We start from the raw sequence: 56,532 nt of genomic DNA, 5'->3' as shown, positions 1-56,532 counted from the left end.
GGACGACTTCTTCGGCCGTGCCTGGGTGAACACGTTCTGCGGAGAGGATCGTGCGGCAGAACTGGTCCGGCGGATCACTCCCGAGCAAGCGCGTGCCGCCCGCCTTGCCCTCGGCGGCCTCTACCGAGCCGCGTTCCGGGCACAGGGTGCCGCATCAACCGTCACCGGTACGCACGCGCAAGGCCTGCCCTATCTCGTTCTCGACACGCAACCGGTCACCGAGGACCCCACCAAGCGCGCCAGCACACAGGAGCCGCAGCCGGAGCAGACTGCACCGCCAGTGTCGATCCAGCCGATGGATGAGTACGCAGGCACACCACGGATGCTGCGTCGCCGCACCCGCAGGCCGCAACGGCGGAATCTGATTAGGTTGCCCGAGGACGGTAGGCCTCGTACTCCTGTTGATGAGTGGACCGATTCCGCCCGTCTACGGCTGCTTGTCGGCGCGCCCGGGTCGGGCAAGTCCAGCTTTCTGATGTTTGCCGCGGCGGACATCCTGGCTCTGCAACCACAGTCTGCAGCGCTGCAGCGTGCGCACGCCGGCGACCTACCTTTATGGCTCCCGTTCGGGTTCCTGTGCCGTCACCTCAAGGAATCCACCACCAACTCGGTGGTCTCGGCTATTCAGGCATGGGTCACCCAGCAAGGCGGCCCCTCCACCTGGGACCTCACTCAGCCAGCCCTCGACGACGAACGAGCGGTTCTGCTGGTCGATGGGGTCGACGAATGGAGCGATACGGCATCCGCCGAGTACGCGCTCGGGCTCATCGAGTCCTTCGTGGCACAACGCAACATCAGCGCGATCCTCACCGCCCGCCCCTACGCGGTAGACCGGTTGAACTGGGTGGAACCTTGGGCGAAAGCGGTACTCGCCCCGCTCACCCACCCCCAGCAGGTGGAACTGGTAACCCGGGCTCTTTCTGAGTCCGACACCATCGGCACGAACGGACCGTCGAGCCCTCACGCAGAGTCTTTCCTGGCCGAGCTCACTCACATCCCGGCGCTAAGCCCCCTGCTCGGCACACCTCTCTTCCTCAGCCTGCTAGCGAAGTCTTGGCGCGGAGAATCGCTGCCCCCACAACGGTTTCAACTCTTTTCTGCGCTCGTTCAACTGCTGGTGGATAAGCACCCGCAGATGCGTCGTCGCGCCTCCTCAGCCGCCGGGTCGGAATTCTCCACCGCGGACATGCTCACAGTGCTGCGCGGCGTCGCCTACCAGGCCCGAGTTGAAGCAGGCTCGGCAAACCGTCCTCGACACGAGATGGAACGGCGGTTCCGGGAGGAACTTCGCCGTGATGATGGGCTCGCGTATCCGCCCGGTGATGCGGCGCGAGTCTCGGCCGCGGTGTTGTCGCAGGCGGAGGACGAGTACGGTCTGCTCGTCCCGCAAGGGACCGGGATGGTCGGGTTCCTGCACCGGGTTCTTCTCGATCAGCTCGCCGGCGAACACCTGGCGACGCTCGCGCCAGACGAGCAGGAGACGACCCTGTGCGCCCGGGCAGGCGATCCGACTTGGCGAGATGTGCTGATCGCGGGGCTCGCCGCACAGGTGAATGCGCACGTCAACGCGTCCCTGCTCACCCGGCTCAGCGAACACCCTGACGTTGACCCGGTGAGCAGGTACGAACTGATCGCGGAGGCAATCGCTGCCGACGTGCCGGTCACGCCTAAGAAGCAATCACAATGGGTAGCGGAGATCATCGACCGTGTCAGTGAGCATCCGAGCATGACCCACCGGGCGACACTAATCGTCTCCCTCGTTGCGATGACCAAACATGCGTCGCTGCGTCCGCGGCTGCTCGCGACGTTCAAGCGATGGTTGAGCGCCTCACACCCGGAGCCGACGTCTCCGCTATGGATGCTGCGGGATGCGGCTGTCGCGGAGGCCGAGGTTCTTCCCGCGCTGCTTTGGGGGCTGCGGCATGAGGATGAAGCGGTCCAGTTGAACGCCGCGCATGCCATTGCCGTCCGATATGGCGGCGATAGGCGGATCGGCGCTCGTATCGAGGCGAGGGTACGCGACGGTGCGGACGCCATCGAGCAAGCATTCTCCCTGTTGTGCTTGGGGACGGGGTGGCCGGAGTGGCCGCAGTTGCCGGCCCTCCTCGAGTGGGCGCGGTCTCAGATCACCCCGGAATTGCGCGTGTGCGCCCTGCATCTGCTGGGGGAGGCAGCGACCGGGCGATTCGATCACCTGACCCCGGCAGAAGTGCACTGGTTAGGGAGTTTACTGCGGCACGAAGGGTTGCGGCCTCGGGAGCATTGGCAGGATCTAGCCATCCCATTTGTGCAGCATGCCCTCTCCGGGCAGCCGGCGGCGGCACGGTTCGTGCTGGAGACACTGTCGGGCAACGGCAACACCGGTGGCGACCGGTCAATCGCCTGGCTGTTGGCATGCACCACGTTCAACGGTGATGATGACATCAAGAACTGGGTGGCCGGCGAGCTGGAGAACCCCGACCGCAACGGGCTGGTGCTGCACAACCTCGCTCTCATTCCAGACTCGTGGCGCGCCGAACCAGCGTTCGCACGGAGCGCCGCGGTGACCATCCGGGAGAAGGTCACCAAGCCGTCCTTCAGCGACGGCGTCATCGCCCTTTCCGCATCGCTGCCAGACGATGAAGCGCTTGACGCTCTCCTGCCCGCTCTCGATTCGTGGCGTCCCGTCCGAGCCGGGGCCGCACTGCTGGAACGCTTCGGAGAACACCCCCAAGTGCAGGCAGCGTTCCAGGAACGCCTGCGCGGCCCCCTCGAGTCGGCCGCGCCGCTTGCCCCTCTCGCAGTCGACGCGCTCGGCGACGCCGAAGGCTTCGCGGTTCTCGTCTCGTTGCTGCGGTCAGCAGGCAGCCGGCCTCACACCGAAGCACGCGTCGTGGTAGCCATGGCCATCGCCGATGCCTGGATCCGGCTCGCCAGCACCCCAGAGGACCCCGCGAGGGCCGCCATCGTGAGCGACTACGACCCTGACGAGCTCGCCAAGCTGTGCACCGCGGTCGGGACGGAGCATCTCACCTGGCACGTTGATTCGATCATCGCCGCGTGGCCCGAGCATCCCGCGGTCATCATGTTCGCGCTGCACGCCCTGCAGCACCCGCGGCACCTTTCAGGCGGCATCCAGGACCCGGCACCACCAGCGATCGTCCGTGCCTATGGTGCCCGTTCTACTCCCACCGCGAACACCATGATGGACGCAGTTCTCGACCAGCTGGCGTACCTGCCCCCGCAAGCGCGGGAGGTGCTCGTGGATGCTCTCACCCGCTCCGATCTGACCCCTGCCGTGCTGCTTGAACTTCTCCAAGACTGGAGCGAGGATCCAGACGTGTGGGTTCAGCGCACCGCGCTGACCGGGCTGATTCGGCGTGTCGACCGATACCGGATCTCACCGAACGCCGAGCAAGCGCAGACCGAGGTTGCGACCGCTTGGTTGAGAGCTCAGGTAAGAACCGCGCTCTGCGGATATGGACCCGACATGGAGGATCGCCGGCAAACGGGGTGGGTGGGGATGCTCCTGCTCGGCGATCTGGCGTTGCACGACGGGCTCCTCGAGACGATCGGGGAACCGAACCGCCCAGGCGTGCAGCTTCACCATCTGTTCGGAGGGGTCGACCGGGAACTGGTCGATCTCCTGAACGCCCACTGGGACGACGTCTACGCGCACTTCGGGATTGATGTGTACGCGCTCCTCTCCGCCTCTCGAGCAAAAGGCAGCTCAGTCGGCGATGCTCGTTCAAGCGTGCTCCGCCGCCTCAGCACCAGCCCATCGCCGCACCCTGCGATCAGCGAGCTCATCCGTGCCGAGGCGGACGCGAACCCAGACTTCCGTAGCAGTGCGGAGTATCTGCTGTGGTCGCATCGAGGTGGACGACGCGACCTCGAGCTGTTCCTGGCCTGCCTGGAGCGCATGGGCTCCTCCTCACCACGGCTAGGAGAGCCCGACGTGGTCTACGAGCTGCTCGTCGAGCCTGACTCGTGGCAGATCCCTGCCGATAGCTTGCGCGACGCGGTGACACAGCGACCGGGGTTCGAAGCCACTCCGGAACTCCGTGCCTTGTTCTGCGAGCTGTTTCCTACTGATGCACGCAGTCGGACTATGTTCGCCGAGTTGGAGGCTTGGTTCCGTGCCAACGATCCCCGCGATCGTCGCGAGTGGATCGATTCGCTCACCATCGCCGTACGATCCTCACCGGCGAGCGTGCTGCCGGTGATCGTCGAACGAGCACATCATCAGATCCTGCTGCGGGACTCCGCCGACCTGTTCCCGTTACTGACAGGCCCGTTGCTGCGTCGGCTCCGCCACGACCCGGATGCCGTCAGCGCGATGCGGTCCGTGACGCTGGACCCCGCATCCGCAGATACCTGCACCCCCATCTGGAACCAGCTACCCAACGATGAGGACATTCGGGGCCCGGAAAACGACGCGCAACGCTCGTACTTGTTGGCAGCCGCACTCCACCACGCCGGCCTGCTCGACGACAAGACGGCGACGATCGTGCGAGACACGATCACCACCACCGCCCCAGATGTGGTGATCCTAGATCCGTTCACCGGTGCCGAGCGCCCTGCGCGCGTGCTATCGAGCGCCCTGACGAGCTCCGACAGCTCCAAACGCGACTGACCCTGATCCGGAAGGACATGCCCGCCTGCCAGAATGGAGGGGCCAGACACAGGAGGAGCAGCGTTGCAGATCAAGACGCGCCAGCGGGTGCGTGACCTGGCAGAGGTCTACACCCACAGCCGTGAGGTGACTGCCATGCTCGACCTGATCCCGGACATGTTCCCGTCCGCCGCGGCCCCCAGCAACACCGACCACAAGTTCTTCGAACCGGCGGCCGGGTCAGGCAACTTCCTCGAAGAGATACTGCGCCGCAAGATTGCGCACACCAGCTCGCTACGCTACCGGTCGGTCCAGCTCTACGAGCACCGACTGCTGCGCGCGCTCGCTTCGATCTACGCAATCGACATCGATCCCGAGAACGTGGAGGAGTCAAGAGAACGGCTCAAGCACGTCTTCCAGTCCCATCTCGACAACGACCTCAATACCAAGGTCCCGACAGCCGGCTTCGCCGCGGCTGCCGACGCCATCCTCGGCACCAACATCGTCCTGGCGAACACATTGACCGGCCTGCACTCGATCGAGTGGGTCGACTACCGCGCCGGCCGCAACGGCACCTTCCAGCGTGAATGGTCCACTGCCGGGGAGGTCGACCAGATGGATCTGTTCTCGGTTCCGAAGGCCGACGCGGTTCCGATCCACTACTCAGTCCTGGCCGACAACCCGGGGCCTGTGGCAGCTTCGCGGAAGGTTCGAGCATGACGACTACTCAATTTGGACAGCACGTCCCCGACATCCTCGACTGCCTCGCGCAGCTCTCCAACGACGAGGTCCCAACCCCGCCGACGCTGGCACGGGCGATGCTAGACCTGCTACCCGAGGAGGTCTGGAGCCGACCCGACTACGTGTGGCTCGACCCGGTCAGCAAGTCGGGAGTCTTCCTTCGCGAGGTGGCCAAGCGCCTGTTCGACGGTCTGGCCGACTGGGAGCCGGAATTCGTGACTCGCCGCGAGCACATCTTCCGCAACATGCTGTTCGGCGCCTCCATCACCGAGATGACCGGCATTATCTCCCGCCGCAGCGTCTACTGCGCCGCTGACGCCTCCGGCACCCACAGCGTGGTGCGGTTCGACGACCCCCTAGGCAACCTGCCGTTTATCTCGGCCGCTCACGGCTTCGACACTGGCGGGAAGTGCAAGGTGTGCCGGGCGTCCGAAGACCTTGAACGCGGCGAGGACCGCGAGAACTACGCCTACTCGTTCATCCACGGCGCCTACCCCACCAAGGAGATGGCAAACATGAAGTTCGACGTCATCGTCGGTAATCCTCCGTACCAGATCGGCACAGAAGGGTTCGGGGCCACCGCATCGACGATCTATCATCACTTCGTTGAGAAGGCGATCGAACTCGACCCCCGCTACATCGTGATGATCACGCCATCTCGTTGGTTCGCCGGCGGCAAGGGGTTGGACGGGTTCCGGAGCAGGATGATCGCTGATCGCCGGATCCGTGAGATCGTAGACAACCCAAAGATCTATGACTGCTTCCCCGGAGTGAAGATTCGTGGCGGAGTTTCCTACTTCTTGTGGGACCGCTCCTACGACGGCGACTGCAAGTTCTCTACTCGCATCGATGGATGCATCCGCTCGACCATGGTCAGGGACCTTCGTGCGGGTGACGGTGTTGTGATCCGCAATAACCGCGCCGCCTCGATCGTCGACAAGGCGGTGGGTCACGCGGGGCAGTTCGTTGAGTCTGTGTGCAGTGTGACCAAACCCTTCGGCCTGACGATGCGCTCCAACTACCCGGGGAGCGTGGCCGAGCCCTTCGATGGATCGATTCCCCTCATCTACAACACGAAGGTTGGCTACAGCCGCCCCGATCAGATCCAACGCAACCACGGATGGGTCCATCGTTGGAAGGTCCTGTTGCCGATGGTCTCCAGCGGCGACACTCCCGTTGATGATGAGGGGAACATCGTAGATGTCGTCCTCGGTGAACCGATCGCACTCGCGCCTGGCTCAGCATGTACGCAGACCTACTTCATCGCAGGCATGTTCGAGTCACGAGAAGAGACGGTGAACTATGCCAACTTCTTGGCAACGAAGTTCGTCAGATTCTTGGTCCTGCAGCGGAAACTCACCCAACACGTGACCCCGGATCGCTTCAGGTTCGTGCCGATGATGGATATGACTCGCGCCTGGACCGACGCAGACCTCTACGACCATTTCGGCCTCTCGGAAGAGGAACGGGCACACATTGAAGCGACCATCAAGCCACGCTCGGTGAATCTCTCACTAGACTCGCCCATCCCTGTCAGTCACCTGCCGGGGGGGGCGAAGTATCGCCCCGGGGCTGTCCCCGATGACCCGGAGGACGAGGAGTGACGAACCGGATCTACGTCTACACCGTCGTCGGGAAGGATACCGAGCTCTGGGAGCGCACCGAGGGCTCCCAACTCGTGACGGGCGCTGGCCTGCTCAAGGTCGGCCAGACCACGAAGGGCACCGCACGTGCCCGGATCCGACAGCAGCTGAACACCGCGTACCCAGGTCTGAAGGGCGTGACGATCCTCCTCGACGAGCCGGCCACCCGTGCCAATGGCCCCGAGTTCTCGGACCACGACGTGCACTCCGCCCTTGTCGCGGCTGGCATCAATCGCACCGGCGGGGAGTGGTTCGAGGCAACCCTCGACGAGGTCAAGGCCGCGGTCCAAGTTGTGCGCTCCGGCATCGCCTACCAGCCCAAGCGGACCCAGTCCTTCACCATGCGCCCAGAGCAGCAGGCCGCTGTGGATCTGACCGCGGCCTACTTCCGGAACCAAGCCGGTAGCAAGGCACCGAAGTTCCTGTGGAACGCCAAGATGCGCTTCGGCAAGACCTTCACCACCTACCAGCTCGCCAAAGAGATGGGCTGGCAGCGCGTCTTGGTGCTGACCTTCAAGCCCGCCGTAGCTACCGCTTGGCATGACGATCTGGTCTCGCACGTCGACTTTGACGGCTGGCGCTACATCGACAAGGAATCCAGCGAGGCAGAGCGCGACGACGCCGCAGACTACAACGGTCCCGTGGTCTGGTTCGCGTCGCTCCAGGACCTGGGCGGCCGTGACTCTGAGGGCAACATCAAGGTCAAGAACGAGGTCATCCACCTCATCGACTGGGACGCGATCGTCCTGGACGAATACCACTTCGGCGCCTGGCGCGACTCCGCCCGCGCGCTATACGACCCCGCCGACAAGGATGAGGCCGAGGCCGACGAGCCCGACGAGCAGGTGACCGCCGACGACCTGACCGAGGAACTGGAGGTCAAGGCCAAGCACTACCTCTACCTGTCGGGCACACCGTTTCGGGCAATCACCGACGGCGAGTTCACCGAGGACGCGATCTTCAACTGGACATATGTCGATGAGCAGCGCGAGAAGACGCTGTGGCCCGACCCACCCTCCAACCCGTACATCACGCTGCCGCAGATGCAGATGTACTCCTACGACATGGGCAAGGAGGCCGCTGACTACGCCGAGGACGGCGAGTTCAGCGGCTTCAGCCTCAACGAGTTCTTCAAGGCCCAGCGGCTGCCAAACGGCACGCACGAGTTCGAGCGCCCCGATGAGGTCGGCGAGTTCCTGGAAATGCTGCGCGGCAAGCTGTCGGACCAGATGAAGCTGCAGGTGCTCACCCAGGACAAGCCGCCCTTCCCATTCGAGGCTGTGCGGTTCAAGTCCGCTGTGAAACACTCGGTCTGGTACATGAACAACGTCGCGGCCTGCTTCGCGATGGCCGAGCAACTGGAAAGGCATCCATACTTCTCCCAGTTCGAGATCGTGATCGCCGCCGGCAACAAGGCCGGCCAGGGCGTAGCAGCACTGCCGCCAGTCGAACGTGCCATTGAGGACGTGAAGAAGGGCGACCGGAACGGTTCAATCACCCTGTCGTGCGGGAAGCTGATGACCGGCATCACCGTGCGCGAGTGGGGCGCAATCCTCATGCTGCGGTCGCTCAAAAGCCCCGAGTCCTACTTCCAGGCCGCCTTCCGCGTCCAGTCGCCCTGGTCCTATCGCGACGCCGAGGGCAATCTAGACCTGCGCAAGACAACCTGCTACGTCTTCGAGTTCGACCCCAACCGCGCCCTGTCGCTCGTGGCCGAATACGGTTCCAAGCTCGCCACCACCGGCGACACCACGCCTTCCCAGGCCATCGGCGAGCTGATCAACTACCTGCCGATCTTCGGCTTCACCGGCGGAGCCATGACCCCGCTCGATGCCACCGCCGTCCTGGACTGGGCCAGCGCCGGCGTAGGCGCTGCAGCGCTCGCCCGCCGATGGAACTCGCCTCTGCTGGTCGACGTCAACGAGCACACCCTGGCCAGCGTGCTAGCCCAGCCGGCCCTACTGGAGGCTCTGGAGAACGTAGAGGACTTCCGAGCACTCGTAGACAACGCCCAGCAGGTCATCACCAACACCAAGGACCTGAAGAAGGCCAAGCGTGAGCAAGGCGGGAAACTCACCCCCGATCAGAAGAAGACCCAGTCGGAGACCGCGAAGCGCCGCGCCGAGATCCGCGAGAAGCTGCAGAAGTTCCTCGCAAAGATCCCTGTGTTCATGTACACCACCGACTACCGCGAAGAAGCCCTCAAGCATGTCATCGAGTCCCTCGACTCAGTCCTCTTCGAGCGTGTCACAGGGCTGTCCGTCGACGATTTCAAGTCCCTCAGCGACCTCGGCCTGTTCAACGCCCAACATCTTAACCACGCCATCTACCAGTTCAAGCGCTTTGAATCAGCAAGCCTCGACTACGCCCTGACCGAGAACGAGCGCGAACGGCGCCATCAGCACGAGCAGATTGGGTTGTGGGACACCGTGACGACCGGGTAGGAGCCTGCCGCTGGACGAGCAGGGTGTCTCACCCTGAGACACCCTGCTGGTGTGAAGAGCAGCGCGGCTCTCACGCGGACTGGCGCATCAGGTGCACCACACCAGCCTCAACCCGATCCACGACTAGCCCCGGGATCTCTGCCCGGTACTGATCTGCCAGCATCGGCACCCTGGTAGCCATGCGAACAGCAGCGTCGAGTCGATCCGCCTCACCCATGAGGTGGGGCCACAGCAGGGCCCGTAGCTGCGCACCGTGACCGCGGCCGCGACGCCGGGCATGGTGTTCACTCAGCACCCACACTCCGTCCTCGGGGTGCACCAATTGGGAGGCGTCGGCGGTGAAGTACCCAACCAGCCAGCCGTGACGCGCCCAGTGGCGCAGCGTGATCAGATGCGCTGCGACGGTAGTGGCTGCGACTGCGCCGTAGAACGTCGCCAGTCCTAGGAGGATGAGGCTGGCCGTGGACAAAGCTCCCAGCGGCCAGGCGATCGCTGCCGTGGCCAAGGCGACGGTGCCGGCCAGGATGGTGATGATGGGTTTCTGGAGTTGGTGGCGGGTCGCCCACCAGGCCAGTTTCGCCCCTGTTCCCGATCCGTAGGGGTGTGTGCCTGGGCAGGGTGTGGGGGGCGGAGGATGTGTCACCAGACGTCCAGGTCGAATGCGACGACGGTGAATCCGCCTTCGAATTCGGGGTAGCGGCCTTGGATCTGTCCGTCGACCCATTCGAATGCAGCGTCGGGGTTGTGCTGGATTGAGTCGTGGATTGATTGGGCGCTGTAGCCGCCGTGCCCACCGATCTGGACTGGGATGCGGTCTCTGGTGCCGTCCTTGCGTTGTACCTCTGCCCACACTGTGCCTGAGATCCGGCGGCCTGCGGCGGCGGCGCGGGCGACGACGTCGGCGATGACTTTCGAGCCGGCGGAGCGGTTGCGGGCGCGGTCTGTCTTGGGAACGGTGACGCGATGCAGCTCGCGCCCGTTGGGGAGCCGGTTCGCCTGGTGTGACAGCAGGTTGCGTTGGCCTGTGGGGCGTCTCTTGGGCAGCGTCTTGGGTTGCGCTGTCGACTTCGTGACGGTTCGGATCCGCTGGCCGCGTGGTGCTGGCGGCACCACTGATTCGTGGCCTTTGGTGGCGCGGACTTTCGCCAGGGTCCCGTCGGAGGATGTGCGGCGGAACGGTGGGGTCTTCACCTCGCCGCCGGACACGAGCTCGGTGAGGGCCTGCTGCAGGTTCGCGCCGGGTTTGGCGCCCTTGGCGATCTGGCCGATCAGCGAGCTGTCACGGCCGAGTCTGCGGCCGATCTCGGCGTTGGAGAAGCCTTGGGCGCGGAGCTCGAGGATGAGCTCTTGGGAGGTGGCCACTGGTTAGCCTTCCCAGCCGGCTTGTTCGGCGCTGTTGGAGAGCTGCTGGCGCACGTCGATGGTCTGTGGGGGCTTGATCGGTCCGGGGAGGTAGCCCTTGAGTCGGATGCGGCCATTGGCTCCGTCGTCGGCTCCGCCGCGGGCTTCGGGGAGGGTCCAGGGCTGGATGTGGGTGGTGTAGATGGCGTCGCCTTGGATGCCGATCAGCTGTGAGGGTTCGATCTGCAGAGCGCCGTAGAGTGCTGAGGATTTCCTGGGGCGTGGGTCGCGGAGCACGCGGGTGCGGGCAGCTCCCCACACCAGTGCGGCGATCTCGGGGTGCCAGGTTTCGGCGTCGTCGGGTCGGCCCTTGGACGGGACCTGGTAGACGAAGCCGCCGTTGGGGGCGGGCTGGACGCGGCCGACGGCGTTGGTGGCGACCTGCTCGAAGGTGGGCGCGAAGCGGGTGGTGGTGCGGGATCGGCGGGAGAAGGAGCCGATGGTGACGCGGAACATGTGTTTGATGGCGGAGGAGGCGGCGGCGTGGGAGCCGGGGCCGATGGCGCCGCGTGCCAGTCCGGTGTCGAGGCCGTTGAGCATGGAGGCGATGGCGTTGGCGAATGGTTCGATGACGTTGGATTTCTTGGTGAAGGCGATGCCTTCGAGGATCTCGATGTTCCAGTCGCTGTCGAGACGGGCTGTGCGGAGTTCCATGGAGTTGATCCAGGTTTCGCCGGTGAATCCTGGGCGGTTGGGCCAGTGCCAGCCGCGGCCGGCGCCTTCGAGTTTGATGGGGAACAGGCCGATGTGGTCCCACCAGTCGCTGATGGTGTAGCGGATCTTGTAGCGGGCGGGGTGGTATTGGTCGCGGTCGAAGAGTTCTTGGGCTTGGGTGGCGGTGAGCATGGTGGCGGGTGCGGATCCGGTGAGGCCGCGGGTGACGCCGTGGTACATGAAGCGGCCGTCGGCGTAGGCGAAGCCGGGCATGTCTTCGTCGGTGTTGGTGATGAGGGCGACGCAGTCGCCGCAGCTGCATAGGCCGGGGCCAGCGACGTAGTGCTCGAAGCGGTGCTGGGGTTCGGTGGATTGGATGAGGTGGCCGATGTCGGGGTCGATGGGTTCCATGAGGAAGTCGCGGACTCCGTCGAAGCGTTGCTTCCAGATGTTGAGTCCGGTGGCGGAGGGGCTGCGCATGAGGCCCCAGTCGGGGCGGTCGATGGCGTGGGCGATGACTCGGGTGAGGGTCTTGTAGGCGAACTCGGCTTCGATGGGTGTGAGCGCTGTGTCGCCGAACCATTCGGCGGTGGTGGTGACGGTGATGCGGTGTTGGGTTTCGGTGTGGCGGAAGCGGCCGCGTGGTGGGGTGTCGAGGTAGTGGCCGATGTCGGTCCAGCCGGGGGTGGGGTCGGTGCCTTTGGCGATCTGGGCTTGGGTGGGCAGCAGCCACGCGGAGCCGGTGGGCAGGTTTCCGCAGAGCATGATGCGGGTGGCGCGGGCGTAGCGGGCTGTTTCGAGGAGGTCGAACAGGGTGGGGGTTTTGCGGCGGCCGGCGATGATCGGTGAGATGGCTTGGCCTGCGGGGTCAAGGCCTTGGCCGGTGGTGTAGTCGAGCCAGATGATCGCTTCATCTGGTGGTCTGACCGGTGCGGGGCGCTGGGGGGTCACGCGTGGTCCTTGACGGTGCGGATCTCGGTGAGCAGCGCGGTGTCGTCGGCGCCGAGGTCGTCGGTGCGCATCCGGTAGATGGCGTGGCGGCCGCGGCCGGAGATCTCGGCGAGCTCGTGGATGCGCATACCGCCGGTGGTGCCGGCGGCGTTGATGGTGAGGCGCCAGGCCCGGTCGATCTGCGCGGCGTGGGCGAGGGCTTCTTCCCGGAGTCGGGTGGCGTCTCGCAGTATGCGTTCCCAGTCGTACGGGAACAGGTCTTCCAGGATGAGGGTGCCGTCTTTGCGGGTGCGGGGCCAGCGTTCCGCAGGGGTGATCCATCCGTGGGCGCGGGCTGACTCGGTGATGGCCTGCTTGCGGTGCCGCGGCTCTGGGGCGGGTTCATGCCAGCGTTGGGTGGGGAGCCAGTCGTGGTCGAGCTGCTGCTCGATGGTCAGCGTCAGGTGGTCTCGGCCTTCGGCGATGACCATCCGCCAGCCCACGCCGTCGTGTTCGACTGTCTCTGTCATGGCTTCACTCTAGGCCCGGTGTTGCGCGCTAGCGACACAATGTAGCGCGGTTTCAGCGGCCGGTTGCAGGGGCGATGTCGGTGACTATCCACCCGTGCAGGCTGCCGGGTTCGGCGGTCAGGAGTAGGTCCACGGATCGGCCGTCGGTGAGGGGTTGCCGGAGCAGCGCGTTGGTGGATGCCAGCTCCACGATCTGCGGGCCGCCTGTGGCGGTCGTGGTCCAGATCCGGAGGTCGTCACCGGCCAGGTCGGCGATGAGGGCTTCTGCGGCGACGGGTCGGAGCATCTGGGTTCGGAGGGTTGGGTCTGGTTGGAGCCACCCGTCGATGAACTGGCCGGCAGCGCTGACGGCGCGCAGCTGGTCTTCTGCAGGCAGTGTCCAGGTGGGGTCTTCTCCCCCGTCGTAGCTGGGGGTCTCCACCGGGGGCTGGTCGGGTGCGTGGAATCCATCGCCTTCGACGGCGGCGTCGTGCTGGCGCGGGGTGGCCGGCTGGGGGCGGCTGGTGTGGGGTGGTGGGGCCGCGGATGTCGTCGGGGTGGTGGGTCTGTCGCCGAGGAGGATGCCGGCGATGATCAGGGCGGTCACGATGGCGAGCGCGGGTTTGATGTTCATGGGGTTGCTCCTCGCGTGGAGAGCCAGGTTTCGGGGTCCAGGGTGCGGCCGCCGATGCGGACCTCGAGGTGGAGGTGTGCACCGTAGGAGTTGCCGGTGTTGCCGACGGCACCGATGGGTTGGCCGGCGGTGACTCGTTGGCCTTGGCTGACTGTTCGGCGCAGTTGGTGGGCGTAGTAGAAGACGGTGCCGTCGTCGGCGGTGATCTGGGTGAGGTTCCCGTAGGCCGAGTGCCATGAGGTGGTGGTGACGGTGCCGGCGGTGATGGAGCGCAGGAGGGTGCCTTCGGGGGCGGCGAAGTCGAGGCCGGTGTGGAAGCCGGAGGCCCATGCTTTCCCGGCCTGGTTGTAGCGGGCGGTGAGGCGGTAGCTGCCGCGGTCGATGGGCAGAGAGATGCCGCCGACGGCTGCGCCGATGCTGGCTGGGTTGCCGGTGCCCATGTCGCCGTGGAAGCTGATGTGGACGTGGTCCAGGTGGGCGGCGGAGGGGTCGGTGCCGGAGTAGCAGGATGCGGTGACCCCGCAGGTTCGCCACCCTTCGTCGGCTCGCCCGGTTGACCACAGTTTCTTGCGCCAGATGATGTAGGTCACGCCGAGGCCTTCGGCGTTGGTGCGGGCCCATTCGGCGATGTCGGTGCCGAGCGCGATCCCTGCGGGGCTGAGGTAGTCGGGGATCATCGGGTCGATGGCGTTGCCGACGTGATGGTCGGAGTCGGGGTCGTGTCGGGTGCCACCGATGACCGTGATCTGGGGCCAGTTCTGCTTGATGCAGCGCAGGCCGCGCAGGGCATCGGGTTGGAGTCCTGCTTCTGTCCTCATCCCGGTGGCCGGGCAGTCCAAGGTGCCTCCGATGCTGCCGGCGCACAGGATCTGGCCGGCTGCCCCGCCGGCGAGCCGCTGGGCCAGGGCGCGGGCGAGGGCTTCGTGTTGGGCGTAGGCGTCAGGGAACGCGGAGCGCTGCACAGCTTGGGCGGCCTGGGTGACCGGCATGTCCTGCCAGCCGTCGATGTCGGCCAGGCCGGGGATGTGATAGCCGGTGGTGGTGGTATTGCCGAGGAAGAAGGTGCGGGCCGCGTAGGCGTGGTCGTTGAGGGTGGCGATGTTGTCTGCCTGGGTGGCTCCGTTGGCGTACCAGCCGACGAGGCTGCGCTGTTGGAACAGGCCGACGTCGCCGTCACCGTTGGGGGTGAGGGTGCGCGGATCGGCGCCGAGGTTGGATTCCTGTGCCGCGGTGGCGATCCCCACGATCGCCGCGGCCGCGCCGAGACCGCTGTCGAGGGCGGCCGCGTAGATGGTGGCTGCGGCGTCGAGCTGCTGCGAGGTCAGGTCAGCTTCGGTGATGCCGTCGCCCTGCCAGCTGGCCGAACACAGCGATGCGTTGGCGGCGCTGACCTGCTGCTGGGCGCCGCCGATCATCGTGGCCATGACCATGACCATCATCACCGGGATCCCCACACCGGCCAGGAGCAGCACCCCCACGGTGAGGGCGATCCACTTCGTCATCGCGGCCGCCGCTGCCCGCTGCGTCGCAGCGCCCGCGTCTGCCTACTACTCGGCGCCGAGGACGCGGGGGTGGTGCGTGGCGGCGGCTCGTGCTGTGGCCGTCGTGTGGTGTGCAGCGGTGCGGCCGGCTTCCGGGGCGGGGTCGGGCGCGACGGCGGGGACGGCGGCTGGGGGGCGTCGCCCCCGGCGGTGGGGGGCGGTGGCAGTTCGGGGCGGGGCGGTGTCGGGCGCAGGCTGGCGGGTCGGGTGTGTGGTGGGGGGAGGACGGGGACGCGTCGCATGGGCAGTCGTGGCTGCTGGGGTGATTCAGCGTGAATTAACCGGTTAACTCCGGATGAGGGGTCGACGATCACCCCGTCGAGGACGGTGTCGTCCCCGGCCGTCTGAGCACTGCTGCTTGCTGCGGTTGGGGTTGTGGTTGTTCGGGGGCGGGGGGCGGCTCTGCCGGAGAAGGCCAGATATCCGTCGGGCTCCCCGGCGCGTGGTGGCGGGGGCGTGGCGGCGTTGCCGAGGACCGTCTTGGCCTTCTTGGTTGCTGCGTGGTTGAGCAAGACCCGGCTGGCCAGGGCGGGGTTGCCGGTCAGTGCGGCTGCCCCGACGGCGGCGGTGTTCTTCAAGGCGGTGCGGCCTTGGGGTGAGGCCAAGGCTTTGCCGGCGCCGTAGAGTCCTGCAGCTTTCATCCAGTGGGCGCCCTGTCCGGCCGGGGCGAGGGGTCGCGGGGAGCCGGCGCCGGGACGTTGGGTCATCCAGTCGGTGAGTCGGTTGGTGGCGGCTTTGAGGGCTTTGCGGTAGCGCAGGAAGGCGATCAGGCCGAGGATCATGACGATGAGGGTGATGAGGAACGCTTTGGAGGGTTGGCCTTCGTGGGCGCGGAACACGGCCTGGATCACCATCAGGTAGGTGCCGAGGAAGAACATGGCGAAGACGAAGGTGGCGATGCCGATGAACATCTCGGCGAACGCGTGACCGAGGGGTCGTCTGGCTCCGCCGGGGAGGACGGCCAGCACCAGGTTGATGATGGCTTTCAGTGAGGCCAGGATCGTCGAGACGAGGGAGAGCATCACGGTGCCGCCGATGAGGATGGCGATCAGCAGCACCACGAGGCCGGCCGGTGATTGGAGGAACACGGAGGTCACCATGCCGCCGCTGGGGTTCTCGGCGTAGGTGCCGGCGTCTTCGTTGCAGGCGGCGACGGCCTCTCGCACATTGTTGTCGTAGCCGTAGGGCCCGCCTAGGACGGCGTCGTCGTAGACGGTTTCGCAGGCGGTGCCGTCCAGGATCTGCCCGAACGAGACCAGTTGGACGGGCTGGCGGATGAAGGTGGTGATCAGTTCGGAGGTGATGGCGTTGGGGTCGGTTTCTGCTTGGTCTCCCATGGCGGCGACCAGTTCGAGGGTGTGGTCTCTGGCCTGGTAGATCCAGCCGTCAGGGCCGGCGACCAGTGCGATCGGGTTGCTGAGCACTGTTGCTGACAGGGCCACCACCAGGGCGCCGATGGCCATCTCGTAGATGCCGCGGGCGATCTTGCCGCGCATGACGAAGATGGCGCCGGCCAGGGCGGCGACGGTGAGGAACGCCGGCGCCAGCCCGAGGCGGCTGATCACGTCGAGGAGCGCGTCACCGATGGCCATCAGGGGGGTGGTGATGATGTCCAGCCACTCGAACGACACCACCCAGTCGATGAACCAGATCGCGACGGCGGCGCAGCCGAGGTAGCCGCGCCACAGGATCTCGGTGAACAGGGCGGAGATCATCGCGCCGGCGTTGAAGATGTCGCTGTGGTAGTTGATCGTCAGCTCGTAGTTCCACAGGCTGATGCCTTTGTGGTCGGCCAGCTGGATCCAGGACAGCGCCGGGATGGTTTGGCCCAGGGGGTTGCCGTCGCTGTCGGCGGCCACGAACGCGACGTTGCCGATGAGCGTCAACACCGTGGCGGCGATGAGGGTGCGGATCAAAACCTGCACCCATCGTCGCCGTCGTCGGGGCTGAGTTGGGGTCATGCGGCGAGGTCTCGGCGGCCGCCGGTGCGGGCGGCCTGGTCGCGGCTGGTCAAGGCGGGTGGGAGGATCCGGGCGCGGCCGACGGCGCCGGAGGCGTCCCGGATCAGGCATTCGCCGCGGCGATGGACGGGCACTTCGTCACCGAGCTGCGGTGAGGTGTCTTTGGTGATCAGCTCGATCAGGGCCGGGTCGTTGGGGTCCAGGTCGAGCCATCGCAGCCCGTTCTGCGCCAAGGTCTTGTCCTTGTGTCGCATCAGCACCCGGAAGGGGATCAGGCCTCGCATCGTCTCGGAGGGGAAGTCCTCATCCGGGTCGTGGGAGCCGAGGTAGACCACGGCGCGGTGCTTGCGGCCGTCGCGGATGAAGTCGACCAGTTCGTTGGTGCCTTCGGTGGAGCTGGTCACGGCGTGGGCTTCGTCGACGACGAACGCGGCGAGCTGGTCGCGGTCACGGAAACACTCGTGTTTCGCGATCGCAGTGATCAGGGCGAACACGGCACGTCCGAACAGTTTCTCCAGCCCCATCTGTCGGAACAGGTGTTCGTGGTCGAGTTCGGAGCGTTTAGGCAACGTCAGTTGGTGGGTGCGCACCACGATGGCCGGATGGTCCAGGTTGAGGGCCGGCAGCGTGTCGTCAAAGACCACACGGCCGAGATCCTTGCGGCTGAACACGCGGATCAGCCGGGCCAGATCCTTGGCGCCGGTGATGGTGCACCGGTCGGCGAGATGGTCGACGAGCGACCCGAACCCGACGATGTTGTGGCGGGTGAGGTAGTCGACTTCGAGGACTTCGGAGAGCAACACGCCCTGCTCGGAGGTGGGGGCAATGTCGAGCAGGGGGGTGAGGAACGATTGGGCGACGCGCGAGCCGGTGGCGGGGTCGAAGATCCGCAACGGGTCCAGCGACCAGGCCGGCTGCGACACGTCGACGATGCGGGGGTCCGTCAACGCTTCAGCCCACACTGCCCACTCCCCCATGTTGGTGCGGTCGGTCACGATGACGCGGCCGCCGCGATCGAGGATGGCGCCGGCCTCCTTCTTCAACGCGAACGACTTCCCGGAGCCGAGATCTCCGATGTAGGCGGTGGAACCCGACACGTTGCGGTCGGTGGCGCCATCGGGGTTGTGGAAGATCAGCGGTGCCGAGCCACACGGGGTGTCCTCGTCGAGCATGGGACCGTTGTTGATGTTGATCGCCAGCAGCGTGCCGGCACTGTCACCGACATGCGCGGTCGACAACGGCACCATGGCCGACAACGCCTCCGAGGTCGTCAACTGCGCGTACTCACGGGTCAACGCTGAGGTGGGCACCCCAGGATGGGTCTGCCACCACATCTCCTGCTGATACCCGACCGGCTGCGCCAATTTGTAGCCGGCCTCGCTGAACCAGCTGGCCAGAGCCTTGGCCTGGGCGCGCACGTCGTCGGGGTCGGCTGCGGCCACGGAGAGGATGAACGTGGCCTGGCATTCGACTTCGAGCTTGTTGCTTTCCATCAGCGCGGCGTACTCGCTGAGATCGCCAGCGTGCCGGTCGAGCGCCGAGACGCCGTGGGACAGTTCCCCTTCGCGCTGGTTGAACTGCTCATTCAAGGTTTCGAGGGCCCGCTGGTTGGAGCGCAGCACCTCGCTCGAGGACCGCACGGTGAGTCGCATGGCCCAGTCGACCGCCAGACCGCACTCGTCGAGGCGGCCCAGCATCTCCCCGCCGGGGAACGGCAGCTCACCGTCGGGGACGTCGGCCACCATCAGCATCGCCTGGTAGGAGGCGGCGTCCTCATCGCCCGGGGCCGGGGACTGGACCTTCAGGTAGCGGCGCCTCAACGGGTTCACGCCCGTCCTCTTCTTCTCGTCGTCGGTGCGGCCCCCCTCATCCAACAGCGGAGCCGGTAACGCGGAGCGGCGTTTCGCCACCGTGCTCGGGCCGGGGGTGGGGAGGAGTCCGTCGAGGTAGAGGCCGCGGTCGATCATGTGTTGGTGCAGCCACACCATCTGCGCCGGTGTGGCGGGGATCGGGTGGAAGGGTGCCGGGATCGACTCGGCCACCTGCCTGGCTTTCATCCCGGCGGCCTTCAGTTGCTCAGGTGAGGGCTTCCCCACTGGAAGACCGAGGGTGGCCTCGATGTTGCTGCGGGCTGCCTTCCAGGCTGAGGAGAGGGTGGTGCCGTCGTTGGCGAGCGGGACCGACAGCCAGAAGATCCGGTAGCCGGGGCGCAGCTGCTCGATCGTGTCGAGCGTGGCTTCGCATTCGGCGACCCACTCGGGGCACTGAGCGGGGTCTAGTCCGTTGAGCATCCGGTCGACGACCTGGTGGGGATCCAGCGTCGAGCACAGCCCCAGCATCAGCGACTCCCCCGGCAACGAGCGCAGCAACGCCTGGTGCAGGAGCCGCACCCGTTCCTTCTCGTCGGGGGCCCGCAGACCGTAGTTCACCCCGGTCAGCAGGAAATCTGCCCACACCTGGCCCGTGGTGGTGAACCGCAGGTTGTCGTAGAGGGCAACGGTGGGGATCTTCATGATGCTTCTCCTAGGAGCAGCCTCTGCACGGAGCTCAGCGCCGGACCCGGCACCGGTCGAGGCTCAGTGGCAGGTAGGACGGGGATCGGTGCGGGCACGGCGACCGGTTCGGTGAGGGGTGCAGTGGTGGGTTTCGCGAGTTGTGGGGCGGGGATGAAGACGGTCACGGGTCCTGCTGTTGTGGCGGTGTTGGGCTTCGGGTCTTTGATTGCTGTTCCGTTGAGGCGGTAGCCGCTGCTCATGAGGTTGAGGGCGCCGGATGCCAGGACGATCGGGTTCCGTATCCCGGGTGTCAGCTTTCCGGCGGCGAACACTGCGCCGATGGTGGCGCTGATGAAGATGGTGGCGTTGAGGATCAGGCCGCCGTGGGCCCAGAGCCAGGTGGTCTGCGCCAGAACGACGGCGGTCACCACCCCGGCGGCCACCTGCGTGTAGGTGTAGGGGCCGCCGGGGATGCGTGTGCCATCCGGTGTTCTACCGATCAGCTGAGGGAACTTGCGTGCCCTCGTGTACCACTTCAACGCCATCACGAGCCTCTAGGTGAGTTCGGTGGTGAACATGCTCGCGATGCCCTCGATGCCCAGCACGCCGGCGATGAGGATGCCGGCGGTGACCAGCGCACCGACGATCTTGGCCACCGACAGCTTGGAGGCGATCGCGTTGACCACGATGAACGTGATCGCCAACGCCACCACAGCGACGGTGACAGTGGACTTGAGTTCGGCCGCGAGACCGTTGACGAAATCGAAGACGCCAGCTGAAGGAAACATGGTTGGTCCTTTCTAGAAACGGACAATGTGTTCGGGGTTACTGGTTGGTGGACGAGACGCTGGGGGCAGAGTCAGCGGCTGACACCTCCTCCTCTGGTTGCGGTGCGCCTTTGATCTGGGTGATCTCCCACCGCGATGAGCGCACCGCCATCGACAGCACGTAGTCGAAGCGGGTCACGGCGCCGGTGGCGTCTTGGGCTCGTGCCCGCACCAGCAACACCACGGTCGCCCCCTCGACTGGATCCTCCGACGGCGCATCGGCGGCCGCCACGGATTCGACGATCACCTCGATGTACGGCGCGGGGGTCACCGCCCGGATCTCAGCTCCCGGCGCGGTGTAGCGGGTGATGTCCCCGGCGCCGGCCAGCAGAGCGGCAAGGAAGTCCCCCGCCGCCACGGACGCTGGGTGGGCCGGCGGCACCGTGGAGCGGTAGCCGCTACTGGGGGCCGGGGTCAGCGTCGGACCTGCCACCTCCGCGGGCAGCGTCAACACGCTCACCTGACCGGCTGCATCGACGGCGACCGGGACCTGGAAGTACCGGCGCCGCGCAACGGTCACCGGCTCACTGATCTGATCGGTGGCAGGAGTCGTGCTGGTCACCGTCACCCCGACTGTCACGACCCAGGCGCCGTCCTCCCACCGTGATTCGACCGCACCCGGGTCAGACACCTCCAGCGCCTTGGTGGGCAGGTCCGCCGCCGGCGCCAACCCGTCGTGCTGCGGGTTGCCTGAGCGGGTCGCCTCCAGCCAGGTGGTCACTGCGTGTTCCGCGACTCCGGTGGCCTCGCTCCGGCCGTCGGGTTCGGGCGTTGCAGCGGCCGCAGACTCAGCGGCCGGACGGGTCGCGGCTGTCAGCGCGACCGCTCCGACGGCAACCCCGAGAGGTGCGCAGGCGACAAGCCCCCACAACACCACGCGGGCGGCGCTGGTTGCCAGCTGCTGGCCCCGGGTCCAGTTCGATGCTGCGATCTTGACCGGGGCCTGGTCCTCGACGGGGGCTTGACCTACGGCCTTGCGGGTGTTGAGGAGCTTCATGCCGTGGTGTCCTTTCGTGCAGTCCGGCGGGACCGGGATCGGGGGGTCCCGCCGGACTTGGGTGAGGTTCTATGCAGGGCTGTGGCGATGACGGCACGGATCTCTGCAGCGGCCGCGACGTCGAGCGGGCTCGATGCCAACTCCCCCACTCGACAGCGGGTCCTGCGGTCGATGCCGTCCATCTCCACTCCCTTCTCCTTCACCTCACCTTGAGAGGGCCAACCAGCAGGCGCACCTGTGACAGGACCATGAGAGAACGCTGGTCAGGCCAGCGCAGCAGCAGACTTCGCCAACCGGGTGCGGGTCCGCTCGCACCGCTTCCGGATCACCGCCGCACTCACATCGCGGCGTTCAGCCGCCTCGCCGGCACTCCAACCCTGGATGTAGACCTCCAACAGCAGATCAACGTCATCAGCGGACACAGCGCCATCACTGAGGCCGGCCTCCAAGATCAGGCTCAGCTCCAGCCCGGCGTCATCTGCGGCGGGCATTGGATCGACCAGGTCGTAGACCTCTGCCACCGGGATGCAGCGGTCATCGGTCTCCTTGACGAAACCGCGGCGGCGGGTGAGGTTGAGAGCGACGTACCTCGTGCAATGCTCCGGATAGATGGCGATCGCCTCCCACACATCACTGATCAGGGACTGGATGTGATCGTCGAGGGTGCCCGAGTAGACGACACGGCCGCAGGCGATGTTGAGCACACGAGGCAGCAGCGCCTGCAACACCATCCTCGAAGACAGGTAGCTGTCGTGAACGACCAGGTTGTACAGCAGCTCGTTGGCGACCTCGCTAGTGGACCGATCAATCAGATCAAGGACATCACCAGGCCTTCTACACCCCGAGATCCCCATCTGCGCGACCTGACGGTGGTACTCAGCGGTGGCGTTGACCGCCACCCACTCCTGCGCCAGACCACGCAAGGTCGGCGACGTGACGGCATCGGGAACAGAGTCATGCGAACGGAAAACCAGCACGGGTAGGCCCTTTCGGTTGAGTTGGCATCACCAACTCAACTCAGACCCCCTTGCCCAGAACCTTGCCCAACCCGCGACAGGATCGAGGACGGGAACGTCCCAGTAGTCGCGGCCGTTCCAGGCACAGAATTCGACTCATGCAGTAGCCCACCAGCAGCTTTCGGGAGCTCCGTGGCACGATGCGAGGGTGGCAGACCCCTCCATCAGCACCTCGGACCTGGAATCACTCCCTGAGTTATGGGCCGCACTGCGCCGACGTTACGACGAGTTAGCGATCGCTGAAGAGCGTTATCGGACTGATTCCACTCTCTTTTCCTCACGCCGACTCGACGAGTCCCAAGTTGCGGGCCTTCGGACATACATGACAGTTTCGGGGCTACTCGCTGCCGCTCAGGACAACCAGTTGATGTTCGAGGAGGTGGTCAAGAAGATCGGCATCACCTCGCACGCACCATGGAACCTCATCCGACCAGCCTTCGAGACGGCCTTCCATGCGCTGTGGGTTCTCGATCCCATCGAAGGCTACGGCCGGCGACGGCGCGGCTTACAGATCGAGCTCGCTGACCATCGCGAGCGAAAGAACTGGGTCGAGGCGATGCAGGCCACGGGCTTCACCACTCCAGAGATCGACTTGCGGTTGGCCGAGCGCAACTCAGAAGTTCTTGCCACCTACAGTCAAGAGGCCAGCTACTTCCGAGCTAAGGTCGGTGACCTTAATCGCCTTCCAAATCTTGTGGAGGAGATCCCAAGACTTCGCTCATTGGCCAAGTTTGACGCAGGTATCCGATACTCATTGGTGGCCACGTGGCGTCAACTTTCGGGACTCCAACACGGCCACACCTACGCGTTGATGGCCGCCAGCGACAAGTCCCAGGTGGTGAAGATCCCTGGCGGTGTCCAACTGGTGGTGACGGCAAACGACCACGTGTTCGTGGCTGCGGCGAAGTCTGCTGCGATGATTCAACTGTTTGCCCTCCGCCGCCTCATCGAACTAACCTCCACGCCTCCGAACCCAGTCTCTGGCGCGCCTGCCCTGGACGCCTAGGCGTCGGCTCCCTTCAGCTGCAGGGCTGTACGTCGTGTCCCCCGATTTACCACGGCGATAGGATCGTCGTCATACGAACATCTCAACTAGTCATCAGGGGGAACGATGGCCTGCTCTCGATGCGGTGGTTCCGGCCACAACATCCAAACCTGTGACGTCCCGCGCGGGCACTCGGTGGTGCTAGCAATCGACTTGAGCGCTGGTTACGGCCAATGGCAGCCCGACTGTGCCGAATGCTCCTGGTCTGGGACATGGCATACGGATCGGGATGAAGCCCAAAGTGAGGCACAGAGTCACCACGACGATACTCGCGGGTGACTCTGCTCACTTCACCACGACTTGGATCTCTCCGATTCTGACTGTGCCGCTGGTTTCACGCTGGTACGGGATGACTCCGGACTGGCCGATGCCGGTCCATGCCACCTCCCAGTTAGAAGTGGCGGTGATGGTGTACTCACCCTGCTTGCTGTAGCCAGCTTGCCGTCCGCAGACCACGGGGGTCTGTGGCCCCATGGTGCGCGGGTCGAACCGTTGGCCGATGCCGCATTGGATCGCGGGGGTGCCGTCGCCGAGGTTCCAAGTGATGTTCTTCAACCGGGCGGTAATGGTCACGGTGTAGCCGCGTTCGGAGGCTGAGTCGGTGATGGGGCCTGTGGTGTTGGGGCTGGTGTTGTCGGCCCACAGCCACACTGGAAGCCCGACCGCGCCGAGGGAGTTGGCGTTGGTGGCGAGGGACTCGGGCGCGATGCCCATGTCGATGGGTTGCAGGTTGACTCGGGCCAGGGCTCGCCAGGCGAGTACTTCTGGGTCCGGGGGCGGGAGATCTGGTGCTGCGGGTAGCCATCGTTGGAAGGCGAGGCCGAAGTCGGGGTCAGCGCGGTTGGATGTGGGCGGGGAGCAGTCGTAGATGGCGCCATCGGTGTGGCCGCCCCAGTTCACGTGGGTGAGCGGAGGTTGCGGACTGGCCGGCTTGCACCAGGCGCCTACTGCGTTGCTCCAGGTGCCGGCGGCGGTGGAGCAGTTGATCTTGACGCCTTGGTAGGAGCACGTGGTGGCCTCCTCGCCTCCGCGGCCCCCGCCCTGGTCATCGGGTTGACCACTGCCGCCGCCACCTTCCCCGGGGCCGCATTCCTCAACCCGGCAGGACCCATAGTCGTTGCAGACTTGGGTAGGGCAGGCGGAGGCGGACGGCACCCAGACAACGCTGAGGAGGATGACTAGCGAGATCGCTGCCAGTAGCCGCTTCAGCACTTCGCGAGCTCCGTCTCGGACAGTGCCGCCCGCCAGCTGCCGTCGGGCATCTGCTCCATGATGACCTTGACCTTCATGGTCTGATCGGGCTGGATGACGTTCTCGCCCGGCTGGCCGGTGTCGACGTCAACGGTCTGCAGATGAGCTGGGTCGAAGCAGTAGTTGATCTCTGACGTCGTGACCCCATCGGTGTTGGTGGTCGGCTCAGAGATCACCGCGTCACGGAAGATCACAGTGCCTTTGCGCATCAGGTTGTCGTGACGTAGCTGCACGATTCCAGTGACTGCGTCTGTGGCTTCCTGGCCGGTGGTGACGTATTGGATCTCGGTCAGATCGTTCAGTTCGGGGTCGCGGGCGAACTTGTCCTTGACCCTGTTGTATTCCTCCCAGGCTGCGCGGATCTCGGCCTGTACCGGTGACTCGTCGGTTGGGGTGTCGGGGAACGACTCGACCACCGTCGGGGACGGGGATACGGTCGGGGACGGGCTGGGTGTCGGGGCCGCGCTGGATGTGACCGCCGAGGGGCTGGTGCTGGGGGTCTGTGTGGGTTGGGTGTCGGGGGTGCAGCCGGCGAGGAGGATGCCCGCGGTCAAGGCAGTAATGGCTAGACGTCGTGGGTTCATCTCTAGATCATCTCCATCAGGTCGGTCACAGTCGCGCCCTCGTCGAGTCGGCGAAGGAAGTCGGTGGTTTCGGGTTCGGGTGGGCAGTCGAAGCCTTCCAGCTGGGCGAACAGGCGGCTGGTGGCTTCGTTGACGGCTCCGCGGTTGTGGCGGGCGTAGGCGGCCAGGATCCGCATCCGCCACAGTTGTTCATCGCCTGGTTCGATGTCGATGCCGGTGGCCAGCGTGTGTTCGCAGGCGAGCCACTCTTCGTCGACCAGCTGCCGCAGTGCCAGTTCGTAGCAGACGTCGACGATCCTGGAGATCATCTTCTGTTGGATCGGTTCGGCCCAGGCGTAGTAGAGGTTCCGCACTGCTGCGCTCTTGAATGGTGTGCCGCGGACCAGGCTGATCGCGGCGGCGAGCTGCTCGGTGCTGATTTTGGTCAGCGGGGCGCGGGTGGCAGCTTCGAACTGGTGCCAGTCGCAGTCGACACCGGTGAGTTGGAAGGTGTTGACGTCGAGGCGCAGCTGCCCGTCGGCCATGGTGCCCAGCCACTTCCGCAGACGTGACGTGGCGGGATCCCGGGTGGTGGAGTTGTTCTCCTTGCTCCGGTTCGGCCAGATCGCGTCGTCGATGCTGCGCGCTGTGATCGCGTCTTCAGTCAAAGCCAGGTAGGCCAGGTACTCGGTGAGCCGTGCGGCCCGGTTGGGTTCAACAACGCCGTCGGCGCCTTCCAGTTCGACGGTGCCAAGCACCTTCAGGTAGGGGGTGCCGGCGACAGGCCCCAGGATCGGTGCAGCGGGGTCCGCGGCGGCAGCCTGCTGGGAGTTCGCCGCCTCCACGGGGGTGGTGTGCCCGGTCTGGGTGGTGTGGTCGTCCTGGTGGAGGTCGGTGGGTTCGGGGGCTGTGGGCTGGTCGGCGGGGGCATCGGGGTTGGTGTGGTGGTGGAGCCAGTCGGTGGCATCGTCGAGGAGGGTGTCGATGATGTCGGGGCTGGTTTCGTTGTGGATGGGTTGGGCGTGGTTGGCGACGTCGACGACTTCGAGGACGCGTCGGTAGCCCTCGGTGGTGATGCGTTGCGGGATGAGGGCCAGGCCGAGGGGTTCGAGGATGACGTTGTTCTGGTCGTGGAGGTTGATGGTCCACTCCCCTGCTGTGGTGCCGATCGCGACGGAGGCGATCGCGACGCGGGGCAGTTCGGTGAGCAGTCCTTCGAGTTGGTGTTGCTGGGTGGGGGTGAGTGGCTGGGTGAGCATGACCACTTCGGGGAACCAGGTGGAGGGGGCTACGGCGGTGACGCGGGCGTGGTGGAGGTCGGGTGCGTCGTCGAGCTGCATGGCGAGGCGATCGCTTTGGGCGCGGCGTTGCAGGTCGTCGAACAGGCGTCCGACGGTGGGCAGGTAGCGGATGCGGCCGGTTTTGAGGACGTCTTCCATTTCGGGGAAGGCGCCGACGATGGTGACGGTCAGGTCGTCGGCCCAGCTGGAGGTGGCCAGTTCGATGGCCATCGCTGCCAGGATCTCTTCGGCGTCGGCGGGGTCGCCGTCGACGTTGATGGATCCCACTGCCTCGAGGTCGGCCAGGATGTGGGCGTCTTCGAGGTCCTGGCCGAGGCACACCAGTGAGGGGTAGGGCGCGGGGATCTCGGCGAGGGCGTCGCGGTCGAGCTGGGTGTCGTCGTCGGAGTGGTAGGACCACAGCATCCCGGAGGCGGTGCCGATCCAGGGCGCGGGGAGCTGTTCGGGTTCCTGGGTGTAGATCTCGAAGGTGGTGCCGGTGAGGCGGGCGACGCGGATCTCGGGCAGCGCCGTGTTGGTGTCTCGGCAGTGCTGGGCGAGTCCGCGCAGCGCGAGGTCGACCTCCTCGATGGCCAGCGGGTTCTGCACGGCGCGGAGCTCGAATTCGACGGCCGCGGCGGCGCCTTCGGGCATGGCCAGCTGTGCGCCGCGGGCGCGTTGTCGGCGCTGGAAGAACCGGCGGGAGGCGATCAGCCCGACGACACCGCTGGCGGCCAAGGCGCCGACCCCGAAGGAGGCCCGCACACCAACCATGTTGTCGGTGTCGTCTTGGTCGATGGTGTCGGTGATGACCGGTTCCGCGGCGGCACGCCGCGGGTCGGCCTGTGCCCGGCTGGGGGTGGTGGGGTCTTGTGCCGGGGTGGTCGGCGGTGTGCTGGGGGTCTGGTCGGCGGGTGGCGTGGGGGCGGCGGTGTCCTCGGCTGGGGTTGCCGCGTCCGGCGTCGAAGGGGTGACGGCTGGCGGCTCTGCCGCTTCCGCTGGCGTGGGATCCAGGGTGGGGGGTTGGGGGGTGTCGGGGGTGATGGTGAGTTGGGTGCCGTTGACGATCAGGTCGGGGTCGGTGAGGCGGGCGCCGTTGGCCTGGGTGATGCCTTGGTTGTCGTCGAAGATCTCCATGTAGCGATCGCCGTCGCCGAGGTGTGTTTCGGCGATGTCGTAGAGCGAATCGTCGGGGCCGACGGTGTGGGTGATGGTCTCCGCCGACGACGCAACAGCAGCGGCGGGGGTGTCGAGGGTGATGGTCAGGTGGGTGCCGTCGACGATCAGATCGGGGTCGGCGAGGCGGGCGCCGTTGGCCTGCGTAATGCCGCGGTTCTGTTCGAAGATCTCGGGCCAGCGGTCGCCGTCGCCTAGGTAGGTCGCCGCCAGGCTGTACAGCGAGTCGCCGGGGCCCACGGTGTGGGTCGCGGTGGCCCTGGCGGCCGCCGCTGCGGCCGGGGCCGGGGTGCCGGTGTCGGCGGCGTCGGTGGGGGTGGTCGCGGTGACCGAGGTGGTGGTGATGGGTTGTGGGGTGGTGGTGTCGGCGTTGGCGGTGCCGGCGAGGGCGGGGGCGGCGATGAAGGCGAGCATGGCGGCGCCGACGAGGCGGCTGGCTGCTCCTTGTGGGAGCGCGAAGCCTGGCATGCGGGGGGCGGGTACGCGGCGGATGGCTGCCCAGATCTCGACCAGCAGGGCGATGGTGAGGTAGAGCCAGGCGAGCCAGGCGATGATCGTGAGGATCACCGAGATCAGGGTGCCGTCGTCGCGGGCGGTGAGGGCGGCGAGGATTTGGGTGAGTGAGGGCAGGCCGGTGGGCAGGAGTGGTGCGGTGATCCACCACAGCAGCAGGGGGACGCCGGCCAGCAGGCCGGTCAGGACTAGGAGGGCGAGGACTCCGAGGATTCGGCGGGTGAAGTTCATCATCGTGTCGTTCCTTGGTAGACCTGCTTGGCTTCGGCTTCGGCGCGACCGGTGACGGTGATGCTGCCGACACCGATCGCGGAGAGCATCACGGGGGTGAACACCACCCGGGTGGTGACGGTGATGGTGGCACTGGTGACGGTGATGTCGCCGGCCACCCCGGCGGCGGCGAGGTAGGCGGTGGCGGCCTGGCGGCCGCGGGTGACGTCGACGAGGCCGGGGCGGCCCAGGATGGGGTCGCCGGAGACGGCCTGCCCGGCTGCGCGGGCTGCTTCCCTGGCGACCTGATCGGCTCGCTGGGTGGCGCGCAGCTGCGCCCCGCCGTCGACGACCAGGCCCATGATCATCAGCACGGCGGTGGTGATGATCACTGCCCACAGCGTGACCGACCCGCGCTCGTTCCGGCGGCGGCGCATCAGCGTTCCCGGTAGGTGTCGATGGGGCTGGCTGCGTCGGCGGTCAGGGTCACTGTGCCGGGGATGCCGGGCAGCGACAGGTCGCCGAGGCCGACGACGCAGGTGACTGCCACGCTCACTGCGGCGGCCTGTCCGACGGCGGCGGTGAATCCGGAGGTGTCGACGTCGGTGCTGTTGCTGGTGCAGGACAACCCGTTGGAGGCCAGGGAGAATCCGGCGACCCGGGCGGCGTCACTGGCAGCGGTGCTGCGGTCGCGGGCCACGGAGGCTGCGCGGGCAGCGTCGTAGGCGACGGCTTGGATGGCTTGGTGGGCCAGCGCGAGCCTGCCGGCCATGATGATGGCGCTGAGGATCAGCAGGGTGGCGGGGATCACGATGACCAGCTCCAAGGTGGCTGATCCTCGCTGATCGCGGACGAGGGGGCGCATGTCAGGTGATCCTCTCCAGCGGCATGGTGGCGCTCTGGTGGATCGGCATGTCGGGGATCAGGAAGTCGAGGAGGTTGGGTGAGTCGACCGTGACCATCACGGTGGTGGTGGTGGCCGTCGAGGACGCGGACACCGACACGTTGCGGGCGCCGGCCGCGGTGGCGAATTCGCGGGCGGCGGCTGCGCCACGACCGGTGGTGGAGTCATAGGCTGCTGCGACTCGGGCGCCTTCCTGGGCGGCTGACATCGCGACGTTGCGGGCGTGGAAATACAGACCTGCCTGGACGGCTCCGAACAGCATGATCAGCAGCACCGGAAACAGGATCACCATCTCGATGGTGACCGACCCGCGCTGCCGACCTGGTGCGCACCGCCGCCGAGACACAGGAATCTGTTCTAGACGGGGATCTTCGCGACGTAGCCGTTGATGATGGCGACGATCGCTGCGATGACGGCGACGGCTGCCACGGCGATACCGGCGGCCCAGATCACCTGCTGCAGCGTGATGTCGCCTCGCTGCTTCTTGGCTCGCAGCACGGCGGGGGCGGCGATCATGACGCCGATCAGCCAGTGGAGTGCATTCATAGTTGAGGTCCTTTCAAGGTTGGGCCTTCTCCTTCGAGAGGGCCAGTTTCGGCACCCAGGTGTGACAGGTGACCGCTGTTTACTTGGCAGATCTTGCCTTGCGAGGTGTTCACCCAGCTATGAGGCGTAGCGGCAACGGGGATGCGTGGGTGTCAGTTCATGGTGAGCATCGCGAGCAGGGCCGGTACCACCAGCAGTGCGAGGAACACCAACCCCAGCAAGGCGATGGGGGCGCTTCGCTTGGTGGAGGTTTCGTTGGCTGCGGTCAGCTCGCGGGCGAGGTGTGCTTTGCGCATGGCCTTGGATCGCTGCTTGAGGGTTTCGTAGACGCCGGCTGATTCGGTGCCGGCGATGCGCATGATGTGGCCGAGCTCGGTGAGTTCGGTGACCATGTACCGCTCCCCCAAGGCGCCGAGCCGTTCCCAGGGGGCCACCCCGGAGAGCCGTGAGTGGGTCAGTTCTTCGGCGAGCCGTTGAAACACCCACGAGTCGGCCACTTCGGCGGCGTCCTCGAGCGCCTGCCTCGGGGATGTGCCGGCGCGACGTTCCATCGCCACCAGGTCCATGTAGGAGCCCAACACGTAGGTGAACTCGGCTCGCGCCTTCCGCGCGTTGTCGCGCACGTTGTAGTCGGGGATGAAGCTCAGCACCACGGCCAGCAGCAGGCTGCCCACCACCGGGATCCCGATCGGCATCGGCACACCCAGCAGATACAGCAGCACCGACATGACGGTGGGCAGCATCAACCCGACCGCGGCGAAGGTGGCCTTCTGCGCCAGGAACCGGTGCGGTGGGATGCGCAGCATCTCCAGTTCCGCCTGGGGCACCTGAATCCGGGCCCCAAGGCGGCGCTGCAGCCAGAACCCGAGCCGATCCTCCGCCGTCTGCCCCACCACACCCCCGCCGGTGGCGGTGGGGTTGTTGACACCGGCGCTGCTGCCCGCCAACTCCAGATAGGCGCCCAGCGCGGGGTGCCGCGGCGCGTACCGCATGATCAACACCACGGGGCCGGCTGCCAGCAGGGTTCCCGCGATCAACGCCAACTGCAGCTCCGTCATGACTGAACCCTCTCCAAGAGTCGCGGCAGGGGCTCAGCGCGGTTCATTTTCCGCAGCCACACCAGCACCCCGACGTAGCAGGCCAGCAGCAGGGCCAGAATCGGCTGCCCGAGCGGGGTGCCGTAGGGCGCGACGTAGGCCCCACCCAGGAGCAGGAACCCGCCGAACACCACCACCGTGATCAAGGTCACGTAGCGCACGGTGGTGGTCTGCCGGGCACGCTCCGCTTGCACCATCCGGCGAGCGGCCACGTCTTCGGCCACCGACTCAGCGAGGTCTTCCAGGATCCGGGTCAGGCCGATGTTGCGCCGCCGTGCACCCAGGATGAGGGCGCACACGATCTTGTCGGCGGTGGTGTCGCCCAGATCCTGGGCGAATCGTCGCAGGGCCTCCTCGCTGCTCATCCGCGACCGCAACCTGGCCACCAGGGTGTTGACCTGTGTCTGGATGGCTGCCGGGGCCGAGGCCTGCGACGCGACGATCGCCTGTTCCAGGCTCACACCGGCCCCCAGCACACCTGAGAGGGACCGGGTCCACTCCTCCAGCGCATCGAGCCGTTTGATGCCGGCCTGATCCGCCCCGCTGCCCAGCAGGTACGGCAACCCGACGAGCGCGGCCGGCACCACCACGATGAGGATCACCCATCCGGTGAGCAGCCCGGCCACCAACCCGATGACGGCGCCGACGCCCAGCTTGATCCACGTGGCCCGCGACACGCGTGTGCCCGTGCCGGTGGCGTGGGTGCGCCGCGGCTTCGACGTGGCCTCCGGCACAGGCATGAACCCGAGTACGGCCAGTGCGATCCCGACCCCGATCAACGCAGCCGCCACCGTGGCGATCATCGCGGGGCTCATCAGCTGAGGCCCCGTTCGCGGACGAAGCCGTCGTAGTCGAAGCCGGCGTCGACCAGGTCCTCCACGTAGGGCGGGACCGTGTTGGCCTTGCCGACACCGGTGCCGTCGTCTTTGAACACGTCGGTGAAACTGACCCCGTCTGCGGTGAGCTCGATCGCGATGATCTCGGTGACCCGACGGACCCGGCGGACCCGCTCCCCCTTCGCGGCGATGTTGACCTTCTTGATGAACGCCACGTAGTTGATCGCTGAGGCGATGGTGCGGGTGGCGTAGCTCTCCGACACGCCAGGGACCTCGAGGCAGCAGGTGACCAGCTTGTTGTACGTGTCGCGGGCGGAGCGGGCGTGGGTGGTGGAGATCGAGCCACGGCCACCCTGCATGGCCTGGATCATCGCCATGATCTCGCCGCCGCGCACCTCACCGACCAGGAGCCGGTCGGCGTTGTGGCGAAGCGAGCCGATCAACGCCTCAGAGATCTCGAACTTCCCAGCCTCGCGGCCGTCGGGGCGGAACTCCCCCTGCCCTTGGCGGGCCTCGATCCCAAACACCCGCGGATGCTTGTTCGGCATCCGCTCCAGATGCAGCTCGCGGTCGGTCTCGAACGTGATGATCCGTTCGCTGGGCGGCAACGCCGCACACAGCGCCCGACACAGCGTCGTCTTCCCAGCGCCCTGCGCTCCGGACACCACGATCGACTCCCCCGCGCGGACCACCGCGCCGAGGAAGTTGGCGGCCAGCGGCGTGAGGGTGCCTTTCGCGATCAGATCGTCGAAGTCGACGTCGACCATGCCGTGCAGACGGATGGTGACCATCGGCCGCAGCGTCACCCAGGCGAATGCCGCCAACCGGGCCGACTCCCCCAACGGCAGGTTCATCTCCGGGGTGGCGGGGCTGAACGGTCGCGGATGCTCCTTGGAGCGCGAAGCCCAGAACTGCAGGTCGGCGATCAGCTCCTCATCGCTGTCGGCCACCGCCGGCCCGTCGCACATGGTGCCGTCTTTCAACTCGATGTGCACCACATCGCAGCCGTGCAGTTCGATGTTCTCAATCCACTTCGAGTCGATCAGTGGCTGGAGTCGGCCCAGACCAAACAGCGCATCGAACACCGCCCGCCGTATCTTCCCGGCCTTCGCATCATCGGGCTGCAGCCCCATGCGCATCTCGTCAGCGATCATCCGGTCAACCAGCTCGGCGATCACCCGCCGCCCCAACGCCTGCTCCTCGTCCTCGGTCGAGTTCGACGTCCGCTGCTCGGCGATCGCGTTGGTCGCCGCGATCCGCAGCGCCTTGATCTGAGCCCAATCCAGATCCGACTGATCCCACACCTCATCGACGTAACCGGGCGGAGGACCGAAGGTGTGCTGAACCCGCGGCGCGCTGCGCTTCGGCGTCTGCGCCCAGGCCGCGGGCAGCTGCCGCACCGTCGACACCACCGACGGACCCGTGGTGCCTGAGGTGACGGGCTGGGGGTCGATGACCCGCAGCGGATCCGCGGCGTGGTCGATGCGGTTCCAGTCGTCTCGGAAGAACTCGAAGTCATCGAGCGGGATGGGCTGACTCATGCCTGTACTCCTTGCACGCTGCGGCGCGACGCCTCGATCTGGGTGCGGATCGCCGAGGCCGCGGGGGGCAGCGACCTGTACAGCGGGCTGCGATCGAATCGACGCCCAGGCTTGGCGCCCAGATGGAACACATCGGCGGTGGTCGGGTCGTTGGGCAGTGTCGTGATCACGGGCAGCTTGAGTTGCTTGGCCACATCATCGGCCGAGTAGGGGTGCCCAGGACTGATCAACAGCAACCCGGCGCGCCCGGAGTCGGCGCCCACGATTTCGGTGAGGTGGTCCGCCCAGTACTTCGCGGGCACCAGCGCCGGCAGAGTGCTGCGGGTGACCAGCGCCACCAGGTCGGCTCCTTGGAGGAGCGCCGTCGGGCTCCCGGTCATCCCGAGCCGGCCAAGATCGACCAGGACGTCGATGCCGGCCCCGTCGAGCTGCTGTAGCTGTGCCACCAGCGGGTTCCAGGCGTCGTTGATCACCGCCGCGTGGGAGGGGGACCGTGGCCCGGACAGCAGCCGGATCTCTGTGTTGGGGACCAGGGTGGCCACGTCCATCAGGGGCGGAATGGTCCCGGTTTGGCGGTAGCGCACCGCCAGGTCGAACACTGACACCACCCCGTTGGGGGCGTATTGGCGCATGTAGCCGGTCAGCATGGCCGATGAGCCGGTGGGGTCGGCCTCGAGCAGCAGGCACGGCCTCGGCCAGGCCAACGCCAACCCGATGGCGGTGGTGGACACCCCGGGCGACCCGGCGGCGGAGCACAGCACGATGACAGCCATCAGGCGCCCTTCACGATCAGCGCGAGACGGCCGGTGGCCGAAAGGGTGGCCACCAGCGGCGCCTGGTCGGCGTCGACGGTGACGTTGACCACGGTCATGTTGGTGTCGATGACCGCCTCGGTGGTCACCACCATGGCCTCCACGTCAATCACTGGGGCGTCGGCCACGACGTCGTCGCCTTGGCGTGGGGTCGAGATCAGCTGCACCACCTGACCCTGCTTGAGGCCGCCGGCGGGCATCTGCGGTGGGGTCAGCGCCACACCGACCAGCGACTGGCCTTCGGTGGGGGTGATCCCGGACCCTGTTGAGCCGGGGACCAGCAGCGCCCCCTGAGGCAGGTCGACCATGGCGGTTTGTCCCACCAGGGTGGGGAGCCCGTCGGCCGGGGTGGTGCGCAGCGCAGGATCGGGATGCACGTCGACGGTGGCCAGATCCTCGACGGTCAGCTGGGCACCGCGCGGGATGTCGCGGCTGGCCACGACCACCGGCACGGTGTCCTTGACCATGTTGACCACCGCTCCCGACAGCAGAGCGCCCACAGCGATCAGCAGTGCTGCCAGCACCCACAGCAAAGGGCGGCGGCGGTGCTTGACCTGGGTCAGCGCGACATCCGGGGTCGGCTCTGCGGTGGGTGGGGTGGTCTTCAACATGGTTCAGTCCTTGAAGTACGTGGTGAGGGCTTCTCGTATGAGATGGGTGCGGTCGCGGGCCCCGAGCTGGTTGACCAGCTGATCGAGGTAGTCGAAGTCGGAGGGGACGAGCCGGTAGGCGAACAGCTTGGTGTTGTCGACCACCGGCGCCGCCTTCGGTCCCCTCGCGGCGAACCCGCTGGATTGAGGTGGCGACGGTTCCTGGGTGGCGGCCAGGATCCCCGGCAACTGGTCGAAGTGCTTCTCGATTGCGGCCACGACTATGTCGCCGGCAGACATGCCGGTGACCTCACGGTGCCGGGCCACGGCCGTGACCAGGCCAGTGGGGAGGTTCGCTGATGAGGCTCTGTGTAGATCTCGCGGCTCCTTCCGTGCCCGCACGGGATTCTCCCCTACCGGCGGTTCACCTCCGGGGGCCGCGGCCGTGGTGTCCACGGGCGCAACCTCCGGCGGCGGGGGCTTCCGGCGGGCGAGGCCTCGCACCGGATTCCCGGCAGGGCGCTCCTCCGGGCCGCTGTGGTCTCGGGTCGGTGCGGCGGGTGCTGGTGTGGCGGCGGGTTTGAGGTAGTCCGGCAGCGCCCCCAGATCCTCAACGTCCTCGGGGTGCGCCAGCCGGCTTCTGGCGGGATAGGCGTACTGGTCGCTCACGACGCCTCCTCCGCCTCGAGGATCAGCGCGGCCACCTCGGCGGCCAGTTCGGCGTAGTCCTCGACCATCGAGGTGGAGGACTGGGGCAGCGATTCCGGGATGCTCACGGTGGGGTCGCTGCGGCGGGCCCGGAGGGCGCGGAACCTCTCGCTGGGGTCGCTGGCCGCCCTGTCGACGAGTTCACGCACCAGGAGGCCTTTGAGTCGGCATTCCTGCGCGGTCTTCTCCGAGGAACGGATCGCGGTCTGCAGCAGCGGAATGGCGCTGTGGTCGTCGGCGAGGTTGTCCAGCACGTTCTGCCGCACCCGGGTGGCGGTGCTCTGATGCCCGAACAGCACCATGCCGAGCCATCTCAGTTCGGTGTTGTCTTTACGGGCATGGCTGACCAGCGGACCCAACACCTGCAGCCCCTCCCAGGACGCGGGGTCACTTCGCAAAGGGACCAGGATCCAGCGTGCCGCGGTCAAGGCCATCTGCTGCAACTCGCGGTTCCCAGGCGGGGTGTCGACCAGGACCATGTCGTATTCGCCCTCGGCAACGGCCTTCCCGAGCGCTTGACGCCACCCCTCCCCCACCGAACCGGCAGGGATACCAGGGCCCGCGCCGTAGGTCATCGGCAGCAACCAGTTGAGTCGCGCCCCTCCAGGGATCCAGTCAATACCGGGGCGCACGTCCCGGACGATGTTCAGAGGAGTTCCCTCAACGATCGCATCGACAACACCGCGGCCCGCGTCGTCGCCTTCGTGGCCGACCAACCCGAGGTCGAGCTTCAGGTTGCCGGAAACGTCGAGGTCGACGACAAGGGTGCGCGAGCCTTCCCGCGCGAACTCACCGGCAAGGTTGGCGGTCAGGCTGGTCTTGCCCACACCGCCCTTGCCGTTGGCGAGTGACACCACTCGTGAGAGGTCCATGTCGTCGATCCCTTCCGACTCAGATAAGGCCTGAGCTGGTCACCAGACGTGACAGCCCACTTTGTTGGAGCCGGGTCCTTGCCCAGCATCGTGGTCCATCCTCCGACGTCGACGCCACAAGTCGTAGCGCAACACACCGCCGCCGAGGCAAAATCACCCCAACACCCACAGTATAGGGCCCCATATAGGGCCCTATATAGGCACTATATGGGGGATCACGGGGCTTCCGGCCTCCCTCGTCAGGAGGCCGTCCCCTATATAGGGGGCCATATAGGGCCCTATGTTGCGCGCATATAGGCCCCTATATAGGGGGATTGGGTGGGGTTGCCAGTGACCGTCATTGGGTATAGGGCCCCATATAGGGGGCTATGTGGGGCCCTATATGACCCCCTATATAGGGCCCTATGTCGCAGCAAGACCGCGGGCCGGTGCTGTGTCACGGGCGCAGCTCGGCGCGTGCACTTCTTCTGGAGGGGAGAGAGGGATCAACGATGGCAGGCAGAACACGCAAGAGTGTCCTGGAGCTCGACGCCGGCGCCGGGTCGATGCCGGGTCTGGCGATGGCGGCGACGACACCGCTGGCCGACTTCGAGGCGAAGGAGACCAATCGTGAAGGTCTGGCCGAGTTGGATCGGATGACGGAGGCCAGCAACCGGCTGACCCGCGCCCAGAAGGACCGTGAACGGATCATTCCACGCGATGCATCCGGGCCTGCCAATGCGGCGACCAAGATGCGCGTGCCAGAGTTCGACGAGATCCGCACACCCGTGTCGGGTCGTCAGATGAAGGCTCGGTCCAAGCTGAAGCGCGCCACGCAACGCCGGTGGACACAGGCGCAGTACCGGGCAATCCAGGAGGCCATGTCGTCGGCGGAGTCGTGGCAGCAGCTCACCGACCAGCTCTCTGCGGCCCAGGGGGACACCGATCTGCTGCCTGCACGTGCCCTGCAGAGCGTTCAGCGGATCGACCGCTCCATCCGCCAGTACGAGGAACGCAACGACCGGCAGCACCTGGTCTACGCGAACGTGCAGCTGCCGGAAGGCTTCGACGCCTCCAAACTGGAGAACTACCCGGCAGTCCACCTCGACCGCTGGACTGCCGGCTCACACAACCTCCACGAGCTCTCCAAGCCTGGCCAAACCGACAACAACACCTACGTGATCGAGTTGGCCACCCGCCGGGGCATGTACCTCGGACAGTCCGACGGAGGCAGCGACACGGCACACCTTCTGCCGCGGGGGATGAGCTTCACCGTCGAGAAGGTCTACGAGGCGCGGTGGAAGGGCCCCGACGGCCACACCGGAACCAGGCGAGTGATCCGCCTCCAAGAGATCCATCAGGAAGGATGACAACCATGACCACCACCGACCAGAACAAGCCCCGGAAGCGCAAGCCACCGCTGCTCGCTGACGGGCGCGAGGAGCTCTTCATGCCGGAGTGGCTCAAGACGGGCAGCTACAACCTGCTGCGCGTCGACGACAAGAAGCAACCGCCCAAGCCAGAGACGAAGTGACTCTCTTCCTCCTGGCGACGGGGGCCGCAGTGGGGGCCACGCTGGGCGCAGTCCTTCGCCAGCGCCGCTACCTCGAAGCGGACCAGCCGGCGTTGCGATGGTGGGCGGTCGTCATCGCGGCTTCATCGTGCGCGGCTGCGATGGGGCTGATGGCGTGGCGCATCGACGATCCCGTGTCCCTGCTGTTGGGGTGCGTGTTCGTCGCTGGGGGAGTGGTAGCCACCTGGACTGACTTGGATGCCCATCTGCTGCTCGACGCGCTCACGTGGCCGCTGGCTGGTGTGTTGCTGCTGATCATCACCGCGGACGCGGCGACGTCAGGGCACTGGGAGCGGTGGTGGGCAGCTGTGCTGGCCGCGGGCGCCGTGGCAGGTGTGCTCCTGGCGTGGGCGGTGTTCGGGTCTTTGGGCGTGGGGGATGTGAAGTTCGGGTTGTCTGTTGGGCTGGTGCTGGGCTACGTCGGGGGATGGCCGCTGACGCTGCGTGGGGTGCTGGTGTCGTTGATCCTCGCCGCGGCCGCGGCGGTCGTGCTGCTGGCTGTCGGGCGGTCACGCAAGTCCCATCTGCCGCTGGGGCCCGCCCTAGTAGTGGGCGTTTCTGGTTGCCTGCTGTGGTGAGCCAGGGCTAGTCTGATTTGAAGCGGGCTATCCCCCCGCACACACCAGGTGTCTGACCAGCACCTCCACGCAGAAGGGCGTGACCGATGTACCCTGAGATCACTGAAGTTACCCAGGTCGCGTTGGAGGGATCCCCCTCCAACGCGCCTTTGCTTTCCGGGGCAGCGTGCGCCGGCGACACCCAGTTCGACTGGATCCCGGCAGTGGAGACCGACACTGTTCCCGCCGGCATGGCCACGCTGTGCCAGGACTGTCCCGCCCAAACCGACTGCCTCGCCTGGGCGATGTCCTGGGACGCCGACGGTTACTGGGCCGGCACCACCACGGCCCAGCGCCGAGGCCGCGGCCGCAGCGACCAGCAACCCACCCATGAGGGGCCCGGTTCCGCGTCGCTCTACCGGCAAGGGTGCCACTGTCGCGAGTGCAAAGACGCGCACAATGACCGGATCCACAACCAACGCGCCCGCAACCGAGGAGTCGCATGATCATCCCCGCGCCTTGGGAACGCCACGATCCCACCCCGATTCCTGAGCCCTGCACAGCCACCGTGCTCCGGCTGCTCCCGCAGGTCGAGTTCGAGGAACTGCTGCGCTCCAACCTGGTCCCGGGATCCGACCGACTCGGATTCCAGGAGCTCTGGATGCTGCTGGCGTTCAACGACGACTTGGCTCACCGGTGCTTCGACGTCCTCGAGGACTGGCTGGAGCGCGCTGACCAGCTGCTGCTCGTCGACCCCGAGTCGCCGCGGCTGCGGAAGTTTCGTCGCATGTGTGACGACGCGTGGAACCGGCTGACCAAGGCCCGCGACGTCGACGTCAAACCCGACCACGGCAGTCCGGCGCCCCACACCACCGCAGGGAAGTTCGCCCTAGGAATCGCTGAACACCGCGCCCGCCTCACCGGCCCCACCGACCTAGACGACGCCCTGTGGGCAGCCCTCACCCACGCCCGCGACCGAGCCCGCCGATCGAGGGAGACAACGAAGGCGTGGCAGTCCGCCCCTGTGTTGACGACCCAACTGATCGACGCCGTGGCTGAACACCGACGACTCAACCCTGACCGGCGGCCGGCCGACATGGCTCTGTATGCGTTGCTGCGGAGTTAGCTAGTTGCTTTGGTTTGCATCGTGGGAGTTCAGGCAGTTCCCGGCCTCTGATGATCTCCGCTCCAGCGAGGCTGGCGAACCCAAGCAGGTTTCCCCCGCCTCCGCGTACACGGTTGAGCACCTCCTGGATCGTGGGCTTCCACCCGAACGGCACATGCGCCAACCGGCGCACCACCGCATCGTGACGGACTCCTGGCCCGGCGCAGCCCGGGCACGGCGCCGCGGGTGTGGTGGGGCGGCAGCGCAGCACGGTGTGGTCGGGTTCGACGCGCTGGGCGGTCACGGACAGCCCGAGACGGTCCAGACGGCAGAACGTATCGAGGCAGGGTGGGGTAGCGTTTCGCACAAGGGCCCTTGGGTTTCAGATGTGGCGTAGACACCTTCATCCTGCCAACCCGAGGGCCCCCTTCACGTCACCAGGGCCCTCCGAACTCCAGCCCTATCACCCACCGCCTTCTGTGAAGAGCCCGTATTGTCCGCTTCACCCACCGGACGCGATCGTGACAATAATAGGCCAATGATCGGCTCCTGAGCCATTTCCCCAACCAGGGACACCTGAAGTGTCGACATCACGAAGAATCTCGAACGTCGTCTTCTTTGCATCGTATGGCGGCGAGACCATGGCTCGATCTATCGAGATACCCCACCAGAACGGCAGCCACGTCGGCCAAGTACTTGACGCGCCGGCACGATGCTGGACGCCAATATCCCGGCAACGCCCAAGGCTTGCCTGACTCAGATGATTCAGCGTCGCATTGAAATCACCGACCGCGAGGACATAGTCTTCACGGTCGCATATACCCTGCACCCAAGAGAGGTGCTCAGCCCGAACTGAGAGGTTTCCAGGCGCTGGCTGTTGCACGTGGACCCCGATAATTGTCGGAGTCACGGCAGATGTATTCTTCGGCTGAATAGCCAGCCCTGCCCAAGGTGGATTCCCTGGAACGATCCGATATCCGGCTCGAGCCGCTAGTGAGGTTCGAACCATGATTGAAGTTGCCTCTTCGGTTGTGTAGACAGTGTTCGACCATCCGAGCGACTGAAGTTCTTGGGCGGCTTGACGCGCAATCACATCCCCGGTTTCAGGCAGAACGACAATGTCCACCTCGCGCTCGATGAGCACTGGAAAGATCCGCCCCATCATCACATCAGGCGGAATCCCTTGGGCGTTCCACGACAGGACTGTCAACTGTCGCTCGTCACGCGGTCGCGCGGAAGAATTCTCCATTCCCTGCACCAGAGCTCTGCCTGCAAAGAGGCCCGCCAAGACTACGCAAGCGATCACCATCCAACTAGCGGCAGCCACAGGCCTCCTCCGGCCGACCACTGCCACCGTCACCCCTAGGACTGCTACGGCTGACGCCCACACAGTGTCCGGAGCTACCAACATCGCGACTGGGCTCATGCGAACAAGTGGGGTCCACGGGGCAACCCACAGGATGGCCAGGAGAATCAGCGCACCCCAGAACATGCGTTTGACAAGGGTAGACACACTCGATCCTAGATCTTCCTCAGAACGCGAGACAGATGCGCACGGCAACCGTACATGACCCGGCCGGCAACTGCGTGATCGCATCGCGCACGTTCTCCCCGATGGCGAAACCCACGCTGTAGTCCAGTTTGCGGCCTCTGACCTGGCCTTGCGCAGTGAGCCAGTCCAGCAACTGGTGAGAGGCGCCGGCCCCGTCGCATCGGATCAACAGGTTCCGGCGATACGGCATCGGGACCTGGGCGATCGCCTCGGACCTGACCATCGGCCTTCAGCGCCGCCGACCAGGCGGGGAAGTCGCCGAGATCACCGGACTGCTCAATCTCGATGGCTGGCCTTCTGGGATGATGGTGATCCTTCGCCGGGAACGCCCCCACCCGGGGGCCCAACTATCCCTGTTCGAAGAGGCCGACGGGTGGCGGTATCAAGCCTTCGCCACCAACACCGGCAGCGGCACGGTGCAGTTCCTCGAGGCCCGGCATCGGGCCCATGCCCGGGTCGAGGACCGGATCCGACACGCCAAGGACTCGGGCTTAGGCCGGTTCCCGTCGCGCGAGTTCGCCATCAACCAGACCTGGCTGACGCTGACCATGATCGCCGCCGACCTGGTCGCCTGGCTCAAGATGCTGGCTCTCGATGGGGACCTGGCCAAGGCCGAACCAAAGGCGCTCAGGTATCGGCTGCTGCATGTCCCGGCACGGCTCGTTCACGGCGCCCGACGGCGACGACTACGTCTACCCAAGACCTGGCCCTGGGTCGAGCAACTCGTGGCCGCGTTCGCCCGGATCGCCGCTATCCCACCACCTGCCTGACCCCAACCGTCCGCCACTACCCGAGGAAACCTGGAGAACCGCCCACCGGCAGCGTCAACCGGCCAACAGTCACGCCCCCACCCGACCCAGCCCTCAGATCGGGCTCCGACAGCCCAGCTGACAGCTCTCAAACCGCCTCATGAAAGAGGGAGGCTAGGCGAACTCTGTTGCTCGGGGGAGTGCGTCGACGATGCTCTGGTAGAGGCTGGGCCAGCCTCGTTTGAGCCAGACCAAGCGCCCGTGTTCGAGTTGGGTGGCGTCGATCATGTTGGAGACGCGCACGGCGTGGGGTGGTGCTCCGAGGCGGGAGAGTTTGTCGTAGACCGGGTTGGTGGGCAGCTGGTGGCGGGCGATGTGGCCCCAGATTGCGGTTTCGGTGAAGTTCCACACGGGCGAGTAGGTGATGGTGCCGTTGGTGCGGTGGACGGTGCCGCCGGCGGGGTCGTGGCGGAGGGCTTGGGAGAACATGACGCGCCGTGAGCTGGATTCGTAGCTGCGCAGACCCCACAGTTCCCCGGGGCCGTGGCGGTTGTGGGCGTGGGCGGAGGGGATGGTGATGTTGTTGGTGAACAGGTTGGTGTGTGCCCCGACTGTGCGGTGGTGTGACCAGGTTCCGTTGGCGACGAGGATGTCGAGGGTGGGGCGGGCGGCTGGGATGACGTCCAGGTTGAGTTGCCACGTGTCGGTGAGGTCGGCGATGTAGCGCAGGGTTTCTGGGTATTCGAGGCCGGAGTCGAAGAAGCACACCGGCACGTTGGGGTCGGCTTGTCGGGCGAGGTGGAGGGTGACGAGGGAGTCTTTCCCGCCGGAGAAGGCGAGGTAGCCGTCGTGCTGGTCGAGGTGGTCGGCGATGCGGTCGATCAGCTGGGTGGTGTTGTGGGTGGGTTTGCGGAGTCCGGCCAGGTGTCGGAGGTTGAGGCCGAGGTCAGTGGGGTGCGGGGAGGCGGACATCGGTTCTCCGGGAGTGGTGCATGTGGGGTGGCCGCACGGCGGCGTAGCCGGGGCCGGCGTCGATGATGTCGGGGTGGCCGGTCAGGCATGCCGCGGGGCAGGGTCGGGCCAGGGCGCCGGTGGGGGAGAGGTGTCCGGCGGTGAACGGGTCGAGGGTGTCGACGACGTCGACGCGCCAGCTGCTGATCCGGCCTTCCCCCTGGGAGCGTTTCTTCCCGATGGCGGTGATGGGTTCGAGGAGGCGCGCGACGGCGTCTGGGTCGCCGATGGCGTGCCAGGTGAGGCTGTGGGCCACGGTGACCGGGAGGGGCATCCAGTACGCCTTCCAGCGTCCTTTCGAGTCGTGGAGGTGCTGGGGCAGGCCGGTGGTGGTGTGTTCGGCGTGGCGGTGGTCGAGTCTGGTTCCCCAGTAGCGGATCTCCGGGTCCTGGGGCACGGGGTCGGGCCAGCCGCAGGTGGCGGCCCAGTGCCACCAGAGCGGGTCGGCGGTGCAGCGTGCCAGCGGGAGATCCATGTCGGGCGGGTCAGGTTGATCGAGGGCCGGTGGGCCTGGTGGCTGGGTGTGTTTGTGGTGGGTCCAGAGCTGGGAGGCGAGGAGTCCGTCGAGGGCCACAGTCCAGGGGGAGGCGTGTGCGATGCCGTGGCGAAGGGTGGCGGTGACTCGAAGGGGCCGGTAGGCGGGCGTGGTCATAGCTGGTTGAGGGCGTCGATGGCGCGCTGGGTGTCGGCGGCGACCTGTGTGCGCCAGTCGAGGGTGGTGGGGGGTGTGGTGGTGGTGATGTCGAGTCGGAGTCGGCCGTGGCCGATGGCGCTTCGGCCGGCGATGGTGGCGGTGTGGCTGTAGTGGGCGAGGACGTCGATGAAGAAGGCCGCCTCGAGGTCTGTGGGGGAGGTGAGGTTGAGCCAGACGTCGAAGGTGGTGCCGGCGCGGAAGGTTTCGATTCGGTACTGCAGCTGGCTGGCGTGGTCGTCGACGGTGGGGGTGGCGGCGTCGTGGCGGTAGCTGTCGTCGACGCGGCTGTAGGTCTCGATCTGGGTGAGGTCCTGGACGGAGAGTGGGGCTGGTTGGCCCAGCAGATGGGCGGTTTCGGTGGCATGGGGGAGGAGTTTGCCGACTTGGAGGCAGCCGTCGATGATGCGGCCGGCGCCGGCGGTGCCGAAGATCCCGATCAGTGGGACCAGTTGGCGTAGTTCTGCCAGGCGGGCGCCGGAGATGGGGGCGGCGCTGGTCTTGACCAGCGATCCTCCGCTGCGGAGTGCGGCGGCGGCCGCGAGGGTGAGTTTCCCGCGGTAGTGCAGCACGTCGGCGAGCTGCTGTTCGGCGACGCGGCGCAGCCGGCCGCGGAAGGCGTTGCCGGAGATCAGGGGGATGGTCACCGGGGTGTGGTCGGGGCCGATGATGGTCTCGCGGCGCAGCATGGTGATCAGCCCGCGGGTTTCGCTGCCGTGGCTGATCGATGAGGTGGCGGTGGCGGTGCCTGTCCAGGTGATGTTCATCGGTGCTTGCGGGTTTCGGCGACGATGCGGGTCCGCAGCACGAGGGCGAGGGTTTCCTGGCGCAGGACGCGCAGCACGGGCATCGGGTCCGGGGTGTCGAGGAGTTGGGCGAGCTCGTGGCGGGCGGTGGCGGTGGTGGGGAAGGCTTGCAGATCGTCGGCGAGTTGGGTCCACCACTGACGCAGGTTGGCGGCTTGCTGGGAGGCCACCAGGATCCGGTCGGGCAGCAGCTTGTCCCAGTAGGTGGTGCGGTAGCCGGCGACCCAGCTGGTGTCCCAGTCGATGCTGTAGTGGAGCAGGAGCAGGAGACGCTCCGCTGTGCCGGCGGGGCCTTCGAGGGGTGGCATGAAGCCGGCGGTGGCGTGCAGCCACATCTGGGTCGGCCTGGTGTCGGTGAGGGTCATCGGTGGTCCTTGATCATCTGCGAGACGGCGCGGGGGAGCCACTCCCGGAGGCTCTGCTGATCGTTGTTGAGGGCGGCGGTCTTGATGGTGGTGCTGACCCGGGCCGGGACCCCCCGGAACTGGTGCTTGCGCATCAGCGTCACCAGGTCGTCTTGGAAGGCTGCGCCTGGCCTGGTTCCGGTCATGGCAGCTGCGCTTCGGTCCAGCTGGGCAGACCCCAGTAGGGCTGTGAGGCGATCAGGCACTCACCGCAGTCGATCTCGACCACCGGCACCTGCGAGTCGCATGCGTAGTCGGCGCCGCACAGCACGTCGCGGTCGGAGGGGCGTGCGCCGGCGACAGCCGGCGTCGATCCGACCAGGTGAGTCAACTTGTTGTCGTCGCTGACGACCACAAGCGCCGCCGTGACCAGGCTCATCGAAGGGTTCCTTTCAGGTGATGGGTTGCTTTGATCGCGAGATCCAGGTGGGGCGTGGGACGCCACGGATCCAGCTGGCGCCACTGCCGGTCGATCGCCTCCCACGCCGAAGGGTGCCGACTGGTCAGCCAACGCGCCGGCGGAGCCGGCGCGGGCAGCGATGTGGCCGGGGCGCCCAGGAGGCGCAGATCTGCGACGATCCTCAACCGGTGAACGTCACTGGGTCGCCACGTCAGGTTGATGTCATCGACACGCACGGTGCCCCACTGCGCGTAGGGCAACACATGCTTACGCCCGCTCAGGGGCACCACGATCGCGGAGCTGCCGCTGGGGCGCAGCAGGGAGTCGAACAGCGAGGGGGTGTCAAGCAGGGTGGCCGTAGTGGCGGTGATCGACAGCACCAGGCGTCGAGCTGGCATGCTGAACGCCCAGGCACACCCTCGGCACAGACCCTCACCCGCGCCCATCAGGTCGAAGCCTGTGAACTTCGCCGACACCACGCCGCTGACAGGTCGCACGGGAACGGTCTGGCCGCAGCGGCAGCACACGCCAACCGTCGAAACGGCTGCGGGTTCAGCGGGGGCGTGGTGGCGATATGCCACATCGACAGGGTCGAGCATCCTTTTGACCTCCTCTACCCAGCAGGAAGCCGCACGCGGACCACCGATGTGACCTGGCTGGGATGAGAAAATTGCTGCGCTGCCTGTCACACCTGTGGAGTCGGGGATGCCTCCTTGAATTGAGAGGGTGGTGACAATGAGAAAAGGCTTGTATGCGTCCTACGATGCTGCGGCGTGTCTCCCGGCCGGGATGTGTGTCCTGCGACAGGATGTCAGCATGTCAGCGCGTCGAGCACCCGGCCCAGGCCGTAGCCCCCGTGGGGGAATTCTTCGTACTCGCACCACGGTGCGCCTCGTCCCTGAAGACAAGATGCGATTCGAGGCCATGGCCGACGAGTTGGGTCTCAGTCTCACCGACACTCTGGCCTACTACGCCGCCCTCGGCGCCGGACTGAAGGTCCCCGTTGACATCCAGAAGCTCATCGACGACGCAGCCCGCGAGCGCGCCAACCAGCCGAGCCTGGTGGCCTGATGAGCCTCATGCGCAGTACGGGGAGGCCCATGGCATAAGAAAAACCGGCCCCTGACGGGACCGGCCTTCCTGTAGATCGACACATCGTCTGATCGCTTTTCCCCGGACTCTCCAAACTGACAAGGAGAGGTCACCTATCGGAGTTACCAGCTCCAGGTGAAGACCTAGGTTTCGCGATCTCTGCGTCCGATTCTACCCCCTATATGAGGCGTGTCTAGTGGCACGCCGGGTTCAGTGCACCCATTTTCGGGGCACCAGGAAGCCGTCGGCCCGTCTGTCACCCCCGAGCATTCCAGCTCTGACAAGGACAGATAGGACACTTCCCATGTCGGCTCCCCGCAGCCCACGCACCCCCTATACGGCCCCTATATCGCCGGACGCCCCGGCGAGTCGCGACACCTTCCTCCGGACCCCACCCCACGACCACGCAGCCGAACAGGCCGTGCTGGGCGGCATGATGATGACCGGCACCGTCGTCGACGACATCACCGAGATCCTCACCGGCGAGGACTTCTACCAGCCCCGCCACGAAATGATCTTCACCGCGATCGTGTCGTTGACCCACGCCGGCCGTCCCGCCGAACCGATCGCCTTGGCCGACGAGCTGGAGAAACGCGGAGCCCTCGACACCATCGGCGGCAGCGTCTACCTCCACGAGGTGCTGGCCGCGAGCCCGATCTCCGCCAACGCCACCCACTACGCCGAGATCGTCCGCGACCACTCACTGCGCCGCAAAGTGATCACCGCCGGCATGAAGGCCACCCAGCTGGGCTTCGACGCGCACGGGGAGGCAGCCGACATCGCCGACCAGGCCCAGCAGGCCATCTACTCCGTCACCGAGAACAGCCGACGAGAAACAACCCCGCTGGCCGGCTCACTGCTGGAGGAAACCTTCGACTGGCTCGAATCCGATACCGCACCGGGGCTGCCAACCGGGTTCACCGATGTGGACCGCCTGCTCGGCGGGCTGCAGCCCGGAAACATGGTCATCATCGCGGCGCGCCCCGGGATGGGGAAGTCCACCTTCGCGATGGACATCGCACGTAGGACTGCGATCGTCGACCGGGTCCCCACCTTGTTCCTGTCGTTGGAGATGTCGAGGCAGGAACTGATGCTGCGGCTCCTCGCGGCACAGGCAACAGTGCCCCTGCAGTCGTTGAAGGACCGGAAGCTGGACTCCCGCCAGTGGGATGCCATCACCCAGCACTCCGCCTCGGTCCAGGATGCGCCGCTGTGGTTGGAGGACCGGCCCGGCGTCACCCCGCTCGAGCTGCGTTCTAAGGCACGCCAACTTCGACGGCAGGGCCTTGGGCTGATCGTTCTGGACTACCTGCAGCTGCTCAGCTCAGGGCGACGCGTCGAGTCCCGCCAGGTCGAGGTCTCCGAGTTTTCACGGCAGATCAAGCTGCTGGCCAAAGAGTTGGCCGTTCCGGTGGTGGCGCTGTCGCAGCTGAACCGTTCAGCCGAGACACGGGCCGACCGTAAGCCGGCGCTGTCGGATCTGCGCGAGTCAGGCTCGTTGGAGCAGGACGCCGACATCGTGATGCTGCTCCACCGCGACGACCTCAACGACCCCCACAGCCCCCGCAGGGGGGAGGCCGACGTCATCGTCGCGAAGAACCGCAACGGCCAAACCGGAACCTCCGCCCTGGCATTCCAGGGCCAGTTCTCCCGGTTCGCGAACCTCGCCCACCCATGACCCTCCACGGACTCCTCGGCGACGTCCTGGCCCAGCTACGCCCAACCGAGCAGACCATGCCGGAGGCGCCGCAGACGCCGGCATGGATCGCCGAGCGCATCACCAGCGTCGCCGGGATGCTGGTCCTGAATCGCGCCGACCTCGCCGACCAGGTCCAGCTCGTGCTGCAGATCGCCGGTGCGCTGTGTCGCGAAGGTCGCACCTCGGTCCGCACCCTCGCCCAGAAGCACGGATGGCCCCCGCCGCTGATCCAGCGCGCCCGCCGCGCACTGTCCATGATCGCCGGCCTTGAACAGCTGGGCCGATCGTGGGCACCTGATCCGGTCGGCACAACCGCCACCATCCCCGTGTGGAACGGTCGGCAACGCTGGCTCCTGGCCACCTCGCTTGAGCTGCACAGCGCCCGCGGCAAGGACGCCATCAACCGCTGCAAATCCAGCCGACCCCTCGTGATGAAGGTCGCCCGCCACGACGCTGGCAACGCCGACGGTGCCACTGGCCGCGGAGTGCGGACCTCACACGAAACGGTTGCCCGTCAGCTTGGCGTCAGCCGCGACGCCGTCCGTCACGCCCGCTACGTCCTGGAAGCCATCGGCATGTCCGTCACCGTCGTCCAAGGCCGCTACCTCACCGCCGACGAGCGCGTCGCAGCCCATGCCCACCACGGCGGCCTGCAACGCCGCATCGCTTCCACGAGACACCTGACCATGCCCCGCGGAATGGCTCGCACAGTGGCCCGCCACCTACCACGTAGTGGTTCCGTTAGGCCTACAGCTCTAGAGAGTTCTAACTCACCAAGACGCGCAGGAACCTCCAAGAGGCGACCGAAGCTGCCACCGATCCCCCTGGCCTGGCAAAAACTGGCCGCACAGGTGGTCACCGTGCTCCCTCACCTCGGGCAACGACACCTCGGCAACCTGGCCCGCGGCCTGATGAGGCTCCCGATCGACCCCACGAACTGGACTGGCCCCCGCCTGGTCCGCCTGATCGAGTTGAACAACCGCGAAAAGGGCATGACCCAACCCGAATCGGTGCGCAGCACCCTGGGGCTCTTCCTTCACCAGGTGCATGCCTGTCTGGCCTGGACCAACCGAGATCCCAATGGCGATCGTGAAACCAGAAGAATAGGTGGGTCAGGGTTGGCTTCTGCGGCGCAGCCTTACGAGCGGGGGGCAGGTGCGGATCCACGAGCGATCGAGATCGCTGGCAGACTCTATCTGCCAAACTAGAGCGAGGAAACTGCAGTGATTACTAGGGCGAAGCGTCTTCGGCTGTTGAGACTCAAATGGTGGCTGATGCCCCCTGCAGTGAGCCCCCGCGACTTGGCTCAAGAGGGTCGAACCCTGTCCCAGCAGTTGGCGCAGTGGGTCGCTCTCGCCGGCGTGGTAACGATTGCAAGCTTAGTAATGGTGATCTCCAAGTTGGTCGCCTATTTTCGCGGCAACCTCTCAAAGGTCGTAGCGGTTCTAGACAGGGCTGACTTTGACCGCTTAACCTATATGACTCTTATGACCATGATGTCTTTAGTGGCAATCGCGGTCCTGCTTTGGGCTCCCTCGTGGATCGCCTCGAGTCGCGTATCATACGAGATGCGCTTTGCTGTGGCTGCGCTCAGCATTGTGATTCTGATTATCTACAGCGGTGTACTTCCGTGGTGGATTATGGTGTGGTTACCGATCTCATACCTGTCGTACCGACGCATCGAGATGCGTCTTGAGCGGCGAATCTTCGAGCCGACTGCCGAGCGTCTGGAGCTGTTCGGGGCGCGGTATCGGCACACTCGCGACATTGAGCTCCGTCGACTCGCCCGGGTCGCTCGAACGTCGGAGCTGATGACACGCGAGGAGCGATTGGCTCTCTACGAGCAGATCAGCCGCAGAGTGGATGCGGTCGGGATGCCCTGGACGTCGTTCTCGGTGATCAGGTACACAGCAATCGCTAGCTTTGCGGTCATGGCAGCCCTATTTCCACCCGTCTTCTCCGCGAAGTACCTTGTCTCAGTTGAAGGGAACGAGCGACCCGCCTTGATAGTGCGCGGCCAGTGGGATGCATTGCTTGTTGATCCTGAATCCCGAGATGTGAGTGTCGTACGGAATGAGGCCGTGACCATCCTCGACCTTTGCGGACGAGAGATCGGGCCATGGTACAGCGTGCCTCTTGACGCGCGGGGCCGGAATGGCGACAACTGCGGTGCTTGACCCGACGAGGGCTTGGCTGGTGTCAGAAGTGGACATCGGCGTTAGCAGTCTGTCCTCAGGGCCCTTGCACCATGTTGATTGCGTGGTGCGAAGCTCCAGTAGAGACCGCATGTCTCGCAGCGGCGAGGGCAGGCGGCCCCGCTCCGTGACACCAACACCCCGAGATCAGCCACTTGTGCTGCCGCAACTGAACGAACGGAGGGTATCGAGGTTGCTGTCGATGCCCTCGCGGCGCGGCCCAGGATGCCGGGTATCGAGCCCTCGCAAGTAGGGGATGCTGTGCATATGAGCGACCCCACCCCGTTGGATTATTGGACCTTATCCATCGCCATCATTGGCGCCGTGACTGGCGTGGCAGCACTCGCTGTCACGGTGTGGGGCACCGTCTTGGCCGGGCCCCGTGTCAAGGTCACCGTGGCGAACGCCTACACCACGGCAACCGACGAGTGGTGGCTCTCCGTTGACGCCAGCAACATCGGGCGTCTCCCGGTCACAATCCTTGACGTCGGCATCACGTTCCGCGCGAGTGGAATGTGGAAGCAGGCACCAGTCGCGGCCATGAGACCCGAGTCCTGGCGAGGCACCCCACCACCCCACCGGCTCCCCGACGCCGAAGCAGTGACCTGGCTCATAGATCCCGACCCGCTAGCGGCCTCACTAGCATTAGAGCACAGCGTAAGGAACGTCCACGGCTACGTCCGGCTAGCAACCGGTACGACGATCCGCAGCCGCAACAAGATTGATATCGCGAACTTGGCGAGCCTCAACTGAACTGCTGGTGCGCGGCCAGCGCGTGACGGTGATGCGATTCATCCTCGAACTGATCGTCGGCGTCGCCCTGGGCCTCTTCACCTGCCGGCGGCGCGCACCACGCTTCGGTAGCGCACTGCCCTCTCGTGATCACTGACGCCGACGTAGCCCCATCATAATCCGGCAACTCCGCTCACGACGAGCGAGCCGGCGAAGACCAGGGCGTAGCCCCAAATTTGTCCGGGCTGCAACCATGGTTGGTCTGCAAGAGGGACGTAGGCGATCCACCCGAAGGAGCTAGCTAGGTCCCGGTCCCGTGAGTGCGAAGATGATGATGCCTGCAGCGGTGAGTGCGGCACCGAGACCGCCCAGGAGCCACTGCGGTACGGCTCGCGTGTTCGCCATACACAGCAGTGAGGCATGCGCCGGGCGCACCACAGTCTGGCAGCAACTGCAAAGGCACGGACCGCGCGGACGCTTCCCAGGGCCCGCTTGGTTGTCAGGCGGTGGCGCGGTGGCCTACCAGGGTGCTGTGCTATTGAGGGCGTGCGTCCTGGCATGAAGTGAGGACGCCCTGCGGGAACAGAGGCGCCCTCGATGAACGACTCAACTTCGAATTGAGGTTCTGATGTCCCAGGCTATCTGGGGCTCGGGGGCACCGCTAGCCCCGGAGCCTGGTGGACTGGGATCGGAGCTCGGCCTCAGTGCCATCAGGGCGCCAGATTGGAACCTGTATTGGACAGAGCCCCGTTTATGCACAGTAGGTTGCGCGACAAGCAGCTCTTGTAGGAGGGTTGAGGACGCACGGTCAAGTCCCGGCTAGTGGTGTAGCGGGGTTCCTTCGTTAGGCGGTGAGGGCTAGGGGCTCGGTCACCTCCTCGGTGGGGACGGGGGTGAGGCGGCAGCGGGTGAGGGATGTCGAGTCCGAGGTAGCGGCGTCCTTCGGCCCATTCGTCGGTTTGCTCGGCCAGGACGGCCCCGACGAGGCGGATGATCGCGTCGCGGTTGGGGAAGATCCCGACGGCGTCGGTGCGGCGTCGGATCTCCTTGTTGAGGCGTTCGGCGGGGTTGTTGGACCAGATCTGGGTCCAGACGTCGCGCGGGAAGCCGGTGAACGCGAGCACGTCGGAGCGGGCCGCGTCGAGGTGTTCGGCGACGGCGGGGAGTTTGTCGCTCGTGTAGTCCAGGAGCCGGTCGAACTGGGCCTCGACGGAGGCGGCGTCGGGTTGGTCGTAGACCGAGTGCAGCATCGCCTTGACCGCCGGCCACATCGTCTTCGGGGTCACCGACATCAGGTTCGCGGCGTAGTGGGTGCGGCAGCGTTGCCAGATCGCCCCTGGCAGATTCGCGGCGATCGCATCGATCAGCCCGGCGTGGGCGTCGCTGGTGACCAGCCGGACGCCGCCCAGGCCGCGGGCGACCAGGTCGGCGAAGAACGTGTTCCAGGCGGTCTTGGTCTCCGAGGTCGCGACCTGCAACCCGAGGACCTCGCGGTGGCCGTCGCCGTTGACGCCGGTGGCCACCAGCACGACGGCGTTGATCACCCGGCCGCCCTCGCGGACCTTCATCGTCAAGGCGTCGGCGGCGACGAACGTGAACGGCCCCGCCTCGGCGAGGGGGCGGTGTCGGAACTCGTTGACGTGCTGGTCGAGCTCGGCGGCCATCCGGGACACCTGGGACTTCGACAGCCCGTCGATGCCCAGGGTTTTGACGAGCTTGTCCATTCGGCGCGTGGACACCCCGGCGAGGTAGCAGTCCGCGACCACGGTGATCAGGGCGGTCTCGGCTCGTTTGCGGCGCTCCAGCAGCCATTCGGGGAAGTAGGAGCCGGTGCGCAGTTTCGGGACGGCGACATCGACGGTGCCGACGCGGGTGTCGAGGGGGCGGTGGCGGTAGCCGTTGCGTTGCGCGAGCCGGTCGGCGGAGGGCTGGCCCCATTCGGCGCCGCAGACCTGGTCGGCGTCAGCCGACAGCAGGGCGTTGATCAGGGTCTGCAGCAGGGTGCGCATCATGTCCGGCGAGGCCTGGGTGAGCAGGTTGCCCAGCACGTGGGCGGGGTCGACAATGTGTGGAGCGGTCATCGTGGCGATGTCCTTTCGAGAGAGCTGTGAGATGTGAACTCGAAGGATCCCACGGTGACCGCGCCATCGTCTTCCGACTCGGCCACCGGGGCTACATGTCGAGATGCGCCGCATATTTGACGCTGGCCCGCTCAGTACTCTTTACGGAACGCCGTGACTCGGGTGTTTGTCAAAAGTAGGGCGCGCGCCCGAGGCCAAGACTGACCATGTCCCAGAAGGGAACCCTGCGATGGTCATCAACGATCCTCCCGTCAAGGACGGTCAAAGCCCGCGCGCCCCTCGGCCCACGTGGAAGTCACCAGCGATCTGACTACTTCGTGACGTCCAATTGCTCAAGGGGGAGTCATGAGGCCGCCCTGGGCCGTCAGGGGAGGACTACGGCAACAGAGTGCATCGCACGGGTGACCGCCACGTATAGCTGGGCAGCTGACTTCGGAGCTAGTTTGGACTTCTTGCCCGTGAGGTAACCCGTCATCGTGTCGGGGAGGAACAATATGACGCGCTCAAAAGTCTCCCCCTTCACTTGGCCAATGTTCAGAGCCGCGACGTCTGGAGGGACTTTGCTGTTCTTGTTGTAGCGAATCACAGTGGGACCATGCTCCCGGATGTAGTCCGAGGCACTCGCCGCGTTCACAAAGAAGATCCCATCGTGCCCGGTCTCTGTGGCCATCGCCGAGACCGTCTTCGGGAACTGCGCGAACAAGCGAACGATGCTGTCAGCAAGATCACAGATCGCCTGATTGCACCGCCAGGACTTGGTTCGGTGCTCGATCCGTAACAGACACCAGGCTGGTCGCGGAGGCGGTGGCCCGCCAGAACAGCGTCGACGAGGTGCACGCGAGTCTGCTGCCCGAGGACAAACTTGAGAAGGTCGCGGAACTGCAGCGGGCCGGCTACACGGTCGTGATGGTCGGCGACGGCGTCAACGACGCGCCCGCGCTCGCCACCGCCGACATCGGCGCGGTCATGGAGTCGGCGGGATCGGCGGTCGCCGTCGAGACGGCGGGCATCGCCCTCATAGGCGACAACCTGCTCAAGCTGCCCGAGGCCATCAGCCTCGCCAAGCGGACCGTCTCGGTCATGCGGCAGAACATCGCCATCGCGCTCATCACCGTGGCGGCGCTCTTGGCGGGGGTCTTCGGCGGTGGCGTGACGATGTCGCTCGGCATGTTCGTTCACGAGGCGTCCGTGCTGATCGTCATCCTCAACGCGATGCGCCTGCTGCGCAACGCGCGTTCCCACGTCGCGATGCGGGGGGCGGACTTCAGGCACTCGCGGGCGGCCAGTGCGCTGGTGAAGGTCTCCGCCTGAACGCACGTTGGCCGTCTCGTCGCGCTCCCAGCGATCGGGGGCCCGCCCACCCGGCGGGCCCCCGATTCGGCTCTCCCGCCCCTAGTCAAACGGCAGAGTGAGGCGTAGCATCGAGATGTCCGGCAGCCGATCTCACGGCGCCCCTCCGCACGGCGGCGCAGGGTGGCCGCAGGCGGTGCCGCCGGCTCCCGCCGAGGAGGAACCATGAAGAAGCTCTTCGTTTCCGTGTTGGCAGCCCTACTGGCCTGCGTCGGACTTAGCGCGACCAGTGTCAGGATCCGAGGCGGCGGTCCGCTCCTACATCTGCAACGTGGGGCCTCGTTGACCGGACCCATCGCGGCACGCCGTCGTTCTCGGCCGACGGCGCGAAGCTCCACTACACGCGCGGCGAGGCCAGCGCCGACGGATCCGGCGCCTTCTGCGTCGCCTGGGATGCCGGGATGCTCTTCGTCGCCCCCGTCAATGATCTGACGGCCGAGACGCCGGTCAACGCGGCCCTCCGCGGCATCACGGCCGTCGACGTCTCGCCCGACGGGACGCAGCTGCTCCTCGAGCAGCAGCAGGGCTTCGAGGGGTCGGTGTGGATCGCTGACGCCGCCACCGGGGCCAAGCTGCACACGGTCGACGACCGCTCGGGGCGTCTGGCGCGCTGGACGGGTACCGGGCAGGCCATCGTCAGCCGCCTCGACCTCCTGAAGCCCGACGGCCAGCCCCTCTACGGCTACGACGACTGCAACTACTGGGACCCGGCCACCCAATCCATGGTCAACCTGCACTGCTACTACCCCAACGTCAACGCGCAGCACGCCGACCCCCAGTGCTCTCCTGGGAACTGCCTCTCGGGCATCGCGTTGCGCAGCGACGTGCCGAACCTGTTCGATGGTCTGATCTCGGCGAGCGGAGCGCTCACGGGGGACCTCGTCGGCAGCTACCTGTTCGCCAAGGCTCGTCCTGGCACGCACGGCGTTACGCTCGCGCTCACCGGCGGGGTCGACGCCAGCATCACCTGCGACGACGGCGACTCGTCCGTCTCAGGCCGAACCACCACCTACCGCGTGCAGGAGTCGGAGATCGTCACGTGCACCGCCCACTCCCACGGGCCGATCCCCGCCGCGTCGAAGTCGTTCAGGTCGAACACGAGCCGACGCTCCGGCGAGGCGTACAGGCCGAAGGTGCCGAGATGCGCGTCGGAGTCGATGACGACGTGCACACCGCTCACCGGCCCGGCGGCCAGGTCGCGCGTCATGACGTCGACGGTGCCGCGGAAGAAGGCGTACGGGGACTGGAGCATCCGGCTCACCCGCACGCCGATGAGCTCCGGGATCCGGCCGACGTGAGTGCGCTCGATCGTGGCGACCAGGTCGCGCTCCCCCAGCACGAGCTCTGCCTGATCGCTGCGCCGAAGCGTGCGCCGCAGGTCCCGGCCCAGTTCGTACGCCTCGTCGACCGTGCGCCCGCGACTGAGGAATTGCTGCACTGTCATCTGCCCAGCCTAAGAGGAGCGGCGCGGCAATGGTGCCGCCGCGACGAGGAGGTAGTCGCCCGCCAAGTCATGCCAGGAGCGGTCCCAGCAGACGAACACGTCCTGGGTCAGCCGGCCCACCTCGCCGAGCAGCCTCCCCACATCCCAGGCCAGCGGCGTGAAGCATCGGCCACTGTTGATGTTGGCGACGTTGACCACGACGTGGCCCCCCGGCGTCAGGAGGTCGACGCACTGCGCGAGGATGCCCCGGAGTTCGACGAGATCCTGGTAGAAGCCGGCCCCGGTGTACGCGGAGAGCGGGTCCTCGGGCCCGTCGTCCGCTGCCCGGTACGGAGGGGAGGTCAGCACCAGGTCGAAGGGGCCGACGACGAGGCGCGACAGTTCCCGGGCGTCGCCCTGCACCACCGTGGACAAGGGGGCCACCGCTGCCGCCGCGGCGCACCGGTCGGGCAGCAACTCGACGCCGACTGCCTCCGGCCCATGGACTCGGCCATCCGGGGCGTGGTGCCGAATCCGGCAAAGGGGTCGAGCACCCTGTCGCCGGGGCGCGTCAGATCCTCCAGCACCGCCCCGACCAGCGAGGTGGAGAAGTGCACGTCCTCGTCAGCCAGCGGGTGCCGCTCGGCGACGACGCGGTCATGCTCGACGACGAGGTGGGACGAAGATGCACCTAGCTATCGTAGGCCGCTGCCTGCCTGCGGACAGAGGCGCGGGGGGGGGGGGGGGGGGGCGGGGGGGGGGGCGGGGGGGGGTGGGGTGAGGCCGGAGGTGTGTGAACGTG

General features: G+C 66.4%; 55 protein-coding genes and 2 pseudogenes (1 of these 57 only partly in view). 17 read left to right on the top strand and 40 right to left on the bottom strand.

All coding sequences use genetic code 11. The features are described 5' to 3' along the window. From H5398_RS15715 to H5398_RS15700, 4 genes are all read left to right on the top strand, one after another. Positions 1-4,615, top strand: the 3' portion of a protein-coding gene (locus H5398_RS15715; RefSeq protein WP_182800720.1) for an NACHT domain-containing NTPase. It extends 536 nt beyond the left edge of the window; the window shows 4,615 of its 5,151 coding nt (coding positions 537-5,151); its start codon lies beyond the left edge, outside the window; it ends in the stop codon at positions 4,613-4,615. 63 nt (positions 4,616-4,678) lie between these two features. Next, on the top strand, positions 4,679-5,314 hold the full coding sequence (locus H5398_RS15710; RefSeq protein WP_220489577.1) for a hypothetical protein: 636 nt from the start codon (positions 4,679-4,681) through the stop codon (positions 5,312-5,314). Continuing rightward, complete coding sequence (locus H5398_RS15705) at positions 5,311-6,939, top strand: Eco57I restriction-modification methylase domain-containing protein (RefSeq protein WP_182800718.1); 1,629 nt, start codon at positions 5,311-5,313, stop codon at positions 6,937-6,939. Before H5398_RS15710 ends, H5398_RS15705 begins: the two co-directional genes overlap by 4 nt. Then, positions 6,936-9,422 carry a GIY-YIG nuclease family protein gene (locus H5398_RS15700; protein ID WP_182800717.1) on the top strand — a complete coding sequence of 829 codons (2,487 nt, stop codon included), beginning with the start codon at positions 6,936-6,938 and terminating at the stop codon, positions 9,420-9,422. Before H5398_RS15705 ends, H5398_RS15700 begins: the two co-directional genes overlap by 4 nt. Before the next feature lie 70 nt (positions 9,423-9,492). Here the strand turns inward: H5398_RS15700 and H5398_RS15695 are convergent, their stop codons facing one another. From H5398_RS15695 to H5398_RS15640, 12 genes are all read right to left on the bottom strand, one after another. Next, positions 9,493-10,065: a hypothetical protein gene (locus H5398_RS15695; protein WP_182800716.1), complete on the bottom strand. Its 573-nt coding sequence runs from the start codon at positions 10,063-10,065 to the stop codon at positions 9,493-9,495. After that, complete coding sequence (locus H5398_RS15690) at positions 10,062-10,784, bottom strand: helix-turn-helix domain-containing protein (protein ID WP_182800715.1); 723 nt, start codon at positions 10,782-10,784, stop codon at positions 10,062-10,064. Before H5398_RS15690 ends, H5398_RS15695 begins: the two co-directional genes overlap by 4 nt. Positions 10,785-10,787: 3 nt before the next feature. After that, positions 10,788-12,428, bottom strand: a complete 1,641-nt coding sequence (locus H5398_RS15685) for a hypothetical protein (RefSeq protein WP_182800714.1) — start codon at positions 12,426-12,428, stop codon at positions 10,788-10,790. After that, a complete protein-coding gene (locus H5398_RS15680; protein ID WP_182800713.1) occupies positions 12,425-12,937 on the bottom strand; it encodes a hypothetical protein in 513 nt (170 codons plus the stop codon). The genes H5398_RS15685 and H5398_RS15680 overlap by 4 nt, the downstream gene beginning before the upstream one ends. A 52-nt stretch (positions 12,938-12,989) precedes the next feature. Continuing rightward, a complete protein-coding gene (locus tag H5398_RS15675) occupies positions 12,990-13,550 on the bottom strand; it encodes a hypothetical protein (protein WP_182800712.1) in 561 nt (186 codons plus the stop codon). After that, a complete protein-coding gene (locus H5398_RS15670; RefSeq protein ID WP_182800711.1) occupies positions 13,547-15,052 on the bottom strand; it encodes a M23 family metallopeptidase in 1,506 nt (501 codons plus the stop codon). Before H5398_RS15670 ends, H5398_RS15675 begins: the two co-directional genes overlap by 4 nt. Beyond that, complete coding sequence (locus tag H5398_RS15665) at positions 15,049-17,052, bottom strand: hypothetical protein (protein WP_182800710.1); 2,004 nt, start codon at positions 17,050-17,052, stop codon at positions 15,049-15,051. The genes H5398_RS15670 and H5398_RS15665 overlap by 4 nt, the downstream gene beginning before the upstream one ends. Then, the gene (locus tag H5398_RS15660; protein WP_182800709.1) at positions 17,049-19,565 is read right to left on the bottom strand and encodes an ATP-binding protein; all 2,517 of its coding nucleotides are present in this window, start codon (positions 19,563-19,565) and stop codon (positions 17,049-17,051) included. The genes H5398_RS15665 and H5398_RS15660 overlap by 4 nt, the downstream gene beginning before the upstream one ends. Continuing rightward, the gene (locus H5398_RS15655) at positions 19,562-20,092 is read right to left on the bottom strand and encodes a hypothetical protein (RefSeq protein ID WP_182800726.1); all 531 of its coding nucleotides are present in this window, start codon (positions 20,090-20,092) and stop codon (positions 19,562-19,564) included. The genes H5398_RS15660 and H5398_RS15655 overlap by 4 nt, the downstream gene beginning before the upstream one ends. Before the next feature lie 9 nt (positions 20,093-20,101). Then, a complete protein-coding gene (locus H5398_RS15650; RefSeq protein ID WP_182800708.1) occupies positions 20,102-20,335 on the bottom strand; it encodes a hypothetical protein in 234 nt (77 codons plus the stop codon). 37 nt (positions 20,336-20,372) lie between these two features. Next, a complete protein-coding gene (locus tag H5398_RS15645) occupies positions 20,373-21,371 on the bottom strand; it encodes a conjugal transfer protein (protein WP_182800707.1) in 999 nt (332 codons plus the stop codon). Between the two features lie 263 nt (positions 21,372-21,634). Next, entirely contained in the window at positions 21,635-22,348 is a 714-nt protein-coding gene (locus H5398_RS15640) for a hypothetical protein (RefSeq protein ID WP_182800706.1), read from the bottom strand. A 187-nt stretch (positions 22,349-22,535) separates the two neighbouring features. Here H5398_RS15640 and H5398_RS15635 point away from each other — a divergent pair, with 187 nt between their 5' ends. Next, complete coding sequence (locus H5398_RS15635) at positions 22,536-23,393, top strand: hypothetical protein (protein WP_182800705.1); 858 nt, start codon at positions 22,536-22,538, stop codon at positions 23,391-23,393. Positions 23,394-23,717: 324 nt separating this feature from the next. Here H5398_RS15635 and H5398_RS15630 read toward each other — a convergent pair whose 3' ends face one another. From H5398_RS15630 to H5398_RS15565, 14 genes are all read right to left on the bottom strand, one after another. Continuing rightward, a complete protein-coding gene (locus tag H5398_RS15630; protein ID WP_182800704.1) occupies positions 23,718-24,644 on the bottom strand; it encodes a hypothetical protein in 927 nt (308 codons plus the stop codon). Next, positions 24,638-25,267 (bottom strand): hypothetical protein, encoded by a 630-nt coding sequence (locus H5398_RS15625; RefSeq protein WP_182800703.1) that lies wholly within the window; start codon positions 25,265-25,267, stop codon positions 24,638-24,640. The genes H5398_RS15630 and H5398_RS15625 overlap by 7 nt, the downstream gene beginning before the upstream one ends. 2 nt (positions 25,268-25,269) lie before the next feature. Continuing rightward, positions 25,270-28,449 carry a LysM peptidoglycan-binding domain-containing protein gene (locus H5398_RS15620; protein ID WP_182800702.1) on the bottom strand — a complete coding sequence of 1,060 codons (3,180 nt, stop codon included), beginning with the start codon at positions 28,447-28,449 and terminating at the stop codon, positions 25,270-25,272. After that, the gene (locus H5398_RS15615; RefSeq protein WP_182800701.1) at positions 28,446-28,862 is read right to left on the bottom strand and encodes a TadE family protein; all 417 of its coding nucleotides are present in this window, start codon (positions 28,860-28,862) and stop codon (positions 28,446-28,448) included. Before H5398_RS15615 ends, H5398_RS15620 begins: the two co-directional genes overlap by 4 nt. Next, on the bottom strand, positions 28,862-29,290 hold the full coding sequence (locus H5398_RS15610) for a TadE/TadG family type IV pilus assembly protein (RefSeq protein WP_182800700.1): 429 nt from the start codon (positions 29,288-29,290) through the stop codon (positions 28,862-28,864). The genes H5398_RS15615 and H5398_RS15610 overlap by 1 nt, the downstream gene beginning before the upstream one ends. A 1-nt stretch (position 29,291) precedes the next feature. Further along, positions 29,292-29,675, bottom strand: a complete 384-nt coding sequence (locus H5398_RS15605; protein WP_370586152.1) for a TadE family protein — start codon at positions 29,673-29,675, stop codon at positions 29,292-29,294. Positions 29,676-29,686: 11 nt separating this feature from the next. Next, entirely contained in the window at positions 29,687-29,875 is a 189-nt protein-coding gene (locus tag H5398_RS15600; protein WP_182800698.1) for a hypothetical protein, read from the bottom strand. Positions 29,876-30,027: 152 nt separating this feature from the next. Then, positions 30,028-30,933 (bottom strand): type II secretion system F family protein, encoded by a 906-nt coding sequence (locus H5398_RS15595; RefSeq protein ID WP_182800697.1) that lies wholly within the window; start codon positions 30,931-30,933, stop codon positions 30,028-30,030. Beyond that, positions 30,930-31,775, bottom strand: coding sequence for a type II secretion system F family protein (locus H5398_RS15590; protein WP_255443807.1), 846 nt, complete (start codon positions 31,773-31,775; stop codon positions 30,930-30,932). Before H5398_RS15590 ends, H5398_RS15595 begins: the two co-directional genes overlap by 4 nt. 11 nt (positions 31,776-31,786) lie before the next feature. Continuing rightward, the gene (locus tag H5398_RS15585) at positions 31,787-33,349 is read right to left on the bottom strand and encodes a CpaF family protein (RefSeq protein WP_182800695.1); all 1,563 of its coding nucleotides are present in this window, start codon (positions 33,347-33,349) and stop codon (positions 31,787-31,789) included. After that, positions 33,346-34,122, bottom strand: coding sequence for a hypothetical protein (locus tag H5398_RS15580; protein WP_182800694.1), 777 nt, complete (start codon positions 34,120-34,122; stop codon positions 33,346-33,348). The genes H5398_RS15585 and H5398_RS15580 overlap by 4 nt, the downstream gene beginning before the upstream one ends. Next, positions 34,122-34,772, bottom strand: coding sequence for an SAF domain-containing protein (locus H5398_RS15575; protein ID WP_182800693.1), 651 nt, complete (start codon positions 34,770-34,772; stop codon positions 34,122-34,124). The genes H5398_RS15580 and H5398_RS15575 overlap by 1 nt, the downstream gene beginning before the upstream one ends. Before the next feature lie 3 nt (positions 34,773-34,775). Continuing rightward, a complete protein-coding gene (locus H5398_RS15570) occupies positions 34,776-35,420 on the bottom strand; it encodes a hypothetical protein (protein ID WP_182800692.1) in 645 nt (214 codons plus the stop codon). Further along, complete coding sequence (locus H5398_RS15565) at positions 35,417-36,331, bottom strand: ParA family protein (RefSeq protein WP_182800691.1); 915 nt, start codon at positions 36,329-36,331, stop codon at positions 35,417-35,419. The genes H5398_RS15570 and H5398_RS15565 overlap by 4 nt, the downstream gene beginning before the upstream one ends. A 491-nt stretch (positions 36,332-36,822) precedes the next feature. Between H5398_RS15565 and H5398_RS15560 the strand changes: the two genes are divergently transcribed. The 5 genes from H5398_RS15560 to H5398_RS15540 all read left to right on the top strand — a co-directional run bounded on the left by H5398_RS15560 (position 36,823) and on the right by H5398_RS15540 (position 39,566). Beyond that, positions 36,823-37,680 (top strand): hypothetical protein, encoded by an 858-nt coding sequence (locus H5398_RS15560; protein ID WP_182800690.1) that lies wholly within the window; start codon positions 36,823-36,825, stop codon positions 37,678-37,680. A 5-nt stretch (positions 37,681-37,685) separates the two neighbouring features. Then, positions 37,686-37,844 carry a hypothetical protein gene (locus H5398_RS15555; RefSeq protein WP_182800689.1) on the top strand — a complete coding sequence of 53 codons (159 nt, stop codon included), beginning with the start codon at positions 37,686-37,688 and terminating at the stop codon, positions 37,842-37,844. Then, complete coding sequence (locus H5398_RS15550; RefSeq protein WP_182800688.1) at positions 37,841-38,461, top strand: prepilin peptidase; 621 nt, start codon at positions 37,841-37,843, stop codon at positions 38,459-38,461. Before H5398_RS15555 ends, H5398_RS15550 begins: the two co-directional genes overlap by 4 nt. Positions 38,462-38,547: 86 nt before the next feature. After that, positions 38,548-38,946 (top strand): WhiB family transcriptional regulator, encoded by a 399-nt coding sequence (locus tag H5398_RS15545; protein ID WP_182800687.1) that lies wholly within the window; start codon positions 38,548-38,550, stop codon positions 38,944-38,946. Beyond that, positions 38,943-39,566 carry a hypothetical protein gene (locus tag H5398_RS15540; RefSeq protein ID WP_182800686.1) on the top strand — a complete coding sequence of 208 codons (624 nt, stop codon included), beginning with the start codon at positions 38,943-38,945 and terminating at the stop codon, positions 39,564-39,566. The genes H5398_RS15545 and H5398_RS15540 overlap by 4 nt, the downstream gene beginning before the upstream one ends. 481 nt (positions 39,567-40,047) lie before the next feature. Here the strand turns inward: H5398_RS15540 and H5398_RS15535 are convergent, their stop codons facing one another. Beyond that, complete coding sequence (locus H5398_RS15535; protein WP_182800685.1) at positions 40,048-40,794, bottom strand: endonuclease/exonuclease/phosphatase family protein; 747 nt, start codon at positions 40,792-40,794, stop codon at positions 40,048-40,050. A gap of 283 nt (positions 40,795-41,077) precedes the next feature. After that, a complete protein-coding gene (locus H5398_RS15530) occupies positions 41,078-41,320 on the bottom strand; it encodes a hypothetical protein (protein ID WP_182800684.1) in 243 nt (80 codons plus the stop codon). Positions 41,321-41,336: 16 nt separating this feature from the next. Here H5398_RS15530 and H5398_RS15525 point away from each other — a divergent pair. Beyond that, positions 41,337-41,867, top strand: a pseudogene (locus H5398_RS15525) (transposase); the annotation flags it as partial. 153 nt (positions 41,868-42,020) lie between these two features. Here H5398_RS15525 and H5398_RS15520 read toward each other — a convergent pair. From H5398_RS15520 to H5398_RS15490, 7 genes are read right to left on the bottom strand one after another with little or no spacing between them, the layout of a single operon-like run. Beyond that, on the bottom strand, positions 42,021-42,818 hold the full coding sequence (locus tag H5398_RS15520) for a phosphoadenosine phosphosulfate reductase family protein (RefSeq protein WP_182800683.1): 798 nt from the start codon (positions 42,816-42,818) through the stop codon (positions 42,021-42,023). Continuing rightward, positions 42,793-43,509: a hypothetical protein gene (locus H5398_RS15515; RefSeq protein ID WP_182800682.1), complete on the bottom strand. Its 717-nt coding sequence runs from the start codon at positions 43,507-43,509 to the stop codon at positions 42,793-42,795. The genes H5398_RS15520 and H5398_RS15515 overlap by 26 nt, the downstream gene beginning before the upstream one ends. Continuing rightward, on the bottom strand, positions 43,506-44,315 hold the full coding sequence (locus tag H5398_RS15510) for a hypothetical protein (protein ID WP_182800681.1): 810 nt from the start codon (positions 44,313-44,315) through the stop codon (positions 43,506-43,508). Before H5398_RS15510 ends, H5398_RS15515 begins: the two co-directional genes overlap by 4 nt. Next, a complete protein-coding gene (locus H5398_RS15505; protein ID WP_182800680.1) occupies positions 44,312-44,719 on the bottom strand; it encodes a hypothetical protein in 408 nt (135 codons plus the stop codon). The genes H5398_RS15510 and H5398_RS15505 overlap by 4 nt, the downstream gene beginning before the upstream one ends. Beyond that, complete coding sequence (locus tag H5398_RS15500) at positions 44,716-44,904, bottom strand: hypothetical protein (protein WP_182800679.1); 189 nt, start codon at positions 44,902-44,904, stop codon at positions 44,716-44,718. Before H5398_RS15500 ends, H5398_RS15505 begins: the two co-directional genes overlap by 4 nt. Further along, positions 44,901-45,137, bottom strand: coding sequence for a hypothetical protein (locus H5398_RS15495; protein WP_182800678.1), 237 nt, complete (start codon positions 45,135-45,137; stop codon positions 44,901-44,903). Before H5398_RS15495 ends, H5398_RS15500 begins: the two co-directional genes overlap by 4 nt. Continuing rightward, positions 45,134-45,556 carry a hypothetical protein gene (locus H5398_RS15490; protein WP_182800677.1) on the bottom strand — a complete coding sequence of 141 codons (423 nt, stop codon included), beginning with the start codon at positions 45,554-45,556 and terminating at the stop codon, positions 45,134-45,136. The genes H5398_RS15495 and H5398_RS15490 overlap by 4 nt, the downstream gene beginning before the upstream one ends. 511 nt (positions 45,557-46,067) lie before the next feature. Between H5398_RS15490 and H5398_RS15485 the strand changes: the two genes are divergently transcribed. The 5 genes from H5398_RS15485 to H5398_RS15465 all read left to right on the top strand — a co-directional run bounded on the left by H5398_RS15485 (position 46,068) and on the right by H5398_RS15465 (position 50,897). Beyond that, entirely contained in the window at positions 46,068-46,229 is a 162-nt protein-coding gene (locus H5398_RS15485; RefSeq protein WP_182800676.1) for a hypothetical protein, read from the top strand. 325 nt (positions 46,230-46,554) lie between these two features. Beyond that, positions 46,555-47,928 (top strand): replicative DNA helicase, encoded by a 1,374-nt coding sequence (gene dnaB, locus H5398_RS15480; protein WP_182800675.1) that lies wholly within the window; start codon positions 46,555-46,557, stop codon positions 47,926-47,928. Next, a complete protein-coding gene (locus H5398_RS15475) occupies positions 47,925-49,157 on the top strand; it encodes a hypothetical protein (RefSeq protein ID WP_182800674.1) in 1,233 nt (410 codons plus the stop codon). Before dnaB ends, H5398_RS15475 begins: the two co-directional genes overlap by 4 nt. Positions 49,158-49,223: 66 nt before the next feature. Then, the gene (locus H5398_RS15470; protein ID WP_182800673.1) at positions 49,224-50,126 is read left to right on the top strand and encodes a hypothetical protein; all 903 of its coding nucleotides are present in this window, start codon (positions 49,224-49,226) and stop codon (positions 50,124-50,126) included. A gap of 285 nt (positions 50,127-50,411) precedes the next feature. Continuing rightward, positions 50,412-50,897 carry a hypothetical protein gene (locus H5398_RS15465; RefSeq protein ID WP_182800672.1) on the top strand — a complete coding sequence of 162 codons (486 nt, stop codon included), beginning with the start codon at positions 50,412-50,414 and terminating at the stop codon, positions 50,895-50,897. An 823-nt stretch (positions 50,898-51,720) separates the two neighbouring features. Here the strand turns inward: H5398_RS15465 and H5398_RS15460 are convergent. Together H5398_RS15460 and H5398_RS17560 are read right to left on the bottom strand one after the other, a co-directional pair. After that, positions 51,721-52,957: pseudogene (locus H5398_RS15460) on the bottom strand (IS256 family transposase). Positions 52,958-53,321: 364 nt separating this feature from the next. Next, complete coding sequence (locus tag H5398_RS17560) at positions 53,322-53,660, bottom strand: ATP-binding domain-containing protein (RefSeq protein WP_182800671.1); 339 nt, start codon at positions 53,658-53,660, stop codon at positions 53,322-53,324. On the opposite strand from H5398_RS17560, the gene H5398_RS15450 reads away from it, so the two are divergent. After that, positions 53,618-54,268, top strand: a complete 651-nt coding sequence (locus H5398_RS15450; protein ID WP_370586154.1) for an HAD-IC family P-type ATPase — start codon at positions 53,618-53,620, stop codon at positions 54,266-54,268. The two genes, H5398_RS17560 and H5398_RS15450, sit on opposite strands and share 43 nt — an antisense overlap. A gap of 1,048 nt (positions 54,269-55,316) precedes the next feature. Here the strand turns inward: H5398_RS15450 and H5398_RS17945 are convergent. The 3 genes from H5398_RS17945 to H5398_RS17940 all read right to left on the bottom strand — a co-directional run bounded on the left by H5398_RS17945 (position 55,317) and on the right by H5398_RS17940 (position 56,347). Then, positions 55,317-55,559: a DUF2252 family protein gene (locus H5398_RS17945; protein ID WP_370586153.1), complete on the bottom strand. Its 243-nt coding sequence runs from the start codon at positions 55,557-55,559 to the stop codon at positions 55,317-55,319. 201 nt (positions 55,560-55,760) lie between these two features. Further along, positions 55,761-56,174 carry a hypothetical protein gene (locus H5398_RS15440; RefSeq protein ID WP_182800725.1) on the bottom strand — a complete coding sequence of 138 codons (414 nt, stop codon included), beginning with the start codon at positions 56,172-56,174 and terminating at the stop codon, positions 55,761-55,763. Further along, on the bottom strand, positions 56,093-56,347 hold the full coding sequence (locus H5398_RS17940; protein ID WP_182800669.1) for a DNA methyltransferase: 255 nt from the start codon (positions 56,345-56,347) through the stop codon (positions 56,093-56,095). Before H5398_RS17940 ends, H5398_RS15440 begins: the two co-directional genes overlap by 82 nt. Positions 56,348-56,532: the final 185 nt, after the last annotated feature.

It is taken from the genome of Tessaracoccus sp. MC1679, from assembly GCF_014164775.1.
In the GTDB taxonomy this organism is placed as follows: Bacteria; Actinomycetota; Actinomycetes; order Propionibacteriales; family Propionibacteriaceae; genus Arachnia.
Note: the sequence above shows the minus strand (reverse complement) of the source record. Positions and strands in the feature narration are given on the sequence as shown.

Excerpts from the sequence above, each read along its gene's own strand:
- H5398_RS15610 (WP_182800700.1), bottom strand. The coding sequence starts at position 29,290 with ATGCGCCCCCTCGTCCGCGATCAGCGAGGATCAGCCACCTTGGAGCTG.
- H5398_RS15560 (WP_182800690.1), top strand. The coding sequence starts at position 36,823 with ATGGCAGGCAGAACACGCAAGAGTGTCCTGGAGCTCGACGCCGGCGCC.
- H5398_RS15530 (WP_182800684.1), bottom strand. The coding sequence starts at position 41,320 with ATGGTCAGGTCCGAGGCGATCGCCCAGGTCCCGATGCCGTATCGCCGG.
- H5398_RS15655 (WP_182800726.1), bottom strand. The coding sequence starts at position 20,092 with ATGGCGTTGAAGTGGTACACGAGGGCACGCAAGTTCCCTCAGCTGATC.
- H5398_RS15470 (WP_182800673.1), top strand. The coding sequence starts at position 49,224 with ATGCCCCCTGCAGTGAGCCCCCGCGACTTGGCTCAAGAGGGTCGAACC.
- H5398_RS15495 (WP_182800678.1), bottom strand. The coding sequence starts at position 45,137 with ATGAGCCTGGTCACGGCGGCGCTTGTGGTCGTCAGCGACGACAACAAG.
- H5398_RS15520 (WP_182800683.1), bottom strand. The coding sequence starts at position 42,818 with ATGTCCGCCTCCCCGCACCCCACTGACCTCGGCCTCAACCTCCGACAC.
- H5398_RS15490 (WP_182800677.1), bottom strand. The coding sequence starts at position 45,556 with ATGCCAGCTCGACGCCTGGTGCTGTCGATCACCGCCACTACGGCCACC.
- H5398_RS15590 (WP_255443807.1), bottom strand. The coding sequence starts at position 31,775 with ATGATCGCCACGGTGGCGGCTGCGTTGATCGGGGTCGGGATCGCACTG.
- H5398_RS15620 (WP_182800702.1), bottom strand. The coding sequence starts at position 28,449 with ATGATGAACTTCACCCGCCGAATCCTCGGAGTCCTCGCCCTCCTAGTC.
- H5398_RS15645 (WP_182800707.1), bottom strand. The coding sequence starts at position 21,371 with ATGAAGCTCCTCAACACCCGCAAGGCCGTAGGTCAAGCCCCCGTCGAG.
- H5398_RS15475 (WP_182800674.1), top strand. The coding sequence starts at position 47,925 with ATGACCCTCCACGGACTCCTCGGCGACGTCCTGGCCCAGCTACGCCCA.
- H5398_RS15465 (WP_182800672.1), top strand. The coding sequence starts at position 50,412 with ATGAGCGACCCCACCCCGTTGGATTATTGGACCTTATCCATCGCCATC.
- H5398_RS17945 (WP_370586153.1), bottom strand. The coding sequence starts at position 55,559 with ATGCTCCAGTCCCCGTACGCCTTCTTCCGCGGCACCGTCGACGTCATG.
- H5398_RS15625 (WP_182800703.1), bottom strand. The coding sequence starts at position 25,267 with ATGAACCCACGACGTCTAGCCATTACTGCCTTGACCGCGGGCATCCTC.
- H5398_RS15660 (WP_182800709.1), bottom strand. The coding sequence starts at position 19,565 with ATGAAGATCCCCACCGTTGCCCTCTACGACAACCTGCGGTTCACCACC.
- H5398_RS15575 (WP_182800693.1), bottom strand. The coding sequence starts at position 34,772 with ATGTTGAAGACCACCCCACCCACCGCAGAGCCGACCCCGGATGTCGCG.
- H5398_RS15585 (WP_182800695.1), bottom strand. The coding sequence starts at position 33,349 with ATGAGTCAGCCCATCCCGCTCGATGACTTCGAGTTCTTCCGAGACGAC.
- dnaB (WP_182800675.1), top strand. The coding sequence starts at position 46,555 with ATGTCGGCTCCCCGCAGCCCACGCACCCCCTATACGGCCCCTATATCG.
- H5398_RS15535 (WP_182800685.1), bottom strand. The coding sequence starts at position 40,794 with ATGGAGAATTCTTCCGCGCGACCGCGTGACGAGCGACAGTTGACAGTC.
- H5398_RS15665 (WP_182800710.1), bottom strand. The coding sequence starts at position 17,052 with ATGACCCCAACTCAGCCCCGACGACGGCGACGATGGGTGCAGGTTTTG.
- H5398_RS15650 (WP_182800708.1), bottom strand. The coding sequence starts at position 20,335 with ATGTTTCCTTCAGCTGGCGTCTTCGATTTCGTCAACGGTCTCGCGGCC.
- H5398_RS15600 (WP_182800698.1), bottom strand. The coding sequence starts at position 29,875 with ATGAATGCACTCCACTGGCTGATCGGCGTCATGATCGCCGCCCCCGCC.
- H5398_RS15540 (WP_182800686.1), top strand. The coding sequence starts at position 38,943 with ATGATCATCCCCGCGCCTTGGGAACGCCACGATCCCACCCCGATTCCT.
- H5398_RS15595 (WP_182800697.1), bottom strand. The coding sequence starts at position 30,933 with ATGACGGAGCTGCAGTTGGCGTTGATCGCGGGAACCCTGCTGGCAGCC.
- H5398_RS15555 (WP_182800689.1), top strand. The coding sequence starts at position 37,686 with ATGACCACCACCGACCAGAACAAGCCCCGGAAGCGCAAGCCACCGCTG.
- H5398_RS15580 (WP_182800694.1), bottom strand. The coding sequence starts at position 34,122 with ATGGCTGTCATCGTGCTGTGCTCCGCCGCCGGGTCGCCCGGGGTGTCC.
- H5398_RS15680 (WP_182800713.1), bottom strand. The coding sequence starts at position 12,937 with ATGACAGAGACAGTCGAACACGACGGCGTGGGCTGGCGGATGGTCATC.
- H5398_RS15705 (WP_182800718.1), top strand. The coding sequence starts at position 5,311 with ATGACGACTACTCAATTTGGACAGCACGTCCCCGACATCCTCGACTGC.
- H5398_RS15500 (WP_182800679.1), bottom strand. The coding sequence starts at position 44,904 with ATGACCGGAACCAGGCCAGGCGCAGCCTTCCAAGACGACCTGGTGACG.
- H5398_RS15675 (WP_182800712.1), bottom strand. The coding sequence starts at position 13,550 with ATGAACATCAAACCCGCGCTCGCCATCGTGACCGCCCTGATCATCGCC.
- H5398_RS15515 (WP_182800682.1), bottom strand. The coding sequence starts at position 43,509 with ATGACCACGCCCGCCTACCGGCCCCTTCGAGTCACCGCCACCCTTCGC.
- H5398_RS15615 (WP_182800701.1), bottom strand. The coding sequence starts at position 28,862 with ATGCGCCGCCGCCGGAACGAGCGCGGGTCGGTCACGCTGTGGGCAGTG.
- H5398_RS15565 (WP_182800691.1), bottom strand. The coding sequence starts at position 36,331 with ATGGACCTCTCACGAGTGGTGTCACTCGCCAACGGCAAGGGCGGTGTG.
- H5398_RS15510 (WP_182800681.1), bottom strand. The coding sequence starts at position 44,315 with ATGAACATCACCTGGACAGGCACCGCCACCGCCACCTCATCGATCAGC.
- H5398_RS15670 (WP_182800711.1), bottom strand. The coding sequence starts at position 15,052 with ATGACGAAGTGGATCGCCCTCACCGTGGGGGTGCTGCTCCTGGCCGGT.
- H5398_RS15545 (WP_182800687.1), top strand. The coding sequence starts at position 38,548 with ATGTACCCTGAGATCACTGAAGTTACCCAGGTCGCGTTGGAGGGATCC.
- H5398_RS15505 (WP_182800680.1), bottom strand. The coding sequence starts at position 44,719 with ATGACCCTCACCGACACCAGGCCGACCCAGATGTGGCTGCACGCCACC.
- H5398_RS15485 (WP_182800676.1), top strand. The coding sequence starts at position 46,068 with ATGCGATTCGAGGCCATGGCCGACGAGTTGGGTCTCAGTCTCACCGAC.